The following is a 57,671-nucleotide window of genomic DNA, read 5'->3' on the forward strand; positions in this document are numbered from 1 at the left end:
TCTTTCGTCTTCGATTCAATGCGCCTGTCGAATTTGTCCGCCTGCTTGAATTCGTCGACAGCGGTTTTCATGCGGCGGTCGATGTCGGCTTCGGACTCCGTGGCGCGGCCGACGAGCCGCTTGCGAAGCTCTGCGATGGAGTCGGGCGCGACGAAAACGCTTGTGAGCCTTTCGGCGATTTCGGGGTTTTGCGAGGCGATTTTCCGCCATGTGTCCGCGCCCTGAACGTCGATGATGAGGACAAGGTCGTTGCCCGCCGCAAGGCTGTCGTGAACCGCCTTTTTCGACGTTCCGTAGTAGCGGTCGTGCACTTTTGCGTATTCGTAGAATTCGCCGTTTGCGATTGCCTTTTCGAAGGCTTCGGGCGAAAGAAAGTGGTAGTCTACGCCGTCGATTTCCGCGCCGCGCGGCGGGCGCGAGGTGCTTGTGATTACGCGCTTGACGTTCCCGAACTCGGAAATCAGCCTTTCGGCGACGGTGTTTTTGCCGCTTCCCGCGGGGCCGCTGATGATTAAAATTATGTTTTTGCCGGACATGGAATTAATATGTGGTTGACGCTATTACGAGGGCGGCGGCGCAAAAAAGCGATGCCGCGCCAAACGCGCGGGCGCGTTTGGGCTTTTCGTAGAGGAATGTCAGGAAGTCGCGGAGTCTGTACGGCACCGCGCCGAGGTAGAGGGCGGCGACGACGAGCGCGTATGTTAGGCTTACGAGAACGAGCCTCGACGCCGGCTCCTGCATGAACGCGGAGTCGAGAAATTCGCGCGAGAGCAGCAGCGAGAACACGCACAGCCCGCGCACCGAAAGGAAGTCCGAAAGGTAGAAGAACGCGAGGATTCCCGCGCCGCCGAAGACCGCCATCAGCAGTCCCTTGATGTTGCCGAAGTCGGACTCGCCCAGCTGCGAGAGCGTGTAGAGAAACCAGAGTCCGCTTCCGCCGAATGTGATTACCGCGGCTTTTGTGCTGCGCAGGAACGCGAACGCGCATTTTTCGAAGCGTTGCGGAAACAGCGCGAACGACAGTCCGAGCGCGGCGAGAATCAGCGCGAACAGATATGTGGATTGATACAAAGTCATGGCGCAAATGAATCAAAATTGGGCGCGGAAATCAAGCCATTTGCCAGTCAATCCTCACGCGGGCGTGCTCCCGCCCCGTTTCGGAGCGGATTGACGCGTAGGTTGATTCGCCGCGCACCTCACCGACGACGGACACCGCCGATTTCGGCTGAACCTCCTCCATGAAGCTTGCGAAAATTTTTGCGGGCTTGCGGAGTTCGGCGAAACTGTCGGGCACGGTTTCCGAAGCCCAGACGGCGAACACGGTGTTGTTGACGTGCCCGTTTAGGTCGATGTTGTCGTTGAGCGTTTCGAATTTGCGGACGCTAAGATTCGGGGCGGACTCGTCGGGCTTGCCGAATTTTTCGTCGAAGGAGACCGCGTTTGCGTGGGCGGGGTTGCGCGGCCAGTCGGGCAGTCTGTCGAGCTTTGCGATGCGCCTTGCGAGCACGTCGAAGAGCAGCCACTGCGAACGCGCCGTGAAGAGGGACTTGCCGTCGGCGTCGGTTGCCGCGAACTCGCGGTAGGTCGCGATTCTGTCGCGGTCGGACGCCCACGTTTCGATGCGGACGCGCTCTCCCCAGCGCGGAGTTCTTTCGATTTCAACGGCGATTTTCGAGAGCGCCCAGCCGAGGTTTTTCGGTTTGAGGTCGTTGTAGGCAACTCCGAGAATTTCGGCGTGCTCGGTGGCGATTTCCTGCAACATTTGCAGGAGCGCGGGAGCTTTGAGCCGCCCGAATCTGTCGGCGTCGGCAATTCTCACCTTGTAGCTTGTTTTGTGCGAATTTTCCATTTCCCGCAATTCAACTTCCGCCGCGCCAGATTTTCAACAAAAAACCCCGAACGGCGTTCGGGGCGCTGAATATCATGATTTGTCTGAAAACATCAGGCGGTATTATTCGACGGTCGGCGCAAAGTCGGCCGCCGCCGCCCAGCCGCGCTTGCCGTTTTTCGTTTCGAGGTACAGGTAGCCGCCGCGCGATTTCAGGATTTTCGCGCATTGCCCCGCGTCTACGATGGCGGCGGCGGGCGCGGTTTTCGTCGGAGAGACTGCGAGTTTTGTGTCGGGCTTCAGCGCGACCGCAGTGTCGGCGAAATTCCGCCAGTCGAGAATCGACGGAATCGCCGCCGCGAACGCCGCCGCAAAAACTATCGCGAGAAACAGCGTCGCTGGCGGGCGTTTGCCGTAAAGCGGCGGAACGAACACAAGCAGCACCGCCGCCCAAAACGACACGAAGCACACCGTCGCCCACTCCGATTCGGAAAGCTCGGCAATCAGCGGCGTTTTGAAGGCTTCCAGCCCCGATTCGAGCGAGTTGTCCTTTGCGTACATGGCAAGGTTTGCCGTTGCCTCGCGCATGCGCGGGGCGTTGTAGACCGCGCGTTTGTAGTTCAGGAGCGCGTCGCCCCTGCGGTCGAGCTTGGCAAAGGCGTTCGCCTTGTTGAAGTACAGCTCCGCGGAGTCGAAGCCGTTTTTTTCGGCAAGCGAGTAGTTTTCGAGAGCGCGGGCGTAGTCGCCTGCCTTGTATGCGTTGTTGCCGAGCGCGAAATATTCCCGCGCGGTCTGCGCCCCCGCCGTCGCCGCCGCAAACACTGCGGCGGCAATCATGATGATTGTCCGTAAAATTTTCACAGTTTTCATTTGGAGAGTTTTCCGACGAGCGTTCCGAGTTGCGCGTCGAGCTTTTTGATGTCGAGCTTCGAAGTGTCTGTTCCGCCGAATGCCAGCGCGTCCGCGCCGTCGAAGAACAGCCGCAGTCCGCCGACATCGGCGTCGGGCTTGGTTTCGGCGAGAATTTCGGCGGCGTCGCGGGCGGTTAGCGATTCCGCCGAGCGTTCGCTGTCGGCCGCCACCGCGAATTGCAGGGCGCGGCGCGCCTCCTCGAAGAACGCGTTGAAGTCTCCGCGCTTTGCCGCCGCCGCCGCAAGAGAGCGGTGCTTTGCCGCCGATTTTCTGTCGGCGATTTTCTTTGCGTAGCGGACGTCGTTGATTTTGCGCAGCGACTCCCTCCGCAACATTACGAACGCCGCCACCGCGCAGAGGAACACGATTTGCGCCCCCCAGAAATAGGGCGATTCGAGCAGCCGCGCGTCGGAGGAGTGCGCGGCGGTTTCGGCTATTTTGTCGAACGCGGGCGCGGGGCTTGACTGCTCCGTTTCCGCGGCGCGTTTCGAGCGTCCCGTAGGCGCGACGCTTATCGGAAGCGGCGCGGAGTTCAGCTCGACGTACTTTTCGCCCACGGGGTCGAAGTAGTTGAACCTGACCGTCGGGGCGGTCGGAATGTCCGCCTTTTTGGGAACAGCCGTGTATTCGAAAGTCTTGATTCCGATGTTGGAAAGCCCGTTGCTTTCGTCGGTGAACGACGACTTCGCCTTGTAGGTTTTCCAGTCCGCGCCCGCGTCGAGCTTCGGCTCTCGGATTCGCGGAAAGTTGCCCACGCCCACGACTTTCGCGGTAATCGTACAGGGTTCGCCGACCGTCAGCGCGTCCGGCTCTACCGCCGCGTTTTCGAGCGAGAACGTTCCGATTGCGCCTGTGAAGTCGGCGGGCTTGCCGTTTTCGGGCAGTTCGAGCACGTCGATTTTTTTCGGCGGCATGTCGATTTTGAAGTCTACGGGAGTGCCGCCGCCGAACGACATCATGCGGTCGAAAATCGACATTCCCGCGAGGTCGTCGGCGCGAAGCTCGCGCTGGAACACGCCGCGCGCGGAGATGTCGAGGTCGTAGCTTCCCGCTTTGAGCGGCGTGATTGCCGTGGTGTATTTCACGAGAACGCGGTTGCCGTCGGAGGAAATTGTGGGTTTTTCGGAGAACGCGGGGCAGTCGAACGCGTCCGCCTTCTGTATTTCGGGCAGGAGTTGCGCTAGCGTGAATCCGCGTTCCGACAGGCTTTTGTCGAACGAAAACACAAGCTCGCACGGCACGGATTCGCCGACGTAAATCTTTTCGCGCGGAAGTTTTATTTCGAGTTTCGCGTTGTTTTTGAGGTTCGCCTCGAAGCTTTGAATCTGGCTTCTCGCCTGCTGTCTGCGCTGTATTTGGCGTTGCGCGCTCTGCCGCGAAAAGAACGGGTCGCTTCCGAAAATCGAGCCGCCGAAGGGGTCTGCAAACGGGTCGTCGCCGCCGCTTTCGGCGGGCGCGGACTTGTCTACCGTGAGCGTCGCCGCCGCGATTTTATATTTCTTTCCGCCGATTTCCGCCTCCCATTCGGGGATTGTAAGCTCTCCCTCGCGGTCGGCGCGCATTGTGAGCACAACCGACGTCTCGCGCGAGACCGAGCCGTTTATAATCGACATGTTCCGCGACGAGCTTTGCCCCACGATTTGCAGGCCGTCGGGCAGCGGAATTTTCGAGATGTCCGCGCTTCCCTTGACGTCTTTGAAACTCAGCGTGTAGCGGGCGGTGCCGTTCGGTGGAATCGCCTTTGGGGAGAACCCCGACGTTTCAACCGACTGCGCAAACGCCGCCGCGTATGATAGAATGGAATATAAAATGATTGCCGATATTTTTTTCATTACCAATCCTTGTAGGACTTTTCAAATCTGTTCCGTTGTTCGCCGTAGCCGCGCAGGGGCAGGACTTTGTCGGAATCTTTCATCGATTCCAGCAGTTGCCGCGCCTCGCCTTTTGTCATTGCGCCGACCGCCGACCTGTAATTTTCGGAGTCTTTTCCGGCGTCTTTTTCGGCGGCTTGCGCGGCTGCCGCCTGCTTCTTTTCCGCCTGTTTTTGCTCGGCGGGAAGCTCGCGCTCCTCGTTGCCCGCGTTCTGCTCCCGCTTGTCTTGCCCCCGATTTTCTTTGCTTTCGGACTGCTCTGGCTTGCCGTTTTGCTCCTGCGGTTTTTTGTTGTCTACGGCCTGTTCGTCCCGATTTTGTTCGTCGCCGTTTTGCGGCTTGTCTTGGCGTCCGCCGTTTTGGGAGGCGTCGTTTTTGTCGGGGGAATTTTGCCTGTCGTTGTTCTTGTCGGAATTTTGCTCTTTGTTGTCCTTGCTATTATTTTGCTGTTTGTCCTGTTTGTCGTTTTGCTTGTTTTGCTGATTCTGTTGGCTGTTTTGCTGTTGGTTCTTGTCCTGATTTTTGTTTTGGTTCTGTTGCTGATTTTGCTGTTGGTTCTGCTGGTTTTGATTCTGCTGTTGGTTCTGATTTTGTTGCTGGTTCTGCTGTTGGTTCTGGTTTTTGTCTTGGTTTTGATTGTTGTCGTCGCGGACAAGTTTTTTCAGCTCTTCTTTGAGTTTTGCGAGCCGCGCGAGCCGCTGTTTTGCGGCGTCGGAGGAGATGGCGTCGGAAAGTTTTTTTATTTTCGACGTTTCGTTGTCGAGATTTTTTTCGGCAACAAGCGCGGATTGCAGGTTGTTTTGCGCGGCGTTAAAAGCGGGGTCGAGTTCCGCCGCGCTTTTGTATCCGCCGATTGCGCCGTCGAGAATTTTTTTCGCGTTATTCCATTTTTCGAGGTTTTGCGAGGCGTTCCCAGCAAGCTCCGCCGACTGCTTTTCGACGGCTTCGCACTGCGCGATTCCCTGTTTCAGGCTTTGCTGGAATTGCTTGTCTTTGAGCGGCGACGACTCCAACGCCTTCTTTTTTTCCTCGTCGGTCTTTGCCGCCTTTACCGTTTCAAGCTCCTTTTGCAGAAGCGGCGCGCCCTGTTGCAGCAGAACCGTTCCGCCCGACACCGCCGCGGCTTCGGCTTGGTCGAGCTGCGCGGCTTTTGCGCCGAGTTCGTTGGCGGATTCCGCCGAGGCGAGCGAATGCTTTGCGTCGGCGTAGTCGGCGTTTGCGATGTTGTAGAAAGCCTTTGCGTGCAGGGCGAAGCCGTAGGGTTCTGCCTTTATTGCGTCGAGGAATTTTTCCCGCGCGGCGGCGGTGTCGCCCTTTGCAAGCAGGTCTATACCGCTGTTGAAGATTTCGCGCGGGCTTGGGTTCTCAGGTTCTGCGGGGGCGGATTTCGGCTTTTTCTCCGCGCCGTCCGTCTGCGCTTCCGCCGATTTTTCGGAAGCTTCGGTTTGCGCGGTTTGGGCATCGGGCGCGTCCTCATCCGCGCGGGCGTTTTGGGGCGAGACGAGCGCCGCCGCCGAAACCGCCGCGAACGCCAACGCCGCGAGCCTGCCCGATTTTCCGCCCGCGAAGAATCTGCGCGTGCCCACGAGCGATTCGAGCGCAAGCAGGATTATCGCCGCCGCCAGCGGTATTTGGAATCTTTCTATTGCAAGCTGTTTCATGCGGGCGGAGAGTTCGCGTTGCGGAATTTTTTTCAGCCCGTTTTCGTAGATTGCGTCCATGCCGTTTGCCGACAGCGGCTCGTAGAAGCCGCCGGTGGATTTTGCAATTTCGGAAAGCACCGCCTCGTTGAGTTTGCTTGCGACGATTTTCCCGTTTTCGTCGCGCAGCTGAACGAGTCTGCCGCCGGCGTCGCGAACGGGAATTGGTTCGCCTTTCGCCCCGCCGACTCCGAGCGTGTAGATTACCACGCCGTCTTTCGCCGCCTGTTTCGCGCGTTCCACCGCCGAAGATTCAAGCTCTTCGCCGTCGCTTATGAGAACGACGATTTTGTGGTTTGCGGTTTTTTCGAATGCGGCATCGGCTTCGGAAATCGCCGCGGCGATGTTCGTTCCGCCGCGCTGGATTACGTTTGTGTCGAGGGCTTCGAGGGAGAGCCTGAACGCGTCGTAGTCGAGCGTGAGCGGGCATTGCAGGAACGCCTGTCCGCTGAACGCGACTATTCCGATTCTGTCGCCGTCGAGCGCGTCGAGGAGGTCGAGCACCGAGAGTTTTGCGCGTTCGAGGCGGCTCGGTTTTACGTCTTCTGCGAGCATGCTTTTGGACGTGTCTATTGCGAAAATTATGTCGATTCCGCGCGTTTTGCTTTCCGCCCAATGGTATCCCCACTGCGGGCGGGCGAGGGCGACGAAGACCGCGAAAATTCCCAGCGCAAGGAGCGTCTTTTTGACGAATTTTTTTGCGGGGCTTACCGTGCGCGAAAGTTCGGGCAGAAGTTTTGCCGACGCGAATTCCGCGAGCAGGCGTTTGCGGCGGCGTTCGCCCCACGCGAATAGCGCGACAACCGCAAGGGTTGCGGCGATTCCAGCGTAAAGCCAGTTTATTGAATGGAAGCTCATGGAAGTGTTTCGAATTTTGTGTTTACGAGTGCCAGTTTGAGCGCAAGCAGCGCAAGCCCCGCGCCCGCAAACCACTGGAACAGCTCGCGGTACGACGTGAAGTTGCGGAGCTTGACCGCCGTCTTTTCGAGCCTGTCGATGTCGGAATAAATGTTTTCAAGCTCGCGCAGGTTTGTTGCGCGGTAGAATTTGCCGCCCGTGATTTCGGCGATTTTTTTGAGGGTTTCCTCGTCCACGTCGCTGCGCATGTCGCCGCCGTAGACGGGGTTGCCCGCGCGGTCGCGGACCACGCGCGAGTCGGCGTCGAGCGCGGCGGCGGGCACTATTCCGCTTCTGCCGGCGGCGATTGCGTAGATTTTTGCGCCGTAGGTTGCGGCGGCTTCGGCGGCGGCAATGGGCGATATTTTGCCCGCGTTGTTTTCGCCGTCGGTCAGCAGAATCACCACGCGCGACTTCGCGTTTTTGAGGTCGCGCAGTCTGTTTACGCTCATGCCGATTGCCGAGCCTATCGCGGTTCTGTTGGCGTCTATTACGCCGATTTCGATTCGTTCGAGGTTCTGTTTCAGCCAGTCGTGGTTGAGCGTCATGGGCGAGACCAAAAACGAGTTCGCCGCGAACGCCACCATGCCGATTCTGTCGTTCGGGCGTTTTTCGACGAACGCGTCTACGACTTCCTTGACGGCGTCGAGGCGTGTCATCGGTCGTTTGCGCGATGCGGAGAAATCGAGACCCGCCATTGAGCCTGAAACGTCGATTGTGAGCACGATGTCGATTCCGCTTTCCTCGCGCACGCTGTATCCCGTGCCGATTTGCGGGCGGGCGAGGGCGACGATAAGCAGGGCGAGCGCAAGCAGCGTCAGCGGGAATTTCCAAAGTCCGACCGCCGCGCGGTTGCGCTTTGCTGCGTCCTTTGCTACCGCCACGCTCGAAAAAATCAGCGAGCCGCTTTTGCCGCCCGCGCCGCGAAGCAGCGCGAGCACGGGGAGGACGAGCAGCGCCCACAAAAATTCGGGGTTTGCAAAAGTCATTGCGCGTCTCCTTTCGCTTCGTGTGAGTCGGGAGTTTCGGGCGCGGATTTTTTCGAATCGGCGTCTTTTTGTTTGCGGCGTTCGGCGGTTTTCGCGTCGTCGCTATCGACGAACGCGAGCGCAGTTTCGGCGAGTTCGGGCGCGTTTGCGAAAACGTGTTGGGCGAATTTCGCCATGTCGGCAAGCGTGAGTATTTTTTTGAGCGACTCCCTGCCTCCGTCGTCGAATTCGTCGGACTCCGAGACGATTTTCAGAAATTCCTCCGTCGTGCGTTCGGGGGCGGGAATGTCGTGCGCCTCTTCTATATAGTCGCGCACAGCCTGGCTTACCTCCGAGGCGTACGCCTTTGCGCCGAGCTTTTGCGAGATGTCGCGGGCAAGCTCTATGCGGGCTGTCGCGCGTTCGGCGGGCGGGACTGCGGGCGTCTTTTTGCGCCTTAGCGCGAACGCCGCAAGTATCGCGGCAAGCGCGGCGGCGGCGGCAATCCACGCGCCGTATTTTTCGGCGAAGCCGCGCCCGATTTTATCGGTCGCGCCCTCGATTTCTGGGAAGAGGGCGGCGAATTTTTCGGGGTCGGGTTTGGGCTGTTCAGCCTGCGCGTTCGGCGTTCCGAGCGGGTTTGCAAAGCTTTGCGGTTGCGCGAAATTCGGCGCGGACTGCGCGGGCGTTCCGAACATCTGCGCGGCGGGCGCGGGAATTTGCAAAGGCGCGGAAGCCCCGTTTTGCGGGGCTTGCGCGTACGCCGCCGTTGCCGCTAGCGCGGCGCAAGTTATGTGCAAAATTTTTTTCATTGGCGTTTTGCGCGTCTTTCGAAAAACTTTCTCAAAGGCGTTATGAAAGGCTTGTCTGTTCTGATTTCAAGCAGGTCGATTTTCGACCGCGCGAGTGCCCGCTTGAAGTCGGCGAGCCGCCGCGCGTTGATTTCGGCGTAGGTTTTGCGAACCGCGGTGCTCGACGTGTCGAGCGAGACTATTTCGCCCGTTTCGGAGTCTTCGAGAGTGAGCACTCCGAGCGCGGGGAGAACGGTTTCGCGCGGGTCTACGATTTCGAAGCAGACGAGGTCGTGCCTGCGGTTCGTGATGTCGAGGGCTTTGAAGACCTCAGATTTTCCCTCCGGGTCGGGAATCTTTCCGTCTGGCCCTTGCAGAAAGTCCGAGACGAGCACGACTATCGCCCTGCGTTTTAGTATGCGGTTTACCTCTTCGAGTGCGCGGGCGATGTTCGTGCCCCTGTGTTGCGGCTCGAACGCGAGAATGTCGCGGATAAGCCGCAAAATGTGGCGTCTGCCCTTGCGCGGCGGAATGATGTGTTCGGCGTCTTCGGTGAAGAGCACAAGTCCGACTTTGTCGTTGTTCCGCGCCGCCGAAAACGCCAGCGTGCTCGCGATTTCCGCCGCGATTTCGCGCTTCGACGAGTCGCCGCTACCGAACTGTCCGCTTGCCGAGAGGTCTACTGCCAGCATCATGGTAAGCTCGCGCTCTTCGCGGTATTTCTTGACGTGCGCCTTGCCCGTGCGGGCGGTTACGTTCCAGTCGATAGACCTGATTTCGTCGCCGGGCTGGTATTCGCGAGCCTCCTCGAAGTCCATGCCGCGCCCCTTGAAGACGCTGCGGTACGCGCCCGCGAGGTTCTCGCTGACCTGCCTGTTGGTGCGGATTTCTATCTGCCGCACCTTTTTGAGCATTTCTGTGATTTTGTCGCCCATAACAGCGCGCGCGGTTTAGGGAACTGCGACTTTGTCGAGGGTTTTCGAAACCACGTCTTCGCTCGAAATTCCCTCGGCTTCGGCTTCGTAGCTTACGATGATTCTGTGTCTGAGAACGTCGGGGGCGATGTCCTTTACGTCCTGCGGCACGACGTACCCGCGCCCCTGAATGAACGCGTGCGCTTTCGCCGCGAGTGTGAGGGCGATTGTCGCGCGGGGGCTTGCGCCGAACTGCACCATGTCGCGCAGGTCGGCGAGTCCGTATTTTTCAGGTTCGCGGGTCGCAAAGACGATGTCTACGATGTAGTCCTTGATTTTGTCGTCGATGTAGATTTCGTCCACGACTTCGCGCGACTTCATGATTCTTTCGGGCGAGACCACCGTGTTTATCGCCTCTACCACGCGCGTTTTCGCCATCAGGTCGAGGATTATGCGCTCCTCTTTTTTGTCGGGATAGCCGATTTTAAGCTTGAACATGAATCTGTCGACCTGCGCTTCGGGGAGCTGGTATGTTCCCTCCTGGTCGATCGGGTTTTGCGTTGCGAGCACGAGGAACGGCTCGGGAAGCGCGTATGTCTCGCCGCCGATTGTTATCTGGCGTTCCTGCATGGCTTCGAGCAGCGCGCTCTGGACTTTTGCGGGGGCGCGGTTGATTTCGTCGGCAAGCACGATGTTTGCGAAAATCGGGCCTTTCTGCGTGATAAATTCGCCCTTTTGCTGGTTGTAGATTAGAGTGCCCACGATGTCGGAGGGCAGGAGGTCGGGCGTGAACTGAATGCGGCTGAATTTGGCGTCCATTGCCGCCGCCATCGTCTTCACCGCGAGCGTTTTCGCAAGCCCCGGCACGCCTTCAAGCAGAACGTGCCCGTTTGCGAGAATGCCCGTCAGAAGCCTGTCCACAAGGTATTTTTGCCCGACGACGGATTTTGCGATTTCGTTTCTTAACAGCAATGTCCAGTCGGACGCCGCCTTGACTTTGTCGTTTATTTCGCTGAGGTTTGTACTCATATTTTTCGTGTTTTAATTAAATTTAACTTGGAAGTAAATCGGAAGTAAAGCGGCCGCCATTAGCCGCATTTTTTCGATGCGCTAATCGACAAATATATTTAGCGCGTTGTTCCGAATTTTTCGGCGCGGCTACGCAACTCTAACGGTTTTCCGAAGATTCCGCGTTCTCGACGCTCTCGGCGGCGTCGGAGCGGAATTCGAAATTTATGCGCGGGCGGAAGTCGCGGTTTTCCTCTTTGGGCTTTTTTTCGCCCTGTTCGGGTTGTCCTTCCGCTTGTTCGGGGTCGAGCTTCGACTTTTCTTTTGCCTTCAACAAAACGCTCTCCTGCGCGAACGCCTCCAACGCGGGCGTCTTGCGCGCGCTTCCCGCCGCGCTCGGTATTGTGTGCGGCGCGGATTCCGCCTTTCCCGCCGATTTCGCCAAGCCCGCGGGGCTTGCTGTGTTGGGAACGGCGTTTGCGGCGGCTTTCAATTCCTCCGACTCGTTTGCGGCTTCCGCCACGGTTTTTGCCGCCTGAGAGTCCTGCGGATTCTCCGCGGTCTCGGCGACGGCGTCGGCTTCGTCCGCTTGCTCTGCGTCTTTTTTTGATTTGCCCTCGGCTTCGTCGCCGCTTTCCGCGCTCTTTTTGCCGAAGGAGTCGGCGGCGTAGAAAAACACCCCCGACGGCCCAGCGTCCTGCTTCAACACGATTGACGCGTATCTGATTTTGTCGAGCGGCGTTCGGAAGAGGGGAGTCTTTCCGTGCGCCGTCGTCGAGCCGTAGCAGAACGAGATGAAATCGACAAGTTCGTCGCTCGTGAATTCGATTCTGTCGCCGTCGTCGAAATTCTCCTTTTCGAGGTCGATTTCTATCTCGCCGAGCTTCGCAAGCCCCGACGTGTCGAGCCTGTCGTCGACAGTGTTGTGCTTGGGCGCGGGGGCATCGGTCTTTCCGTCCCAGGAGACCCTGTAATTTTTCGAGTTCGGCTCGAAAGTTTCCTCGTCTACGATTCCGAACACCTCTATTCGCAGCTTGTTTTCGGCGGAGCTTTCAGCCTTTTCCGCCGCGCGCTCCGCCGAGATTCCCGCGGGCGGCGGCGGCAGAGATTCCGCGCTTTGCGCGTTCGATGCGGGCACGAGCGGAAGCTTCTTTGCGAAAATCGAAAGCGTCGCGGTTATCACGACGTCGCGCGACGGCGCAAGCCCGACAGCGGGCGCGTCGAATTCGAACGGAATGTACGCTATTGCGCGTTCGCCCTTTGCGTTGTTTACGGCGATGAAGTCCGACTTCGAAAAGTCCCTGTTCGGGTCGGCCTCGAAAATGAATGTGTCGCCGCGGGCGGCGGTTATTTCCTCCGCGCATGCGACGCGCGCCGCCAGCGCAATAAGAATCGGCAAAGCCGCAAGCCGCGCGCATTCCGAAGCTGTCTTAAAAAAACGGTTTCCGCCCCTGCTTTTCATGGAAGTAGAATGTCGGTTTGCGAAAACTTTGTCGAGCGCATTTTGCGGGCGTCCCCAAAAAACAACCCCGACCGAATGGTCGAGGCTGCGCTGTTGCCCGCTTTCGCGGGGTAAATCAGATTTTCGGAAGCGCGGCGGGAATGTCCACCTTGTGGAGCGTGCCGCGCTTGATTCTTTCGAGCCTGTGGCGGCGGCGGATTTTCCTCGTCAGCTTTACGATAAGTTCGTCGATTGATTTGTACATGTCGTCGCTCTCGACGCTTACGACCATATCCGACCCCTGAATTTCTATGTGCCCTTTCGCGGAAAATTCGTTGTGCTTGCTCTTGTTCGGCTTGTACGCGAGTTCTATGCGGAGCCTAATGATTCTGTCATCGTGGGTGAACAGCTTGGACATTTTGTTTACCACGCTCTGTTTGAGGGCGTCGGTAAGTTCCAAGTTTTGTCCGGATATGATGATGTCGTTTTCGTTCATTTCTTCCTTTCGGGTTTGGTGGCGGCGTGTTGCCGGCGTTTGTCGGGCGCGCGAGCCTGTTAAAGTTGTTCCGCAGGGCGGAGTTTTGTGAAAGAGCGTTCGATGTCCGTCTCGCGATTTTTTAACATTTTAGTGTTGAAAAAGAACCGCGTTTTGTCTGATTTTACCGCCTAAGGGTAATATCCCGACGGCAGTGGACAAGGTAGTGTAAAGAACCGAAAATTTCAAGAAAAAAATGGAGAAGAATCACAGAAAACCGAATCGAAAAAAACTCGAATTAATCAAGCGCGAACTGGCGGAATACGACGCCGTTGTAATCACGGGCGCGTCCTCCGGAATCGGGCGCGGGATTGTCGAGCTAATCGACGAAGTTTCGCATGTGAGGCTTTGCAACATTTCCCGAAGTTTTCCTTCTTTTCTTTCCGACCGCAAAGACTTCCTCCATGTTCCGTGCGACCTGAAAAATTCCGCGGAAATTTCAGCCGCTATTCCCGGAATTTTCGGGTTCATCGGCGCGGGACGGAACGGGAATCCGCCGAAGATTCTGCTTGTCAATAATTCGGGATTCGGCGCGTACGGCGAATTTCCCGAACCGTCGGTTTCGAGAAATTGCGAAATGGTAGATGTGAACGTCCGCGCCGTCGCCATGCTTTGCGGCGAATTTGCCGACGCGATACGCGCGGGGCGCGGCTCTATAATAAATATCGCAAGCACTGCGGCGTTTCAGGCGTGCCCGCAGCTTGCGGTTTACGCGGCGACAAAGTCTTTCGTCAAAAGCTTCACGCTCGGAATCTCCCACGAACTGCGCAAACACGGATGCAAATGCCTTTGCGTCTGCCCGGGGCCTACAAGTAGCAACTTTTTCCGCGCGGCGGGCTTCGACACTCCGCCGCTACCGTCGGGCTTCGGGCACGAACCGCGCGACGTCGCCGAGGCGGCGTTGGAGGCTTTGGCGCGGGGAAAGATTTTGAAAATCGTGGGGCGGACAAATTTTCTGCAATGCGCGGCGACGCGCTTTGTTCCGACGGCATTGCTTGTGAAAATATCGGGCTTTGTCTTGGAGCGGATACGCTCACTGAAATAGGCGGGCGGTTTTTGCGGAGGGCGGAACGTTTCGGCGGCGCGGGTGTAAGTGGCGCATATAAAGTCAATTCCGCCGCGCGGCGGATTCGGCGCGGAGATCGGCTTCAAAAAAAATGAAAATTTTAAAAAAAATGTCTTGCCAAGCCGCCGAAAATTCCTACATATATGGGGCTTTAAAAATCAAGTCGCTCAGGTGGTGGAATTGGTAGACACGTACGTTTGAGGGGCGTATGGCGAAAGCCGTGTGGGTTCGAGTCCCGTTCTGAGCATTTGATTTTTTTACGAGGAGCAAAGGGCGAATGCCCCGCGCAAAAATCGGGGCCGTAGCTCAGTTGGAAGAGCGCTAGAATCGCACTCTAGAGGTCGTGAGTTCGAACCTCATCGGCTCCACCATTTAAAAAACGCAATCCGCTAGGGTTGCGTTTTTTGTTTCCTCGTGTCGTGCGGCAAGGCGCGGGGTAAGTTCGACGTCTTTTTGGTATGAAAACGCGATGTTTGTTTGAAAGTGTTTTTTGTGTGTCGTTGGCACGTTTATAGTTTGAAGAATTCGCATTCAGTGTTAAAACGATTGCATTTAATGAAGAAAAATTCGGACAAATCGGGAGCGGGCGACGGCGGCAAATACGCTTGGAGCATTTACGGCAACGAGGAACTGAAACTCATGCCGTCGGGCAACCGCATTGTCTACTTCATGCACAGGCGGCGCGGCGAGGTTCGCCCGATTTCCGCGCTCGACCGCGACGAGCGTCTGCTTCTGATGCCGCCGTCGTCCGTCGGCGACGTCTGGAAAAAATTTGCAATTTCGCTGCTCGGCTATGCCGACCACACAAAGGGCTACTACCATTCGCGCGTGAACGAGTCTTTCCACGACATGCTGATTGTTGAAAAGGGCGTGCTGGGCGCAAAATTCGGCGGCGGAAAATTCTCGCTCGCCCGCGGCGACGCGCTCGTCATTCCGCGCGGAAATCTGTGCGACAACTTTGTCAGCAACACAAACACCTCCGTCTGGTGGATTCATTTTGCCGACATTCCGTATTGGTCGGACAGGCTCGGCGCGGAGGTTTCGGTGAGGCAGCTGGGGAGCTTCGGCGCGTTGTCGGCTCTCATGCGGGCTTTCATGGAGGAGGTCTTTTCGCCCGACGCAAGCAGGGCGGTTCTCGCAAACATTGCGTCTTCCATCGTAGAGATTTTCGGGCGCGAGTTTTGCGCGAGGAAGTCTGGCGACTCCGCGGGCGACGCCGTCGCGCGGCTTCTGGCGGAAATCGCCGCAAATCCTTGTGCCGACTGGGACAGGGAGGCTCAGGCGCGGAGGCTTTCCGTTTCGCCGCGCACGCTCGACAACCACTGCATGGCGCGCTTCGCCCGCACTTACTCGAAATTTCTGCGCGACTGCCGCATGGATTACGCCCTGCGGCTTGTCCGCCAAGGCGCGAAAAACGCCGAAATTGCGCGGCTCGTAGGCTATGCCGACGCATATTCGTTTTCGAAGGCGATGCGCGCGCATTTCGGCAAATCTCCGCGCGAGCTTAAAGGCGGCTTCCCCGCCGCGTAAAAAACAAAAGGCGTTCCGGATTTCTCCGAAACGCCCTGCGTCTGTTCTGCCGCCCTCGGCTATTCGAGCGATTTGAGCATTGCCGCCGCCCAGAGGGTGTCGGGCTTGAGCTTCAAGGATTGGCGGAACGACTCTTTTGCGCGGGCGTCAAGCCCCACTCCAAGTTCGCCGAATCCCTTTGTCAGGAACATGCGCGAGTTGATGTTTTCGACGCTGTCGCCCGTAGTGCCCTCCGCGCCGTAGAAGTTTGTGTGCGTTTTCACCATGCCCTTCGCGCCGTCGTCGATAAGCGACTTGAAGATTGCGTCGGCTTCGGCGGTTTTGCCGAGCTTTTTGAGCGCGCGCGCCTTGTAGAAACGCCAGTTTGTCTTCTTTGTGTTGACAGCCGCCGCCTTTTGCCAGTTCGTTTTTGCGTTCGCGAAGTCGCCGAGTTTTTCGTAGGCGTCGCCGATGAGGCAGTAGGTTTGGGCGTCGCGGGGAATGCGGGTGTCGTAGAGGAAGACCTGATGGTTTTCGGGGAACTTGAAGCCCTCGTTGAAGAGCGCGATTGCGCCCTTTGCGTCGCCTTTGCCGAGCTTGTCAAGCCCCGCGAGAATTACGGCGTCGAGGTATGTTTCGTGGAAGTCGGCAACGCCCTCGCGAGTCGGGAAGTAGCATTCTTTGAGGAGCTTCAAAACCCTGTCGTAGTCGCCGACAAACGTGCCCGTGGATACTTCCGCCGCAAGCGGATAGTAGCGTTTGACGCACGTCGAATGGTTGTTTTTCAGCAGTTCGTAGCGTTCGGCGACGGGCGCGTTTGCGCCTTCGAGCACTTGGTCGATTTCCTCGAAGAACATCGCCTGCGAGTTGTCGAGCGCGATTGCCCTGCGGTAGTAGTCCGCCGCCTTCGGGCAGTTTTTGAAGTACTTCCAGTAGCCGTAGCCGATGTTGCGAAGCGCCATTGCGTTTTTCGGGTCGAGTGAGAGCGACTTTTCCCATTCAGCCATGCCGCGCTCCGCCTGCTTGTCGTAGTAGGCGCAGCCGAGCCAGTAGCGGAGCCTTGCGCTTTGCGGGAAGTCGGCGGTTGCGTTTTCCATCAGAGCGATTGTTTCGAGCCTGAACGGATTGCACGATTCCTGCGGCATTGCGAGTGCGTCGCCGAAGAGCTTTTTGTATGCCTGCATGTCGCCGCGTTTTTTTGCGAACGCCGCGAGCCACATTTTGACCGTGGGGTAGGGGGCTTTTGCGTCGGCGCGTTCGAGCAGCTCGACGGCGTCGGCGTCGAAGCCGTTGTGCATGTAGGCGAGGGCGAGTTCGAGGTACGATTCCGCGTCGCCGCGCATGAGCTTTTCGAAGTCCGAATTTTCGCCGAGCAGCATTTTTTCACGCGCCGAATAGACGTCTACGGGGTCGATTGCCGAAACGCGGTCGAGGCACGCAAGCGCGGCCTTTTTATCGCCGAGTTTGCGCAGAATAGTCGCTTTCAGGTTGAGCGCGGGCAGGTTTGCGCCGTTGTAGAGTACGGCTTCGTCGAGGCGTTCGAGGGCGTTTTCATAGTCGCCCGCCTGCGAGTAAATCTGCGCAAGCTGGAAGTTTGCGGCCGAGTTGTACTGGTAGTTCCAGACCGCGCGGTAGAGCGTTTCGACGGCCTCGGCGGTCTTGCCTTCGGCTTTGAGGATAAGTCCGAGGTTGTAGGTTGCCTCGCAGTCGCGGGGGCGCGTGTAGTCTTTCGTCTGGCGGGCGATTGCGGTTGTGAGGTATTTCTTCGCCTTTGCGAAGTCGCCGCGCAGCCGCCAGTAGACGCCCATTTGCGTGTTGGCGCGGGTGTCGCCGGGGTCGCGCCGGAGCACTTCAAGGAAGTAGTCGTTGGGGTTTACGAAGGGGTTGTGGAATTGCAGGTTGCGCATGCCCACAAGGAGGCATTCCTCGGTGTTCTCGATGTCGCGCGGCGCTTTGGGGGGCTTGACGATTTCGGGAAGCGGCTTGTTCGGGTCTTTGACCACGGGCGTGTACGAAAGCAGTGTTTTGCCGTCGGACGATTTCAGCGCGAGCGTGAACTCCGATTCCTTTGCGCCGGCGGGAACTTCGATTGTTTTGACGAAGGGCTTGTCGGGCGCGATGTCGATTTTCTGCGCGAAGATTTTTTTGCCTTTGAGAGAAAGCACAAGCTCCGCGCCGTCGGTTTTTTCGGTCGCGAGCGCGCCGAGCAGCATTTTTCCGCCGCCGAGCAAATCCATGTTGATTGCCGCGCGCTTCGAGCCTTTCTTGACGCCGCCGATGTCGCGCAGTCCGTACCAGTACTGCGAGAAATTTTTGATTTCGTAGGGGGTAATCCAAGTGTAGTCGGGCTGGTTGTCGGAGTACGCGCCCTGCATAAGCTCGATGTAGTGCCCCGCAGTGTCGGTGAGGATTTTCGTGGGCCAGCCAGAGTTTGCTCCCCACAGCCAGAACTTTCCGCCCTTTACGATGTTGTGGTTGCCGACGAGCATTGTACCCGCCTTGCGCCCGTGGTCGTAGCCTGCGATGAAGTCGTCTTTGAGGTCGTGGACGAAAACCGAGTTGTTCGACGGGTGGTTTTTCCACCACGAGATGTCGAGGTTGTTTTCGTACTCCTCCTTGCCCGTGTAGGCTTCGCGCGTAATCGGCCAGTGGCAGAAGCTTTCCTTGCAGTGGAACGTGCCGAATTCCGTGTTTTGCGGAAATATAATCTGGTAGTTTTTATCTACGTATGTGGAGACGTTCGACCAGTAGAGAATGGAGTTGTCGTTCATCGTTGTGTTGGCGAGGCGTCCGCTGATTTCGATGTAAGACTTGTCCGGGTGCAGCGTAACCCCGATTGCCCACGACATTCTGTGGCGCAGTTCGGTTTCGCCAAGCCACACGGTTTTGCTGCCGTCGGGGTTCGAGGTTATGGCGTAGCTTACGGGCATGTGCGACGTCGCGCGGTGGTGGTGGAACACGTTCCATTCAACGCCGCCCGAAATCCACGCGCCCGTCATTCCGACGTTCGCGGGCTTGATTACGTCCTGATGGTAGAAGATGTCGTAGCCGTTTGTTTTGTCTACGGCGTAGAAAAGCCTGCCGCCGATTTCGGGCAGTATGCAGAGCTTGACGTACTTGTTTTCGAGGTACACCGCGTTGTACGACACGTCCTTTCTGACGCGCGTCATGTTGTCGTTGAGGCGGTACGGGTAGACGCTGCGGCGGGCGCGTTGGTACGACCAGTCGCAGTCGAATATCGGCGACTTCTCCGCGGGGTCGAGCGGATATGTCGGGATTGTCGTTGTCTCCTCCCACGCCTTCACCGGGTCGGCGAAAAGCGGGATTGCCGCCTGCGCCGCGAGGACGGCGCAGAGTATTGCTGTTGTCTTTTTCATATGATGCTTTTGCGTGTTAAAGTTTTCGCATTCCGCAAACGGAATACGCAATTCTACCATCGCGGAGGACTTAGGTCAAATTCGCAAAAACAACATCTTTTCTTAAAATAACATCTTGCGCCGGAAATGCCTGCGCGCAAAAAACGCGCCGCGAAGGGTGTTCGACTGGCGCGCGGAAATTCCGTTTTCCGGTTCGGCTACTCCGATTTTTCGCGGATTATGTAATGCGGGCGTCTCTTTGTTTCGAGGTAGATTTTCGACATGTACTGCCCGAGTATTCCGAGGCAGAACAGCTGCATTCCGCTCAGGAAAAATATCACGCAAATCATGGAGGTCCAGCCGAACGCCGAGTTGTGGAACATCAGCTGGCGTATCGAAAGCACGACGATTGCGACCGCCGAGCACGCGCAGAACGCAAACCCGATTACCGCCGCCACCGCAAGCGGTATCGTCGAAAACGACGTGAGCGCGTCGAGCGAGTAGAGCAGCAGCCCCCAGAACGACCACTTCGATTTCCCCGCGGGGCGTTCGGCGTTGTCGTATTCAATCCACTTCGTCTTGAAGCCGACCCACTCGTATATTCCCTTCACGAACCTGTTGTATTCGGGGAGTTCGAGGACGGCGTCGAGCACCCTGCGCGTCATCAGGCGGTAGTCGCGCGCGCCTTCGGTGAATTTGAGCGGCGAGAGGGTGTTGAGTATTTTGTAGAAGATTTTTGCGCAGTACGAGCGCACGGGCGGCTCGCCGTCCCGCGTGCGTCGGCGGGCGGCGACGGAGTCGAAACCGCCGTTGAGCACGGCGTCGAACATTTGCGGCAGCAGCGACGGCGGGTCTTGGAGGTCGGCGTCCATAATCGTGATGAAGTCGCCCTTTGCGGCTTTCAGCCCTGCGAACATCGCCGCCTCCTTGCCGAAATTCCGGCTGAACGAAATGAAGCGTATCCGCGCGTCGGCGCGCGACATCTCGCGCAGAATTTCGAGGGTGCGGTCTTTCGAGCCGTCCTCCACGAAAATTATTTCGAAGCGCGGGTTGCCCATTTCCGCCATTGTCCTGAAAAATTCGTTGCGGAAAATAGGCAGCATTTCCTCTTCGTCGCGGCAGGGCACGACCACGCTCAGGAGTCCGTCGAATGCGGGTTTTGTTTCGTTTGCGCTATCCATCTGAAAAACACAATGGCGCGGCGGGCGTTTTTTGCAACAAATAAAAAATCGTCAAAAGCGGCGGCGTCTTTCGAGAATTTTTGCGTCGTCGACGAAAACCGTTCCGCGCGTGTTTCCGACGAAAACGGAGAAGCTTGCCGACGCCGCGTTTTCGGGGGCTTTGGCGATTATCCTAAGCTTCGCGAAGTCGAAAAATCCCGACGGCGCCTGAATGCGCTTTGCCGAAATCTGCCTTCCGTTTTTGTCGGAGAACGACAGCCGCGCGTAGCAGACTTCGCCGATTCCCACGTTGCCGTGAATCCGCGCCTCCGCCGCGTAGACCTTTCCGCCCGACGCCCGAACGGAGTTCGTGATTCCGACGAAATTTTGCGACGACATCGCGACGGATTTCCGTCCCGAATACGCGCGTTTGTCCGACACCGCGAGCGTTTCGGGGCTTGCCGAAAGCTTGAATGTCCGCCAGCCCGCCAGCCCGTTTTCAAAGTCGGGGTTTTCCGAAATTCGGACGGCGTCGGCGGCGAGTTCGGTGAGTCTTGCGAAATCGTCGCCGAGTAGTTTTTTTGCGCGTTCGGCGGTTTGCGGATTTTTTAAAAGTCGCTCGCCGACAAGTTCTCGGGCGTCTATAAAACTAATTTTTTTCCACACGGAGAAATCGAACTTCGGATATTTTGTATTTTCCGCGTAGCGTTCCATTGCGAGCCTTTTGCGGGTTTCGGCAATTTGCAGGGCTTCGAGGGTTTCGATTGCGTCGGCGTCGGACTCCGCGCCCTCGAAGAGTTTTTTTTGCAGCTTGTACGCGTCTACAAACGCCTTTGTGATGTCGAAAACGAGCCTGATTTCGCGCACTCTGTCGCGTTCGGTTTGCGTTGCGCCCTTCGCCGTTTCGGCGGCGGAGAGGGCCGATTCCATCTTGCCGATTGTGTCGGCGTCGAGCAGTTCCGCCTGCGATTCGCGCTTGTAGAGTTTGAGCCATGCGGGCTTGTCGCGCCTCGAAAGCCACGCGTTTTCGGCGGTCTCGAAAAACTCGTCCACGCTCCCCGCGGCGTTTCCGAAATACGACCTGAAAAATTCGCCGCGCAGTTTGTCGGCGTCGGCGTTTGCGTCTTTGAGCAGCTTCGAGAGAATGTACATTTTGTGCGCGTCGTACGCCCACAGCGGGCGGCTTTCGCAGACGTAGAGCGTCGCGCCGAGCCTCCGCGCGTATTTGAGCGAATCGGCAAGCAGTTTCGGCGAGCCGCGCGGCACAAAGTAGGGCGCGCCGTAGTTGTAGTCGTATATGCCGAGCCTGCCGATCCCCGACTTCGCCCATTTTTCGAGCAGCTTCAAGTCCTTTTTTCTCTCGGTTTCGTCGAAGTTGTTCTGCCTGTCGGCGCAGAGGAAAACTGCGGCGTTCGGCGACATTTTGAAGTCGGGCGGGTTCTCAGTGTAGAGGTAGGCGATTTCCGCGACGAGCCTGTCGGGATACCGCGCCGACACAGCGTTCGCGACGGCGTTTGTGAACGCGAACACCGCGTTTCCGTAGTCGGCGTATCCGTGCGGAGTGGTAGGGCGGCGCAGAAGCGCAGTCGGGGGCGTGTCGTCGAAGTTCGGCGCGTCGGCGTAGGAGACGCTGAACATTTTGCGGTCGGGGTGTTTTTCGAAAAATTCGCGGGTTTTGTCGGCGGCGAACTTTCTGACATCGACGTTTAGAAAGTCTATTTGCGGCTGTTTCGTTTCCGCGAACGATATTCTTTTGCCGCGCCGCATTGCGAGCCAGTCGGGGTGTTCCGCCGCGACGGTAGCGTTTACAATGCGCGTAAGCGAGTGCGCCGAAAGCGCGTAGGTGTCGTTCTTGCCGTTTGCCGCCGCAAAGAATTTCGACGCGTCGTCGTACTGAGGAAAAAACCTGCCCGAATACGAAAATTTTTTCGACGCCTTTCCCGCGGCAAACTTTGCCGAGCCGTCGCGGACAATTCCGAGCGGCGGCGGCGCGAGGATTCGGACTCCCAAAAACTTTTCCGCAAATTCGCCGACGGCGGATTCTGCGTCGTCGGGGTTTGCGTAGTTTATTTCGGCGGAGCGTCCGCCCGCGCGGAGTTCGACGGAATCATCGGCAATGTCCGCATGCGAGATCGTTATTTTGTAGTTCGGCGGAAATTCGACCGCGCTTTCGGCAAGCAGGGTTTCGAGCATTTCGGCGGCGCGTTTTTCCGCGACAGTCGCCGCGCCCGCCGCGCAGGCGAGCGAAAGTGCGGAAGCCAGAACTGTCGGAAAAATGCGCATGTCGGGGGATAATGGTGGAGGTCGGGCGCGGATTTGTCAAACACAAGCCGCCGTTTTTCCAAAAGTATCCAAAGTATTTTTGACTAAAATTCGGGAGCGGATAAAATCGCGCACATGAATGCAACAACGCAGATTAAAAATACCGTAAAGATATGCGCCGACTCAAAGCGTTTCGACTCCCCGACGGATTCCGAAACGGGGTCGGCTGTAAAATTCAGACAGTTCGACGCCGTCCAGTTTTGCGTAGTTTTCAGGACGAACGGCGCGCTTGCCGACCTCTCGAACGCCGCGTATGCCGAGCTTGAAATCTCCGACATCGGCGCGTTGAACCGCCCCGAACCGCGCACCGCAAGCGTCCTTGTCCGCAAGCGCGTATCCGCGCTGGAAACGTCGCTCGACGAATCCGCCGTCGCGTCGGGAAGCTGCCACGCGACTTTCGAATTGGACAAGTCCGACACGAAAATCGACGCGGGCGAAAAGTGGCTGCGCATCTACGCGGTCGATTCAGACGGCTCGCGCACGTCGTTTGCAAACGGCTGGATTTTCGTAGAACCGACATACGGTGAGGATTCAAATTTGGCGACGCCCGACGACCTGAAATACTTGGTGTCGGCGCGCGACTACGCCGAAGTTTCGGAGGGCTACGCAAACGGCGGCGGCGCGGGGCTTTCCGAAACATCGCCCTATTATAAAAACAACTCGAAGTATTTTTCCGAACAGGCGAAAGCGCATACGGAGTCTTCTTCCGCGTACGCCGCGCAGGCGGAAAGCTCCGCGCAGTCCGCAGAGGCGTCGGCGGGAATTGCGGGCGGCTACGCTTCGAACGCGGCGGATTCCGCGGCGTTTGCTTCCGTTCAGGCGGAAAGCGCGTCGGCTTCGGCAAGTTCGGCGCAGTCTGCAAAGGCGGAGGCGGAATCGGCAAAGACAGCCGCCCAGCTTGCCGCGGCAAGCGCATCTTCTTCGGACGCGGGGCGTCTTGCGCTCACAAAGTCCGACAGCGGCACATTGTACTTTTCGGGCGGCTCGGCTTCGGCGACTCCCAACCTTGCGTTCGATACGATTTCCGTGCTCTTCAAAACCGACTTCGACTTCTCCGTCCCGCAGCTCGACCCCGTTTTCTTCCCGTTCTATGTAGGCAAGACAACGCTCGGCAAATTTATTAACGTCCAGTACGGCAACAACAACTCCCTTCGCGCAATGATTAACGGCGTAAACGCGGGGATTTTCAACCGCTCGGATATCGCCGCTCTCGTCGGCGACGGACTCAATGCGTTCGCGTTCGTCTTCAAAAAACTCGCAGACGGCAACATTCAGGTGTCGCTTTTTGTCAATGGTGTCGCAGTGCAAAACCGGGCGACCGCAACGGCGGAGTATCCGACCCTTGAAAGCTTCATCTCGATAAACAAATGGGGCTCGTCGCTCGTCTACGCGGGAACGGTTCGCTATTCCGACTTCTGCATTTTAAACTTCGATGTTTCTGCCGCCGACGCCCCGTACTCACTCGCAGAGTACCAAAAAGGCAAGCGTCTTCCGCCGTTTTTGAGCGGCGGTGTCTACATCAAAAGCAATCCCGACGTGGTGGCGCAAGCGACGCCCTCGGCAGGCAACCTCGGGCAGACAACGCAGGGCACGCTTGCAAAGTCCGACGACGGCTACACGCTCACGCTCACGTCCGCCTCAACCCGTCGCTTTTGGTTTAAGTTCGACAAAAAGTATCCGGCAGGCACTTGGTTTAGAGTGCGCAGAGGTGCGCTCACATGGGACGACATGGAGACCACAGGCAGCCGCATTTCGCAGACGTCGCTCAACGTTGGCACATCGACAACATCGCCGTACACGACGCCCGTTAACGACCTGCCGACAAGCGAAGCGGTGGACGTAGTTTTTCAAACGCCCGTCGATGCCGACATGGTGGGCTTCCCGACTTGGAACGGCGCGGACGTGCCGACTGCCACGATTTCGATTCCGTATTTCGAATTCGAAGTACTCGGCTCAACAACCGCCCTTGAAAACTACACGTTCGACGGGAAAATCCGCGACGCTTCGGGCAACGAAAGCCACGCGACAATAAGCGGCTCTGTTGCGGGAGACATAGACAATTCGGTAAATCAAATATATTCGGCATTCTCCGCAAAATACACTCAGGAGAACGCGTAAATCAAAAATTCACCTATGAAAATAAACCTACAAACAAACATCAACGGGGCTTCGCAGACGGTCGAAGCCGAAATCAGGGGCGTGAACGTGTACATCGAAACCGCGTTCGGGCGCAGTGTAATTCAGCTGAGGGAGAAGTCGGAGCTTGCGGCGATAGAGCCGTACGCCGAGACGATTCAGGCGATGGCGGACGCGTATGCCGCGCTTAAAAATCCGCAGGCAACGGAAGAAGCGGGCGGAGAAAGTTCGGGCGAATCGGAAAGCGGCGCTTCAACCGCAGACGGCGAAGCTTCGGGCAATGCCACCGCAAACGGCAGTATGGAAACGCGCGGCGCGGAGTCGTCCGAAACATCTTCCAATGCGTGTTCGAAAGGCGAATAAATGGACGGGCTTGAAATACTCGGCGCAACGGGCGCGGGCGCGGTTGTCGGCGGCGTTCTCACATGGATTACCGCCCTCCGCAAGGAATCGCACGAGCGGCAGCTTGCCGTAATCGACAAGTTGCGCGACGCCGCCCGCGACGCCGACGACAGCGCGGACAAGGCGGCGGCCCGCGACTGCTCCTGTGTGGGGCAGCGGGTTCGGCAGTTCATCATAGCGGCGTTGATTTTCAGCTTCGTTGTCGCGCCGTTCATTTTTGCGTGGACAAACATTCCCATCGCCGTCGAGCGCACGGAGGAGTGGGGCGGCTACCTTTGGGGAATTGTCCCCGAATACACGCGGCAGGTGATAGACTACGCCGCGGGCTTCTACATTCCCGCCGAATTCAAAGTGGCGTTTATGGCGATTGTCGGCTTCTACTTCGGCAGGAGTGCGGCGCGTTGAATATCCGCGCGGTCGAATCTCCGACCGTTTCCCGCCGCCGCGCCGCAACGGATTTTGCGGGCGCGGCGGAGGACGCCGACATTTCGAGACGCTCGGATTTTTGCGCGCGTTTACAAAAATGCGCTTGACTTGCCCACACAATTTTAGATGATTCAATACGATTTTACCGACGAAAAGTCGGCGGACAATATGCCTAGATGGCGGAATCGGCAGACGCAGCGGACTCAAAATCCGCCGGTAGCAATACCGTGAGGGTTCGACCCCCTCTCTAGGTACTTTTCCACAACCCGCGAAACACTGTTTCGCGGGTTTTTTTGTGCCAATCGTTATTTGGAAATATTTGGGCTTGCAAGATGGCGTTTAAGAAACAGGTCGCCGCGTGGGTTGCGCTTGTGCGCAATGGGCTAATTGGTGGGTGGGCGCATTCGGCGGCACTTGTGTGATAAAACGCAAAACGCGCGGAGGGGGTCAACAGAAAAGACCGCAAGTTGTTTAACTTGCGGTCCTTAAAGTGGTGGCCAGACCAGGAATCGAACCAGGGACACAAGGATTTTCAGTCCTCCGCTCTACCATCTGAGCTATCTGGCCTTCGAAAATTTTGAAGTTCTCATAAGACCCGATTTTCTCTGTTTCGTCAAGCTCTTTTTCAAACTTTTTTGCTTTTTTTATTTGTTGATTGTTGCCGCCTTTTCCTTTTTAATTCCCCGCAATCCTCAATAAACTTGTTATATGAAATACTTATTTGCATTACTGATGTCAGTTTCGTTCGCGCTTCACGCCGCAAATTTGAAAACGGTTGAACTCTTTAACGGCAAAAATCTCGACGGCTGGACTCCGTTTGTCGCCGACGGCTCGAATCCCGCCGCCGTCTTCTCCGCGGACAACGGCATCATTTGCGTCAAGGGCAAGCCTTTCGGCTATCTCCGCACCGACAAAAAATATTCCGATTTCAGGTTGCACGTCGAATGGAAGTATCCGACCGAAACCGTCAACAGCGGAATTTTCCTTTTCGTTCAGTCGCCCGACAAAATTTGGCCGAACGCCGTCGAATGCCAGCTCATGAAGGGGCGCGTGGGCGATTTTGTTTTGCTCGGAGGTTCCGACGTCGCCGAGTTCGAAATTCCCGCGGGCAAGCAGCGTCCGCAATTCCCCGTCGTCAAACGCTACGGCGAGTCTAACGAGAACCCTGCGGGCGAATGGAACAATGCCGATATCATTTGCATTGACGGCACGATTACGGTTTTCATAAACGGCACGCTCCAAAACAGGGCGACGAAAGCGGCGAACAAATCGGGCTACATTGCCTTGCAGTCGGAGGGCGGGGAAATCCATTTCCGCAACGTAAGGCTGACGCCGCTTCAAAACTAAGCTGGGTTTTTCCGAACGCCGCGTATTTTGCGCGGCGTTTTTTTGTGTCCGCGTTCTGGCTTTTTTGTTGCGGCGCAGGCGGGACGCGCTAAGATGCGGATTTTATTTATGAGTTTGATTTCGCTAAGCAACGTCTCACTGAAATTCGGCGTCAAGGTGCTCCTCGACGGCGCGGATTTAAACATTCTCGAAGGCGATTCCGTCGCGCTTGTCGGCCGCAACGGCACGGGGAAAACGTCGCTGTTGAAGCTTGTGGCGGGGCTGAACGTTCCAGATTCGGGGCGGGTTGAGCGGCTGAAAACCGTCAAGACCGCGTACCTGCCGCAGGACGTTCCCGTGGATTTGCGCGGCTCGGCGTACGACGTTGCGGCGGAGGGTTTGGGGGAGGTCGGCTTGAAGCTTTCGCGCTACCGCAGGCTGCTTGCGGAGATCGAGGCGGGGGCGGCGCACACCGACGAATTCGACGCGCTTTCCCTTGAACTAGACGCTCTCGACGCGTGGAGTGTAGACTCCAAAATACGCGCGGTTCTCGAACGGCTCGAAATCTCCCCCGAACTCGACGTAGCGTCGGCTTCGGCGGGATTGAAACGCCGCGCCCTGCTCGGACGCGGACTTGTGTCCGACCCAGACATTCTGCTTCTCGACGAGCCGACAAACCACCTCGACATCGACTCGGTTTTGTGGCTCGAAAAATTCCTGAAATCGTGCGGAAAGACGCTTGTGTTCGTGTCGCACGACAGGGCGTTTTTGCGGAATCTTGCAAACCGCGTTGTGGAGGTCGACCGCGGCAAACTCATCGCCTTCGACTGCGGCTTCGACGAATTTGTGCGCCGTCGCGACGAGCTTCTTGCCGCCCGCGAGCGCAACGAGGCGGTCTTCGACAAAAAGCTCGCGCAGGAGGAGGCGTGGCTTCGCAGGGGCGTCAAGGCGCGGCGCACGCGCAACGAGGGCAGGGTGCGCGAGCTTATGCGCCTGCGCGAAATCCGCCGCGCCCGCCGCGAGAAAATCGGCGACGTAAACCTGCGCGTGCAGGAGGCAGCCGCGGGCGGTCAGAAGGTGCTGGACGTAAAGAACGTTTCGTTTTCGTACGGCGGCTCTCCGATTGTGAATAACTTTTCGACGACCGTTTTTCGCGGCGACAAAATCGGGATAATCGGGCGCAACGGCATAGGCAAAACGACGCTGCTTAATATTCTGCTCGGCACGCTCAAACCCGATTCGGGCGAAGTCGTCAACGGCACGTCTTTGCAGGTGGCGTACTTCGACCAGCTCCGCAACGGGCTTGACGACGGCATGCGGTTGTGCGATTTCGTCGGCGGCGGTTCGGACTTCGTAACGGTCAACGGCGCGAAGCAGAACGTCATGGGCTACCTGCAAAATTTTCTCTTCGAGCCGTCGCAGATTTTGAGCGACATCGGCACGCTTTCGGGCGGCGAAAAAAACAGGCTCATGCTCGCAAAGATGTTCGCGACCCCCGCCAACGTGCTCGTTCTCGACGAGCCTACGAACGACCTCGACATGCAGACAATCGAGATTCTCGAAAGCGCGCTCGTGAACTTCGACGGCACGATTCTGCTTGTCTCCCACGACCGCGAATTTTTGAACGACATCGTAAGCGGCGTTTTCTGCTTCGGCGAGGACGGCTCGGTTTCGGAGCTTGTCGGCGGCTACGACGAGTGGGAAAAATTCAGGGCGTCGCAGGCGGCGTCGAAACGCGCGGCGAAGACCGAAAAGCCCGCGCTTTCCGAAAAATCCGCCGCTCCCGCTCCGAAACGCCGCGACAAATTCACGAACAGGGAGCGCGAGGAGCTGGAGACAATCCCCGCGAAAATAGAGGCGTTGGAGGCGGAACGCGCCGAGCTTGCCGCAAAGCTCGAAGACCAGAATTTTGTGGTGTCGAATTTCGACAAGCTCGAAGCAATCAACGCCCGCATGCAGGAAATCGACGCCGAAGACGAACGCCTGATGACCCGCTGGGCTGAGCTTGAAGAGCGGCGCAGCGAAATGAAAAGCGGCAAATGAAGATTCCTATTCCGAAATTTTTTGTCGCGCGCGCCGCGCAGGCTTGCGGCTTCGGGCGTGCGAGGCTATTCGGCGGACGAATTCGTGAGGGCGTCGGAGCTTCCCGAACCCTGCGTTTTCGAAACGGAGCTGTTCTACATAGCCGAATATTTTACGAATGTGGAATCCTACAAAATAATAAGCGATACTTTGAATAGGGGCGAATACGAAAGCTTTTCGTCCGAAGCATCGTGGAAAAGATTTTTCGAAATGTACAACTCTGCCGCCTCCGAAAACCGAAACGCTGCGGTCGAAATAGGCACACAAAAAAGAGCCTCCAAGCGGAGGCTCTTTTTTGTCGCGCGGGCGGTTTACAGGTCGGAGTTGCCTCTGCCCAGCCGCAGGAATCGGCAGTCGCCCTTTTTCATTTTGAGCGTGAGCGTCCGCGAGTTTCCGAGTTTGTTTCCGCTAAGGGCGTTGTAGACCGCGCCGTCGCGCCCGAGGTCGATTTCGTATTCGCCGTCCTCTACCGCCACGACCGAGATGTACGCGCCGTTTGCGTAGACCACCGCTCCCTGCTTGTTGTAGACGTGCGCCCCCGCAAGCTCCGCCATGTGGCGGTAAAGCTCCGTGGGGATTTCGGGCACGCCGCAGAAAAGCTGCGGGTGCTTGCCGCTTTTGCGCAGGACTATTGCGGGCGAGCCGTTTTCGAATTTCGCAAGCACAAGGTCGCCGCTTTCGGGAATCGGCGAGAGCAGCGGCATTGCGTATTCCGTGCCCGTTATCGGTTTCAGCCCGATTTTTGCGCCGTCTTCGGTCGGTGTTGCCGCAGCTTTCGCGGTGATGAGCTTGACTTTGAAGCCCGTTGCCTCCTCTGTTGCGGAGGTCGAAAATTCGCGCCTGTCGGTGTCGATGTAGGCGGGAAGCCACGCCCAGATGTTCGCCGATTTCTCGCGCAGGGCGGCGCACGCGGCGCGTTGGTCGGCGTTCAGCGCGTAGACCGAAAGCATTGCGTTGAGCTTTGCGGCTTCGGGCTTGGCGAGAACGTCGGGAAGCAGGTACTGCCCGAACGGCACGCCGGAGCGGTTTGCCGCAACCCTTCCCAACGACATCAGCCTGTTTGTTGTGATTCCCGCCGCGCCTTTTGCCGCCACCATGCACATGGAGGTTTCGTCCATGACGAGGCGCATTTGCGGGAGGTAGGGGAGGGGGCGGGCGATGATGTCGCGTTCGGGCTTTGCAAAGCTTTTCATTTCGCGCCAGAGATTTTTGTCGTCGAACCAGCCCTGACCGAAGAGATCCATCCACCAGACGCCGTTGTTGCGGACGGTCTCCTGCGCGAGGTTGCGGCGCAGAACTTCGCGCGAGTCTTTGCGCGTGTAAAGCCCCGAATATTTGCCGGGGTAGTCGCGTCCGTCGCGCGGGGCGAGGTATGTTGAGGTGTCGTCTTCGTCAATCCAGAGCTTGCCCGAATCCGTGATTGATTCCGTCGCGCCCATTGTCGTTTTGCCGTCGCCGAAATTTCTGTCGGCGTACGAAATCGGACCGGACACCGCGTCGATGTCGGACGACTTCAAGATTTTCGAAAGCGCGTAGTGCCCCGAAAACGCCGGACCGTTGCGCACGCCCGAAAATTCGAACCCGTAGCCGAAGAAGAAAATCGAGAGCCTGTTCGGCGCGGATTTGCGGATTACTTTTGCGAGCCCGAGGACGGTGTCCGCCATCTCGTCTTGCAGGAAGAGATTGAGGTCGGCGAGCTTCCACTGGGTCTTTGGGTCGATGATGTAGGCGGGGGCTTCGCGCTCAGCCTGCGTTGGGAGGGGGATTTTTTCGAAGGAGTCGGGCGCGGCGCAGTTCCACGCCTTTGCGAGGTTTTCGGGCGTGCCGTACTTTTTTTTCAGCCAGACGCGCCACGCCGCGAGCGTGTTTTTGTCGTAGCCGCTGAACGAGCTGTGCCACGTTCCGCCGTAGAACCATTCACGCGAGTTTCCGCCCGCGGGGTGGTAGCCCGCCATGTTGTCGGGGTAGTGCTCCTCGCAGTATTCGATGAACTGCCGCAGCGATTCAGCCGCCTCCCTGCGGTAGGCGGGCGACGACACGGAAACGTAGGTTTCGTTGAGAGTGCCGTCGGAATTTTTCATGATGTCGTCGGGGTGCGAGTCGCGCCACCACTTGTTGATTTGGGGGTCGAGGCGCACGCGGGGAATGAGTTTCGCCTTCGGGTTTGCTTCCAGAAACACGCCGAAGGCGCTGTCGATGTATTTGAAGTCGGGCTTTTCGTTCGGCTTCGTCCAGACGCCGTTTATTTCGAACGAAACGAAATTAACGCCCGCTTTCGCCGCGTGTCTGATTGTGGAAGCGGCAATCGACGTGTCGGACTTTACGAACATGAATTTGTTGTCGTAGTAGTAGACGGAGGTCGAGAACGGGCGCGGGGCGTCGCTTTTTGCGCGGAGCTTGACCTTGTATTTTTTGCCCTTTTCGACGGGAATCGAGTTTACATACAGGTGGAAGCCTTCGAGCTTTTTGCCGCCGCCGAGCGTAAGTTTAAGGGCGCGTTCGCCGTCGTCGGCCGTCGTGTTTTCGAGCTTTACGGGCGGGTTTTCGCGGAAGCCCACGCACCAGTGCTCAATGCTTTTGTCGGTCTTGTCGGACGCCGTGTCGAGCGAGAACACGACTTTCCCGCTTTCCGACTCCGAGACCTCCCACTTCGAAAAGTAGATTTCGCCCGCGCTCTTTCCCATGCGCAGTTGGACGATTGCCGGCAGGTCGTTCGGGGCTTCGAACTCCAATTCGGTTTCCTTCCAGACGTTCGCCTTTTTCAAAAGCGGGTGGTTGAGGGTTGCTCCGCAGCCTCCCGCAACCCAGACAATGCGGTTGCGCAGCGGCTTGCCGTTTTCCGTTATGAAGGGCGCGCCGTTGAAGCTTTCGACCTTGTATTGCGTCTGCGCGGCGCAGGCGGGTAGCGCAATTCCCGCCGCCGCAAACAAAATGTGGTAGATTTTTTTCATATGCGTTTGTTCGATATGGTTATTTTTTGATGTCCGAGTTTCCGTTTCCCAAGCGTAGTAGCTTAGAGCCTCCGCGTTTCATTTCGATTGTCGCCTTTCCGTGTTCGCCGAGCTTTTTGCCCGTGAGAGCGTCGAAAACTTCGGCGTCGGAGCGCGCGTCGATTTTCACCGTTCGGGTTTCTCCGTCCGCCATTTCGGTCGGCGTAATCGAGATGTACGCGCCGTTCGCGTAGACCGCCGCGGGGGAATCGGTGTAGATTTTCGCGCCCGAAAGTTTCGCCATGTAGGCGTACATTTGAAAGGGTATTCCCGCCGTTCCGCAGAAGAGCGTTTTGCCGCGGAGCACGAGCGCGGGCTTGCCGTTTTGGTAGTTGCCGAGCACAATGTCTCCCTTTTCGACTTTCGGCGAGAGCAGGGGATTGGGAAAGCGTTTGTTTTCGGGTATGCCGAACGACTCTCCAAGCCCGATTTTTCTGCCGGCGGCCGTTGTGATGATTTTTCCCAAGATTTGTCCGTTTTGGATATTTTCAACTTCGAACCCCGTGGTTTCCCTCACGGCGTCGGGCGAAAAATCGCCCTTGTCGAGGTCGATGTACGCGGGCGCCCAGACGAAAACGGAGGCGTTTTTCTTGGCGCGTTCCCTGATTGCCGCGCGTTTTTTTGCGTCGAGCGCGTAGGCTACGGCGTAGATGTCGAGCTTCGCGTTTGTGGGCTTTCCGAAGAGGAGGTCGTCGAGCAGGTAGTGCCCGAACGGCGCGCCGATTCTGTTGAGAGTTGCGCGCGCCCTGCCGAACTCGCGCGTCATCGTGCGCGACGTTGCGCGGGCGGCGCAGTAGAGCGCGGAGGTTTCGTCGAAAACAAGCGCGATTTCGGGGTCGTATGGCGACGGGTTTTTTATCATATCGGTCTCCGCCTCGGCGAACGCGGTTTTGAGTTTCCAGAGCTTTGCGTCGTTGAAGAAGCCGCTGCCGCTCAAATCCATCCACCACGAGCCGATGTTTCTGACCGCCTCGTGCGCCATGTTCCGCGTGAGGACGTTGAGCGTCATTTCGCGCGTTTTTTGTTCGGGGTCGATTCCGGGGTAGCTGCCGACTTTCGGGGCGAGGTATGTGGAGGTGTCGTCCTCGTCAATCCAGAGCTTGCCCGCGCGGGTGATTGATTCCGTCGCGCCCATTGTGGATTTCCCGTCGCCGTAGTAGCGGTCGGCGTATGAAATCGGGCCGCAGAGGGCGTCGATTTTTTCGTTTTTGAGCAGTTTGCCCAGCCCGACGTGTCCCGAATACGCCGCGCCGTTGTGCAAGCCCGAAAATTCGCCCGCGTAGCCGTAGAAGAACACGCAGAGTTTGTCGGGCACTTTCTCGCGGATTACTGTTGCGAGGCAGTCAATCATGTCGAGCATTTCGTCCTGCCAAAATTCGTTGAAGTCGGCGATTCGCCTGTCGGTTTTCGGGTTTACGAGGTAGTCGGGTTTTTCGCGCTCCGCCTTTGTGGGCACTTTTTCGGCGGCGATTTTCGCGTTCGGGTTGTTCCACGCCTTTTGGAGCGCGTCGTCGTTTGCGTATTTTCTGCCGAGCCAGCGCACCCATGCGTCCGCCGTAGATTTGTCGTAGCCCTGCCAGCGGGGGCTATGCGAGTCTCCGTAGAACCATTCGCACGAGTTCCCTCCTCCGGGGTGGTAGCCGATTACGTTTTTGCCGTAGTTTTTTTCGGCGAAGTCGATGATTCTGCGCAGCGCGCGCTGCGAGTCCGCCCTGAATTTCGGCGACGAAATCGACGCGTGCAGGTTGCTTTTTGCGCCGTCGAAGTATGTGAGGGTAGAGTCGGGGTTGGCTTTCAGCCATTTCAGCGGCGGATAGAATCTGATGCGGATTAATATTTTTGCGTTCTCGTTGTTTTTTACAATCGACTTCAACGCGCCGTCGAGGTTCTCGTAGTTCGAGCCGTCGTCGTCGAAAAAGTCCGCCGCCTGAACGGGGAAAGTTACAATGTCGACTCCCGCGTTCCGCGCCAGTCTTACCTGCGGCTCGACGCGCGAGAGCGGCTTGGGCGCGATTGCCTTGTATTGTCCGTCCGCCCTGTCCATAAGCGTGTACGCATACCTAAGCGGCGCAAATTCTTTGCTTGTTTTGATTCTGAATTTTACGGTATACGCCTTGTCCGCTTCGAGTTTGATGTCTTTTACGTAGACGTGGATTTGGTTGAGCAGAGGCGTTTCTTTTGTGATTGCGACGCGCAACGCGCCGTTTTTCGCGCCGTCAGCCTGCGTGTTTTCCATTATAAACGGCAGCTGTTTCACCCTGCCTTTGCCCGAGCACCAGTAGTTTATGCGGGGGTCGGGCTTTTCGCCGTCGAATTTCAGTTCGAAGATTTTTTTGCCGCTTTCCTTTTCTGTTATTTCGAATTTCGAGAGGAAATATTCGCAAACTTGGTTTTCGGTTCTGATGTGGAAGCGGGCGTCGTCTATTGCCGTTTTTTGCGGCTCGACGTCGAACGACACGCTCCGCCACTTCGTTTCGAGCGGCTTGATTTCCGGCGGGGCGGGCGTGAAGTATGTGGGCGACACATAGAGCATTCGCGCCCTTTGCGGCTTGCCGTCGAACGTTATGCGCGGCACGCCGCCGACGTCCTCCACTTTGTACGTTTCCACGTCTTTGCCGCATGCGGCTAGTAAAAAGGCGAGAGCCGGTATCACACACAGATATTTTTTTATAAGCATAGCAGTTTACAAATATCGGACGCGCGTTTTTAGGTCAATCCTTTTGTATGTCTTGGAATGCGCAGGATTTCTGCTGCGCCGCCTGTGCGCGAAAAAACCGCCGAATCGGCGGTTTTTTTTGCGGAGCTTTTCGCGCCCGAAATTCGCAAACTATTTTCTAAAATTTGCGAAAACTTCGGCGGATTAAAAAACGGGCACAATGCTTATCGAAAGTTTCGCAAAGCGGGCTTCCAAAATAGCGCGGGGTTTCCCGAAAACGCGCGTCGGTGTTTTGCTATTTCTTCTGCTCTTTCGGTTCGGCTCTGCCCGTCCGTTTTGTGAATTCGAACGAGATGCTTCCGCGGGCGTCGAGCACGAGCGACGCCGAAAACTTCTTTTTCGTGCGCTTCGAAACGAAGTCCTCGATAACTGGGGTTTTGCCCGTGTTTGTGAGGCTTTCGATTTCCGCCCGCGTGATTGTGTGCGAAAGCATTGTCTTGCCGAGCCTGAACGAGCACTTGCGTTCCTCGCCTTTCGGGCAGCGGCAGACGTATGCGGTTTCCGTTTCCACAAGCTCTCCCGTTTTGCATTTGCAAAGCCCCATTGCCGACTTCGGGCATTTGCCGACAACGGGCGCGTCTTCGAGGTTTTCGGGTCTGCGTTCCGTGCCGTCGGGGTTGTCGCCGAACTGGAATTTTACGGCGAAGTTTTCGTCGAGTTTAAGCGTCGCCGTGTAGGGGCGTCCCATTTTGCTCTTGAAGCCTTCGAGCGGCCCGACTTTCCCCTTTGTGACAAGCTCTCGAACTTCCTCCTCCGAAATTTTCCTGTTGCCTATCGTCTTGTAAATTATGAACTTGCCGTCTTTTGATTTGTACGCGCGGAAAGTCTCTATAAGCTTCGAGCCGTCAATCGGGTTCGGAATATCGACTTCGTGCGATTCCACTTCCTCCTCCACGAAGTTGCGGGCTTTGTCCACAATTTGCGTCGTCATTGCGCAGATGCCGTCCATGAACGTTTTGCGCGAGAGCTGTTTGCGCTCGATAAGGCGGAGTTTTTGCTCCCACTCGCCCGTCATCGAGGGACTTGTGAGCGCGTCGATTGCGAGCGCGTCGAGGAAGCGGATAAGGCTTTCGGCGCGGGCCGTCGGGATTAGGTCGCGGCGTTCGCGTTCGACCAGTTTGTGGGCGATGAGGTTTTCTATGATTTGCGCGCGCGTTGCGGGCGTGCCCAGCCCCTTGTCTTTCATTGCGTCGGCGAGTTCCTCGTCGTCGAGGAGCTTGCCCGCACCCTCCATTGCCGAGAGGAGCGTGGCTTCCGTGTACCGCGCCGGCGGCTTTGTGGATTCCTCTTTGAGATGCGCTTCGAGCATTTTTGCGCGTTCCTTTTCGTCGGCGAGCGGCGGCAGGATTTCCTTGTCGGACGTCTCCTTGTTGTAGACGTCGAGCCAGCCCGCCGAGCGGAGCACCTTGCCCTCGGTTTTGAAGATGTTTGAGCCTACCGCCGAAATGCGCGTCGTGACGTCGAACACGGCTTCGGGGTAGAACGCGGCGACGAACCTGCGGGCAATCATATCGTAGATTTTAGCTTCGTCGTCGGTGAGCTTTTTGCCCGAAACGTCCGTGGGCATGAGCGCGAAGTGGTCGCTGACCTGCTTGCTGTCGAAAATTCTTTTGCCCGCCTTTTTGACGTAGCCCTCGTCGACCGCCTTTTGCGCGAATCTGCGGTAGGGTTCCGCCATCGACTCCATCGTGCGGACGACAACCCCGCGGTAGTCGTCGGGGAGGGCGCGGGAGTCCGTGCGCGGGTATGTAATCATTTTGTGCTTTTCGTAGAGCGACTGCGCAATGCTGAGCGTTTTGTTTGCGGGGAATGAGTATTTGTTGTTCGCCTCGCGTTGTAGGGTTGTGAGGTCGTAGAGGCGCGGGGCGATTTGCTTTGACTGCGTTTTTTTGTCGCTCACTTTCGCCCCGCCCCCGGCGCGGACTTCGTTGAGGACTCTTTCGGCGTCGGCGTGCGACCAGATTCTGTCCGCCTTGTCGTTGGCGTCCTTGTCTTTCTGCTTGAAGTCGGGACGCTGGTAGACGCCCTCGTATTTGCCGTTTTCGATTTCGAATTCGGCGGTGATTTTCCAGTAGCGTGTGGGTTTGAAATTCTGGATTTCGTGCTCGCGCTCCACAATCATCGCGAGCGTCGGGGTCTGCACGCGCCCGACCGACGCAAGGCTCTTCCCTCGCGAGCCGTACATTCTGCTTGTGATTGCCCGCGTTCCGTTGATGCCCACAAGCCAGTCGGACTCGCTGCGGCAGCGGGCGGCGTCCTGCAAAGACTCCATTTCCTCCTGCGATTTCAGGTTCGAGAACGCCTCCAAGATGGAGGAGGGCGTCATCGACGAAACCCACAGCCTTTGGCGCGGCAGTTTGCACTTGGTGATTTCGTAGATGTACGTGAAAATGAGTTCGCCCTCGCGCCCCGCGTCGCACGCGTTGATTACACCGTCGATGTCCTTGCGGGAGAGCAGCTTTTTGAGCGCGGCGAGCTTCGCCTTCGTCTTTTCGATGGGCTTGAGCTTGAATTTTTCGGGGATAATCGGGAGGTTCGAGAGCGACCAGCGGGCGTATTTTTTGTCGATGTCCGCGGGCATGTTGAGTTCCACCAAGTGTCCGAGCGCGGAGGCGATTACGTATTCGTCGTTTTCGTAATAATCGTCGCATTTTTTCGCCCTGCCGAGCACTCTTGCGATGTCCGCCGCAACCGACGGTTTTTCCGAAATAACAAGCTTTTTCATTCTAAAAAAACGGAAGTATTCTAATACGGTATTTGTTTCTTCTCAAAAAAAATCGGCGTGCGCGCCGAAGCGCGCACACCGCGGAAACCGAAACTACTTTTTGATGTAGTTCGGAAGAATCGTGTCGATGTTGTCGAGCAGTTCCTTCATCGTCGCGGGCGTTTCGTCGCCCATGTTCGAGATGCGGAACGTCGTGCCCTTGATTTTTCCGTAGCCGCCGTTGAACACCATCTTGAAGCGTTTTTTCAGCTCGTCGAGCAGCGCGGGGAGGTCTACGTTGAGGTTGTTCTTGAAGCAGTTGAGCGTTACCGAGCCGAACTTTTCTTCGGGGAAAAGTTCGAAGCCGTGCGCGTAGCCCCAGTCGCGGACGAGCTTGTTGTTTTCGGCGTGGCGCGCGTAGCGGTTTTCGACGCCCTCTTCGAAGATGTCGTCGAGCTTGCTGTCAAGCGCGTAGAGCATCGAGATAATCGGGGTGGAGGGGGTCTGCGACTTGTCGAAGAATTTCTTGAATTCGAGGAAGTCGAAATAGTAGCCTCTGCCTTCGACCGTTTCGGCGCGTTTCATCGCCTTTTCGGAAACCGAGCAGAACGAGAGTCCCGGAGGAATTGCGAGAGCCTTCTGGCAGCCCGTTACCATTACGTCGATTCCGAGTTCGTCCTTCTTGATGGGCATTGCCGAGAACGAGCTTACGGTGTCTACAATCGAAACGACGTCGGGGAATTTTTTAAGCACTTCCGAGAGCGCCTTGATGTCGCTCATAGTGCCCGTGGACGTTTCGTTGTGGATAATCGTTACGGCGTCGTACTTGTTTGTGGAAAGCTCCTTTTCGAGGGCTTCGGGGCATACGGGTTTGCCCCAGTCGAACTTCAATTCGCCGGCTTCCTTGCCGCAGCGTTTCGATACGTCGTACCACTTGTCCGAGAACGCGCCGTTGCAGCAGTTGAGCACGCCCTTCTTTACTACGTTGCGGATTGCGCCTTCCATTACGCCCCACGACGAGCTTGTACTGAGGAAAACGGGGTCGTTCGTATAGAACAACTGTTTGAGACGCGGCATGATGTTGTCCACGAGTTTCACGAAGTCTTTGCTTCTGTGTCCCACGATGGGTGTCGTCATTGCCTTGTATGTTTTTTCGGAGACCTCTACGGGTCCGGGTATGAACAGTTTGTATGACATATCTTTTAGTGTTTGATGTTTGGAAATTCTTTTACGAAACAAGCCCGACGCCTGCGCGTTCGAGCTATGCAATCATGTTTTGCGACTTTATGATTTTCGTGTTTTTCTCCGCCAGCGTAATCGTGCGCGGCAGGTGTTTTGCGATTTCGCGCTCGTCCACCTGCGCGAACGACATGATTACGAGAAGGTCTCCGACGTTTCCGAGGTGCGCCGCCGCCCCCCGCACCGAGAACGTGCCGCTTCCGCGCGGGGCGGGTATTGCGTATGTCTCGAAACGTTTGCCGTTCGAGATGTTGCCCACAAGGATTTTTTCGTAGGGCAGCATGCCGACCTTGTCCATGAGGTCCAAGTCTATCGCAAGCGAGCCTTCGTAGTCTATGCGGGCGTCGGTCGTTTCGGCTCGCAGTATCTTGGACTTTAACATTTCAACTAACATCGGGATTGTCTCCTCTAAATTTTTTAGTAAAAGTCGGCAGAAATATAAAAAAAGCGCGATTAGTCAACCATTTTTTATATTTGAAGTTAGTTAGTCGCTTATATCCAAATTGTTAAATTATAGAAATATGTCGCGCTGCCCCTGCCCCTTGTCGGGCCCGATAAGTCCTCGCTGCTCCAATTCCTCGACGATGTTTGCGGCGCGGTTGTAGCCCACGCCGAGCTTGCGTTGCAGGAACGAAATGCTCGTCTTCTTCGTCTCGCGGATTATGCCGACCGCCTTTGCTATCATGGGGTCGCCGAATTCGCCGCCGTCGCCCGCGTCGTCTTCTTCGTCGGTCGCGCTGTCGATTTCCGACTGCACGTCTTCGGCGTACTGCGGCTCTCCGTTCACCTTCAACGCCTCCACTATCGCCTCTATTTCGCCGTCGGAAAGGTACGCTCCCTGCGCGCGGACGGGGTCGGACGTGCCGTTGTTGAGGAAGAGCATGTCGCCCCAGCCGATGAGCGATTCCGCGCCCTTGCGGTCGAGAATCGTGCGGCTGTCTATCTGCGATGTAACTTTAAAGGCGATTCGCGTGGGGAGGTTGTTTTTTATCAGCCCCGTGATGACCTTTACGTCGGGGCGTTGCGTTGCGATAATCATGTGTATGCCCGCCGCCCGCGCCAACTGCGTGATTCGGGCGATGTACGATTCCACCTCTTTGCCGACTACGCTCATAAGGTCGGCAAGCTCGTCTATAATGCAGACGATGTACGGCAGTTTTTCTTTCGGGATTTCGACGTTTTCGTCCAAGCCCTCCTCTTTGGCGGCGATTGCCGCCTGACGCTCTTCGGGGGAGAGCGCGGCGAACTCTCGTTCGGATTCGCGCATTTGCTCCTTGTCTTTGAGGATTTTCGCGTTGAAGCCGTCGATGTTGCGCACTCCCGTTTTATTGAAAATCTGGTATCGGCGCATCATTTCGGCGGTTAGCCATTTTAGCGCGGCCGCCGCCTTTTTGACGTCGCTAACTACGGGAATGAGCATGTGGGGCACGGAGTTGTAGCCCTGCAACTCGACCATTTTTGGGTCAATCATAATCAGGCGCAGGTCTTCGGGCGTCATTTTGTAGAGCATTGATACTATGATTGTGTTGATACAGACGCTTTTGCCCGAATTTGTAGAGCCCGCGATGAGCGCGTGCGTCATTTTTTTGAGGTTTGCGACAATCGGCTCGCCCACGGCGTCCTTGCCGAGCGCGAGCGGAATTTCGAACTTGTTGTCGCGCCACTGCTTCGATTGCAGAACCTCGCGCAGTGAAACGTTTTGCCTGTGAATGTTCGGAACTTCTATGCCGACCGTGCCGCGACCGGGAACGGGGGCGATGATTCTTACTTTCTGCGCCTTGATTCCCGCGGTGATGTCGTCTTCGAGGTTCGCGATTCTGCTAATTTTGACCCCCGCGGCGGGCTTTACTTCGTAGCGCGTGATGACGGGGCCGGGGTAGGCGTGGTCGGGCAGGACTTTCACGCCGAACGAGCCGATTACGTTGACGATTTCGGCAATGCGCGAGTCGTAGTCTTCTTCGGGTAGGTCGTCCTTGTCCTGCGGCTCGGCGAGGAGGTCAATCGACGGGAAGACGTAGCCGTTTTTAGTGGTTTCCTCTTTTGCAAATTCCACTTTTTCCTCCTTGAAGCGCACGACGTCTATTGTCGGCGCGGATTCCTCCGCAGCTGGCTCGGGGCGGCTTTGCTGCTCGGCGCGGACGTGCGTTAAATCTATTGCGCCGCCCGATTTTTGCGCTTCGGCGGCGGGCTGTGTTTCGGAATTTTGCGCCGCCGCTTCAACGGCGGGCTGTTCGGACGCGTCGTCCGACTGCCGTTCGGCGGACGCGGGTTCGGCGGAAGTCTGCTCGAATTCCCTTTCAAAGTCGTCGAAGAATTTTCCGTCGGTTTCGTCGTCGTCAAAGCGGGAGGAGAAGTCGCTAATAGGCGCGTCTATTTCTACGCCCGCGTTGGGGACGGGCTTTTCTTCGGGCTGTGCGGGTTCGGCGGGTTTTTTCTCTTCGGGCGCGGCGAGAGTGTCGGCTTCCGCCCGCTCTTCGGGTTGTCCGTCGGCGGGTTGTTCGGCTTGCGCGGCGCGGATTTCGTCCGCCTTTTGCGCCGACTGCGCCTCGGCTTCTGCGGCGCGTTTTGCCTTTGCCGCCATTTTTTTGCGGCGGGGCAGGGGGGCTTCGTCCTCGTCGTCGGTCTGTCTGCGCGAGAGCAGTTTTTTCGGCAGCCACGCGGCCGCCGCCAACGCGAATTTTGCGAGCTTCCAGAGGTGCGACGGCGCAGCCTTTGCCGCTCCGACAAGCTCTTTCGCCGCCTCCGCGGGACTTTCCACAAACACGAATACGACGCACGCCATATAGAGCGTGCCCACAAGTATTCCGCTTCCCGTTATGTTGAGAAATTGCCTGAGCAGGTTGTCGAACACGAGCGCGCCGAATTTGCCGCCCAAGCCCGACGGAAACGACGCCGACTGTGCTCCGTCAACCGCCGCCTGAATTACCGACCACAGCACCGAAAACAGCAGCAGCCCCGCAAGCGACGCCGCAAGCACGCCTTTCGAGACCGCCGCCGCGCTGCGCTTGAAACACATTGCGCCGAGCCAAATCAGGTAGACGGGAATCATGTACGCCGCGCCTCCGAGAAGCAGGAATGTCGCCGTGCAGAATGTCGCGCCGAATTTGCCGCAGATGTTTGCGCCCGCGCTTTGTGTGGAGGCGATGAACGGCTCGAAATAGGGTTTGAAAAAAATCTCCTGCCCCGACGCGAAGTCGAGCATTGAAAGCCCGATTAACGCGCCGAGGATAATCATCGCCGCCGCCGCGACGGGGTGTCTGCGCCCGACGATGTCGCCGAGTTTTGCGCCTCTTTTGATTTTCGCCATTGTTTATCGAAAAGTGTTTTTTGTTAAATGTTTAAAAGTTTCCTCGCGTGCGCCAACGCCGATTCCGAGTTTCTGTCGCCGAGCATTCTCGCAAGCTCCGAAACCCTGAGCGTTTCGTCGCCGCCGATGGGTGTTATCGAAACGCTTGTGGAGTCAGCCGTCTGCGTTTTTTGCACAAGCAGGTGGTTGTGCGCCCGCGCCGCAACCTGCGGCAGGTGTGTAATGCAGAAAACCTGCCTGTTTTCGGAGAGCTTTTCAAGCTCCTTCCCGACTTCCGCGCCGATTTCCCCGCCGACGTTCGCGTCTACTTCGTCGAACACGAGCACAGGCGTTCCGTCCGCCTGCGCGAGCACGGTTTTGAGCGCGAGCATTACGCGGGCGATTTCGCCGCTCGAGGCGATTTTCGCGAGCGTATATTTGGGCTGTCCCGCGTTCGCCGCGAATTCGAATTCGCAAGAGCTTCCGCAGTTCGGCGACGGTTCGGGGTCGGGCGATACCGCGATTCCGAATTCCGCCTTTTTGAAGCCGAGCCTTCCGAGGACTTTTGCCGCCTCTTTCGAAAGTTTTTCCGCGCCCTTTTTGCGCGTCTCCATTACGGATTTTGCAAGCGGCGCAAGCTTTGCGAGAATTTCGGCTTCGCGCGATTCGAGCCTTTTTATCGAAGCCCCCACGTCGGACTGCATTTCGATTTTCCGCGCCATTTCAGCCCGCGCTTCGCGCACGGCTTCGGGCGTCGCGCCGTATTTGCGCGAGAGCGTAAGCCAGTCGGACATTTTTTCGCGCACTGCGGCGATTTCCTCCTCCGACATGTCGCACGAACGCGCAAGCCGCGCGTATTCCTCCGCGATGTCCGAAAGCTCCACCGCCGCGTTTGCGAGCCTCTGAGAGAGGGCGGCGGCATCGTCGCCCGCGCCGTCGAGGTCTGACGCAAGCCTGTTCGCCTGCGCGAGCTGCTCGGACGCGCCGTTTTCGCCCTCCAAAAGCCCGTAGACGGCGTTCGATTTCTCGACGATTTCGCTCGCCATTTCCGCGACTTTCGACGCCCGTTCAAGCTCCGCCACCGCTTCGTCGGTGGGGTTCACGGCGTCAATCGCCTCTATTTGGCTTTTGAGGTATTCGATTTCGTCGGGCGAAAGCTTTTTCGAATTTTTGAGCGCGTCTATTTCGCCGAGAATTTTCGCGCGCTCTCTATATAATAAAAGGTATTCGTCGCGGTCGGCTTTGTCGCCGGCGTAGTTGTCGAGCATTTCGAGCTGGTTTTTTGCCGAGAAAAGCTTTTGCGGCTCGCGCGGCCCGTGGAAGTCTATCCACATGCGACCTAGCTCCGCCAGCGCCGACAGCGGCGCGAGTGTCCCGTTGACGCCCGCCCGCCCCGCCTTTTCGCGGCTGATTACGCGGGCTAGGACAAGCGAGTTGTCGTCGCATTTCTGTATTCCGTTGCTTTCGAGGAACGCGTCGATTTCTGATGTGTCGGGGAATGTTAGCAGGGCTTCCACGCGGCAGGCGTCCGCGCCGTTCCTTACGATTTCGCGCCCGCACCTGTTGCCCGCAAGCAGCGACAACGCGCCGAGCATGACGCTTTTGCCCGCGCCCGTTTCGCCCGTAATCGCGGTGAATCCGCCCGCAAATTCGATTCGCGCCTCTTCTAGTAGCGCGAGGTTTGAAATCTTCAAATACTCTATCATCTGCCCTAAAATGAAAGCCCGATAATTGCACTTTTTCCCCGTTTTTCCAAGCACGATTTTTCCGTCTTTTCAACCTTTTTGCGCCGCCGCCCGCGCCGTCCGCCGCGGCGGAAAGTTCAAATTGCCTTGACATTTCGGGGCAAATTGGGACTATAAACCGCTTTATTTATATCTCCGAGTATTAATTTATGAAACAACGGACCATTCTTAGAGAAGCTTCAATCAGCGGCACGGGGTTGCACAGCGCCGCCGAAGTGACATTGACTCTCAAACCAGCTCCCGAAAATACGGGGATAGTTTTCAGACGCAAAGACATCTATTCGAAACCGGAGCTGCGTCCGCACATTTCGCACATCTCGCAGGACTTGGTCAGAAACACGGGCGTTTCGGAGGGGCACGTAAAACTGCATACAATCGAGCACGTCGTGAGCGCGCTCAACGGCATGAACGTTGACAACTGCTATGTTGAAATGAACGCCGACGAACCCCCGATTCTCGACGGCTCGGCAAAGCTTTTCGTAAACCTTATCCAGCAGGCGGAACCCGTGGAGCAGGACGCCGAGCGCGAGGAGTTCGCGCTTGTCGAGCCGGTTTCCGTTTCCGACGGCAACCGTTCGATTATCGCGCTTCCCTACGACGGCCTCAAAATCACCTGCACCTCAGCCGACGACAGGGGTATTCACACCCAGCACCTTTCAATCGACATAGACCCCGAAACATATCAGGCGGCAATCGCGCCCGCACGCACGTTCACGATTTACGAGGACATCGAACCCCTCCTGAAAATGGGGAAAATTCAGGGCGGAAGTCTCGATTCGGCAATCGTCATCAAGGGCAACAAAATTCTCTCGAAAGAGCCGCTCCGCTATCAGGACGAGTTCGTGCGCCACAAGATTTTGGACATCATAGGCGACATCGCGCTTCTCGGCGTGAAGTTGAAGGCTCACATCGTGGCGGTCCGCCCGGGGCACGCGCTCAACGCAAAGCTCACGGAGAAAATCTACAAGCAGATGGAGTCTCTCAAAAACGCCCCGAAAAAGCCCGCAAAGCAGGTTTCGGCGGCGGATTCGGAGCACCACAAAATCTTTACCGAGGCTACTCTCGACGCCCGCAGAATCCTCGAACTTCTGCCGCACAGGTATCCGTTCGTTCTCATCGACCGCATTACCGAAACGCGCGGAAATACGGAGCTTACGGCAATCAAAAACGTAACGCTCAACGAGCAGTTCTTTCAGGGGCACTTCCCGGGGAATCCCGTAATGCCGGGGGTCTTGCAGCTTGAAGCAATGGCGCAGGCTGCGGGCATTCTAATGCTCAGGCAAATCGACGGGGAGGACAAACTTGCGTTCTTCATGAGCGCGGACAAAGTCAAGTTCCGCAGGGCGGTAAAACCGGGCGACCAGCTCCAAATAGACGTGAAAATTACGAAAAACCGCGACGGGAAAATCGCATGCGCCGAGGGCACTTGCAAAGTCGCGGGGAAGGTGGTTTCGTCGGCGGATTTGATGTTCGCAATCATGGACGCCGCGGACGCGCCGTAATCGGAGGCTTTTGAAAATGACCAACATTCACCCGACTGCAATTATCGAAAAAGGCGCGGAGCTTGACGACGGCGCCGAAGTGGGCGCGTATGCGTACATCGGCTCTCAGGCGAGAATCGGCGGCGGAACGGTCGTCGCGCACCACGCGACGGTTGACGGCAACACGGTTCTCGGGCGCGACAACCAGATTTTTCCGTACGCGTACATCGGCGGAAAAACGCACGACCTCAAATTCAAAGGCGGCAACCCTGGGCTTGTCATCGGCGACAGAAACGTTTTCCGCGAATATACAACCGCGCATCTGGCGACCGCCGACGGCAACAATACGATAGTCGGCAACGACAACAACATTCTTGCGTACAGCCACATCGCGCACGACTGCGTTGTGGGCAACAAAATTGTCATGAGCTCGCACGCCGCGCTCGGCGGACATGTCGTTTTGGAGGACAACGTCGTGATAGGCTGGGGAAGCGGCGCGCACCAGTTCTGCCGAATCGGCGCGTATGCAATGCTCAGCGCAAGCTCGAAACTGGTGAAAGACCTGCCGCCGTTTTTCATGGCTGACGGCTCTCCCGCGGAAGTATGCGCAATCAACAAAATCAACATGCAGCGCAACGGGTTTTCGGTTGAGGAAATCGACGTGGCGTACAGCGCGTTCAAGCTGATTTACAAACACAGACTTTCGAGAACCCACGCGGTGGAGGCGTTGGCGCAGCGCGAAAACGCGGCGACATCGCGCGTAATCAGGGCGATTCTCGACTTCGCGCACGGCGCGAGCGAACGCGGTCTGGCATGAGTTCCCTCTAAGGATTTTAAAATGCCATCGCCGCGCGGTTTTCCCGACGGCGATTTTTATTTTATGAAGACAAACCTCGTAAGACTTTCGCACGACACCGCCCGCCAGTTTTTGGCGGGAGTCCCGCGCGTCTGCGCAATAGACGCGACGGTCGGCAACGGCGGCGACACCCTGTTTCTCGCCGAACTCGCGTCGGCGTCGGGCGGGCGCGTCTTCGGCTTCGACGTGCAGGCGGCGGCATTGGAACGCGCGCGGGCGAGGCTTGCGGAGCGTTCGCTTTCGGCGGAGCTGTTCCTTGCGGGGCACGAAAAAATGGAGGAGCTTCTGCCGCCGGAGCTTGCGGGAAAATTCGCGTGCGCGTTCTTCAATCTGGGCTGGCTTCCGCGCTCCGACAAATCCACGATTACGCGCCCCGAAACAACGCTCGCGGCGATGGACTCGGCGGTCGGGCTTCTCGACAAGTCGCGCGGGCTTCTGTCGGCATTGTGCTACCGCGGGCACGAGGGCGGGGCGGAGGAGTTCGCGGCGGTTCGCGGATTTTTCGACGCTAACTTCGGGGACGGCTACGAAAGCTTTTCGGACGCCGAAAACGCGGTGTCGCCCGTGCTGCTCGTCAAAAAATTTTGCGGAGAAAAATAAATCGCAAAAAAGTGTTTAAAAAAAAAACAAACCGATTCATATTGAGACAATGGAAAAACTGTTGAAATTAATGCTCGACGGCGAGGCTCTCTCAACCGAACAAATGGGCGAGATTCTCGGACTCACAAAAGACCAGTTGGACGCCGAATTTAAAAAGCTGTCCGACGCGGGCATATTGCTGGGCTGGCGTCCGGTGATAAACCCCGACGTTGAGGAATCCATGGTGCACGCGGCAATCGAACTGCGCATAAACCCCGAACGCGACGGCGGTTTCGACAGGCTCGCGCAGAGAATCAGCAGGTTCGACCAAGTCGATTCCTGCTACCTCATGAGCGGCGCGTACGACCTCCTTCTGTTCGTCCGCGCAAAATCGCTGCGCGGGGTTGCGAGCTTCGTCTACGAAAAACTGGCGACAATCGGCGGGGTGACCTCTACCGCAACGCACTTCTTTCTCAAAACCTATAAACAGCAGGGATTCCTCATTCAAAAGGACGTCAACGGCGGCGAACGCCTTTTCTACTCGCCGTAGTTTCGTCGCGTTTCCCCGATTCCGCCGCCGTCAACGCGGCGGTTTGTTTTACCTACAAGCACATTTTACGGATTTTATACAGATGAAAGAACCAAAAGATTTTGTGGCAGACCACGTGCGCGGCATTCCGCGCTCCGGAATACGCGAGTTTTTCGCAATAGCAGCCACCATGGAAGACGCCATTTCGCTGGGTATCGGCGAGCCGGACTTCGTGACGCCGTGGCATATCCGCGAGGCGGCGATTTTCGCGCTCGAAAAGGGCAAGACCTCGTATACCGACAACTTGGGCCTGCGCCGCCTGCGCAACGAAATTTCCAAATACGTGGCAAAAAACTACGGAGTCTCCTACGACCCGTCGTGCGAAATCATGGTGGGCGTCGGCGTGTCGGAAGTGATGGACTGCGTCCTTAGGGCGATTATCAACCCCGGCGACAAAGTGATGTACCACGAACCCTGCTTTGTGTCGTACTCGCCGAGCGTGCGCCTCTGCCACGGCATTCCCGTCGCGGCGAAAATGCGCGCCGAAGACAACTTTTCGTTCAATATCGAGGAAGTTCGCAAAGCATGGGAACCCGGCTGCAAGGCGATTATCATCAACTTCCCGACAAACCCCACGGGCGGAGTCGCGAGCGCGGAACAGCTCAAAGAGCTTGCCGACTTCGTCAAGGAAAAGGACATGCTCGTCATCACCGACGAAATCTACTCCGAGCTTACCTACGATGGCAAACACGTTTCGATAGCGTCGTTCGACGGCATGAAAGACCGCTGCGTTTTCCTGCACGGATTCTCGAAGGCGTTTGCGATGACGGGTTTCAGAATCGGCTACGCGTGCGCCCCCAAGGGAATAATCGACGGCATGATGAAAGCCCACCAGTACGCGCTCATGTGCGCCCCGATTGTCTCGCAGGAGGCGGCGGTTGAAGCTCTGGTGAATGGGCGCGAATCCATGGAGCGCATGCGCGAGCAGTACTGCCGCCGCCGCGACTTCATCGTGGGTCGTTTCAACGAAATCGGCATGGACTGCCACAGCCCCGAGGGCACGTTCTACGCGTTCCCGTGCGTCAAACGCTTCGGCATGTCGTCGATGGAGTTTGCGAAAAAGGTTTTGGCTGAGGCGAAAGTCGCCGTCGTCCCCGGGGCGGCGTTCGGTGAGTCGGGCGAGGGCTTCGTCCGCGCAAGCTTCTCGACGAGCTACGAAAACCTCGTCGAAGCCGCCGACAGAATAGAAGCGGCAATTTCAAAGTGGTAGTTTTTTATGGAGCGTGAAGTTAAAAGCGTGGCATTGGTCGGCAGACCCAACGTAGGCAAAAGCAGGCTGTTCAACAGGCTTCTGGGGCGGCGCGTGTCAATCGTGCACGACCAGCCGGGGGTAACCCGAGACATCGTGGTTGAACCGCTCTCCGACCGCGCCGTCCTCATGGATACGGGCGGCATGTTCGCCACTTCCGACGTAACCGAAAAAGTTATTGCCGACGCCACAAACCAGCAGGCGAATTTTGCGATAGTCGCCGCCGACATCATCGTGTTCGTAGTGGATTCGCAGACGGGGCTTACGCCGCTCGACGAGGAAATCGCGCGGCTTCTGCGCTCGTCGGGCAAGCATGTGGTGCTTGCGGTAAACAAGGTCGATTTGCCCGTGCACGAAGACCGCGCCGCGGAATTTCACAGGCTCGGATTCAGGGATACCGTCGAAGTCTCCGCCGAGCACGGCTACGGCACCGACGCGCTCGCGCAAATCTTGGAGCGCGAATGCGGCGACATCTCCACACCCCCGCAGGACGACTCCGCCGACCGCGTCAAAATCTGCGTCGCGGGCAGGCCGAACGTCGGCAAAAGCTCCATTTTGAACAGGCTGCTGGGCGAGGACAGGCTGATTGTAAGCGACGTCGCGGGCACCACGCGCGACAGCGTAAAATGCGACATCGACGCGCCGCTGAAAAACGGCGAAGTCATGAAATTCCGCCTCTTCGACACCGCCGGGCTTCGCGTAAAACGCAAGACGAATACGTCGCTCGACTACCTTTCGTCTCTCCGCACGCGCAAGGCGATAGAGGCGTCCGACGTCGTGCTTCTCGTGCTCGACGCAATGGAGGGCGTTTCCGAGCTTGACAAGCGTCTTGCGGGCGAAATCCTCGAATGCGGGGCGTCGCTGATAGTGGTCGTCAACAAGTGGGACTACGCAACCGAGACTTTCGCAAAAGCCCCGCTGCGCGGCTACTCCGATATCCGCGAATTCGGCAAAAAATTCGACGAAGCCGTCCGCAAAAAACTCTACGCCATCGGCGACTCCCCCATGTTCTTCGTTTCCGCAAAAGACAACAAAGGCGTCGATAAACTGCTCGAAGCCGCGTGGCACATGTATAAAAAAATGAACCTTTCCGTGCCGACCTCCAAACTCAACTCGTGCATAAAGTCGATTTTGGAGGAGAACCCGCCGAAATACATCGAGGGCAAACGCTTCAAGGTTTATTACAGCGTCAAAATTTCGTCGCGCCCCTATACCGTCAGAATGTACTGCAACCGCGCCGACGTCCTGACCGAAACGTACCGCCGCTATATCGTTAACGGTCTGCGCGAAAAGCTCAACCTCGGCGGCGTCGCAATCAAGCTCGAAACTGTCGGCAAAACGCCGCAGACCTTGCAGGAACGCATGGAGGGCAAAAAACGCAAATGACAAAAACCGCCTTCTTCGCCTCCGACCCCATCGCGCTCGACGCAATCGAATTTCTGCGCAACTCGCGCGAATTTCCCCTCGCGTGCGTCGTCAGCAACCCCGACAGACCGCAGGGCAGGGGGAGGAAAATCGCCCCCAACGAAGTCTCGAAATGGGCAATCGAAAACGGAGTCGAACTCCTGCGCCCCGAAGGCGGAGTCGGCGACGACACCGTGGCGCGGCTGCGCGAACTCGGCGTCGAAATGATAATCGTCATGGCGTACGGCTGCATGCTCCGCGACAACGTTCTAAACTACGGTCAATACCCCTGCCTGAACCTCCACGGTTCCGTTCTTCCCAAATACCGCGGGGCGTCGCCAATCGAAACGGCTATCGCAATGGGCGATTCCGAAACGGGCGTGAGCCTCATGCGCATAGTGAAAAAAATGGACGCGGGCGCAGTCTGCGACATCGAGAAAATCGCAATAGCCGAAACCGACACCGCCGAATCTCTGCGGCTTAAATTCCGCAGGGCGTGCCCCGCAATCCTCGCAAGAAACCTCGAATCCGTAAAAAACAAAACCGCAAAATTCGCCGAACAGGACGAATCGGCGGCAAGCTATACGCGCAAATTCGACAAGTCGGATATGTACATAGATTTTTCGGGCTCGGCGGAATCTGTCCGCGACAGAGTCCGCGCACTCGGCTTCGGCGTGCTCCAATACGGCGAGGACGCAATCAAAGTGCGGGACGCGTCGTGCGAAAACTGCGGCGGCGGACACCCCGCAGGCGCGATACTTTCGGCGTCGGCGGACGGGCTTGCCGTCGCGTGCGGCAACGGGGCGGTCGTCTTCAAAAGCCTCCAAAAGCCCTGCGCCAAAATGATGCCCGCAAGGGAATTTTTTGCGGGATACAAGATGGGAATCGGGGAAGTTTTGAAGTCCTTTCCGTATAAGAGTCTTCTGAAATGATTTTTTACGCAACCGTAAAAAAATTTGTTGCCAAAGCTTCAAAAAAAGTGCAAAAGTAAGATAACAAAACGATAGGTGGCGAATCGAAAATTTTATAAAGCCGCAGTCGGTTTTGCATATTTTGATAGCCAACGGGAAAAATGATGTCTGAAATGACAATTTCAACGCACCGAGTGTCCAAAACGGATACTTTGGGTCGCTGTCTCCCATTCGGCAATACTTCCTCTCGCGGAATGTCGGAAAATATCGAGAGCCATTTCAATAGTCCCGCCGGAAACGGCGGCTTACCAACAATAACAAAACAAGAGAAGATATGGCAAAAACAGTAGCAAAAAAACCGGCGGCAAAAAAAGCTCCCGCCAAGAAAGTGTCAACTAAGGCGGTAGCCAAAAAAGCTCCGGCGAAAAAGGCGGCAGTCAAGAAGGTCGCGGTAAAGAAAGCCGTAAAAGCTCCTGCGAAAAAGGTAGCCGTAAAAAAGGCGGTCGCAAAAAAGCCCGCCGCAAAGAAACCGGCGGCAAAAAAGGCAGCTCCGAAAGCCGTGGCAAAACCCGCCAAGAAAGCTCCGGCGAAAAAGGCAGCCGTAAAAGCTCCCGCAAAAAAGGCATGCGCAAAGAAAGCTTGCGCGGCAAAGCCCTGCGCTAAGAAAGCCGCTCCCGCAAAGAAAGCTTGCTGCGGCAAAAAATGCGCGGCTAAGAAATAGCTTCCGCACAAACTTCCCGAATTGAAAGGGAATCCGACTGTCGGCGCACATTTGTGCGCCGATTTTTTGCGCCCAAACGGATACACCACGCATAATCAAAATAGCCCTACAACGCGAAATACGCCAATTCGCAATGCAAGTATAAAACACAAAAGCGGCGTTGCGCGAAAAAAGTAAAAAAAATCATTGACGCGGGGAAAAATTGCGACAGTGTTGTTTGAATACTTTTTTGGGGATGTAGCTCAGTTGGAAGAGCACCACAATGGCATTGTGGGGGTCGTCGGTTCGAACCCGATCATCTCCACCAAAAAGGCGCGACAGAATAAATTTCTCCCTGGTGGTGTAATGGTAGCACAGGTGATTTTGGTTCATCTAGTCGGAGTTCGAATCTCTGCCGGGGAACGTCGGCGGAAAAGGGAATACAGGCCGATTGAAATTTAAGATGTCCAAATAAAAACCCTTTCGCTCGAGTGGTGAAATTGGTAGACACGCATGATTCAGGTTCATGTGACTTCACTGTCATGGGGGTTCGAGTCCCCCCTCGAGCATTACTTTAAAGCCTGCAATCCACCAAGCCTTGCGGGCTTTTTTGTCGGCATTTTAGAAGTTGGGTCAACACCAAAGAGAGTGGATTTCAATGAAAGACGCCGCATAGAACCAAGACCCTCAATCTGTAATTTTGGAAGTTTCGATAACCGTAAGCCATTCGTTGTATTAGTTTCATTTTCCTGTGGAAGCCCTCGGTTATTCCGTTGTTTTTTGTAAATCTCCACATTCGGATTATCGGCGCAAACCAGTCGCTTATGGTTTCTGCTATCCTCTCAAACTCTTGTGTCGCTTCGTATTTCATCTGTTTCATCATTGTTTTCAGTTCTCTTATATTTCTCTTACATTCCTTTGCCGTTTGATGTTTCCTGTTCAGCAGCTCGCACAATCTTTCCTTAAACTCGTAAGCCAGCTTTATCGCGGGATTGTCCTCAAAAAACTTTTCCAACCGCTCAAGCTCTTCGGAGTTCAACCTATCTCCTCGTTTTCGCAATGGGTATGTCAACTTTCTATTCCATTTTACTTCCTCCTGTGCAGCTTTGCAATTCAAGCGAAGCGCGAATGAGATTTTGCCGCAGGCCAGAGACCCGAAGGGCGAGACGGTTTGCGCATGCAAACGCGAGTCAAAACTCCATAAAGTGATACAGCACCAATCTTATAACGTGGAACCTGTCCGCCACTATTTTTGCTTTCGGAAAACACCGCCTTACTATGCTTCGGTAGCTGCTGCTTAAATCCATGCACACTACTTTTACTTTATCCCGACCTTTGTAGCTCATTAACTTACTTTCCACCAAGTTGCGAGATTTCCCCTCTATCACATCGTATACCCTATGATGCGTTAAATCCGCTATCGTTGTCGCAAACTTGTAGCCTTTATGTATCGTATGTTGCACTCGCTCGCTTGGTTTTGCTTCGCAAAATCCGCGCTGTTCTCGCCCTTCGGGTAAAACACTTCGTGTTTTATGCTTCCCAAAAGCTTGCTTCGCAACTTTTGTGTTCATCAATGCCGATGATTGACGGGCATTCGTAGCTTAGTTGCTCCTTGACCTTTAGTTCAAAGCGTTCGTGGATTACCCGCTCCACTGTGCTTTGCGATATCCCCAACCTTTTCGATATCTTCTTGTTTGTCGCCCCATCGAGGTATTTACTGATGATTTCGTCTTTGGCACTCTCCGATATTCGCTTATTGCTCTTCAACCCACGTATCGGCTCTCGATAAATTCTTCCGCATTTCGGACACCGGTATCGACGCGCCTTTATGACTGCATCGTATATCCGCCCGTCTATCGACGCTACTTTCGCCTTCCTGTAATAATGGTCGTAAAATACAACCTTCTTATGCCCGCAACCGCGACAAGACGGTATGCCGTCTTGTTTGTATTCCAACCTCGCAAAAAAGTCTCGACCTTTCCGCCAACTTCGTATTACTCTATAAAAACTAAACAACATCAGAGGCATTGTAGGACTTCCGTCCTCTTTGCCTCCCTTTTTTTCTTCTTCTACCCTCATCCCACTATCTTTGACGATGAGCGGAAAAGCCTGTTCTGACTCCCACAAAAAAACTTCCAAGCCAAAGACTTGGAAGTTGTTCTAAATGGTGGGAGTAGCAGAACTCGAATCTGCGACCCCTTGCGTGTCATGCAAGTGCTCTAACCAACTGAGCTATACCCCCGTTAATTAATAAGGTTTGCATTGAACCCGCTTTTTTATGTTTTGCAAGCTTTTTTTTCGTTTTTTTATTGTCGCCTCATGTCGTTCGCGCGGCTTGACAAATTTTCCGCCTTTCGCCAAAATCTTCGGCGATTCTTCTTACGATGAGTGTTGACAAATTAAATTCGCAACTGAAAAAGTCTGTCCTCAAATATCTGTCCTCCGAGAGGTTTTTTGAGACTGACATCAAAGGCTTTTATTTACACAGAATCGACCGCTGCAACAGGTTCGAAAAGTGTTTCTACACCCCGAAAATCATTCTCATAATTCAGGGCAGCAAGCGCGCTATCACAACTTCCGGCGAAATCGCCTACCGCCAAAATCAATGTCTCATCACGGGCATTGACATTCCCGCCACGAGTTGCGTCGCCGAGGCGTCCCCGCAAAAACCCCTCATAACGGTTTCGCTCGATTTGGACTTTAAACTGATTGCTCAGATGCTTTCCGAGATGCCTCTCGAAAAAATCAAAGGCGACACGCTTTTCGGCGGCTTTGCCGTAGCCGACGCCGACGACGGTTTGATGGAGGCGTTTCTAAGGCTCGTGAAGATGCTTGGACGTCCCGACGAAATTCCGATTCTTGCGCCGATTATCGTTCGCGAGATATATTCGCGCATTTTGATGAGTCCGATGGGGCGGCATGTGCGCCAGTTTTGCACGCTCGGCACTCAGAACAACCAGATTACGCGCGCGGTTGACTGGCTGAAAAGCAACTACCAGAAGCCTTTTAAAATAGAGGAGCTTGCGAAGTATGTGAACATGGCGCCGACGACTTTCCACAGGCATTTCCGAAAGGTGACGTCGGTTAGTCCGATTCAATACCAGAAGAATCTGCGTTTGCACGAGGCGCGAAGGCTGATGATTTCGTCGAACGAGACTGTCGCGAACGCCGCGTATGCCGTAGGCTACGAGAGTCCGACGCAGTTTAGCCGCGAGTACAAGCGGCATTTCGGCGTTTCCCCCAAGCGCGACGTCGCGGTTTGATTAGTCGTGTTTAGCGCGTCGGTTCGTCGGGTTTTGTAGGCGTCGGTTCGGAGGATTTTCCGTCGCGGGCGCGTATTGATAGAATGTGGCGCGGTGCGGGTTTACCGTCAGAAATTTCCGCATCGGTATTTGCGCGTTCCGCCGCGCGCCCTGCGGTTAGGGGCGGCGCGGCGGAGTTTTGAATGCGCGCGTTATTTGAGGTTTTGGCGGAAGAATTTCTCGATTTCGTCGAATGGGATTTTCCCCGATTTGTTGTCGTAGAGGTCGGTGTGGCTTGCGCCATTTACGATGAGAAGTTTTTTGTTTTCGCCTTTCAGCTTTTTGAACGCGTCTTCGCCCATGTAGCGCGAGTGCGCGTTTTCGCCGTGGACTACCATGACTGCATTTTCGATTTCTCCCGCGAACGAAAGCAGCGGCATATTCATGAACGAAAGCACGGAGGTTTTATTCCAGCCGTCGTTTGAATTTAGCGAGCGCGGGTGGTATCCGCGCGGTGTTTTGTAGTAGTCGTAGTAGTCTTTGACAAACTGCGGCGCGTCGGGCGGAAGCGGGTCTACGACGCCGCCAGCGCGGGCGTAGAAACCGTTTTTGTAGTCGGCGGTGCGTTGGGCGGCGAGCTGTTTTCGGAGCTCGGCGCGGGCTTCTGGGCTTGTTTTGTCGAAGTATCCGAAGGTGCTAACGCGGCTCATGTCGTACATAGTTGAGGCGACAGTCGCTTTTATTCGCGGGTCGATTGCGGCGGCGTTGATTGCCATTCCTCCCCAGCCGCATATTCCGAGAATCCCGATTTTATCGGCGTCGGCTTTGCCGCAGGTCGAGAGGAAATCGACTGCGGCGCAGAAGTCTTCGGTATTGATGTCGGGCGATGCCACGTTGCGCGGCGAGCCGCCGCTTTCGCCAGTGTAAGACGGGTCGAATGCGATTGCGAGGAATCCGCGTTCGGCAAGCGTTTGCGCGTAAAGCCCGGACGACTGTTCCTTGACCGCGCCGAACGGACCGGACACCGCGATTGCTGGCAGTTTCCCCGAGGCGTTTGCGGGCTCGTACATGTCGGCTGCGAGCGTGATTCCGTAGCGGTTTACGAAGGTAATTTTAGAGTGTTTTACTTTGTCGCTTTGGGGGAAGACTTTGTCCCAACGCTGGGTGAGTGATAATTTTTCCATTTCGAAATTTTTTGGGTTGACGTTTGCGCAGTCCGCGCCCGCCGCCGACACGGAAAGCGCGACGGCGGAGAGTAGGGCGGCGGTTTTCGAAAATGCCGAATTTTTCATGCGGCTATTTTGCGAGTTTCATGGAGTCGAGCCATTTTGCGACGGTCTTTTCTGCGCCTCTCACCGAGCCGCCGCGAACGGGCAGGGCTTCGAGGATTTTCGAATTCGGGCAGAGCGTTTTGATGTCGGAGACTGCGCGTCCCATGCGGCTTCCCTCGTGCGTCATAAACGACACGACGTTCTTGCCCGCGAGCTTCGCCTGCGTAAGGAATGTGCGGATTGGCGACGACACTGTTCCCCACCAGTTCGGCGAGCCTACGAAAACCGTCTCGTATCCGGAGAGGTCGGGGATTTTCGTTTTTACGGGGCGGCAGTATTTTGCGCCGGTCTCCTTTTTTGCGATGTCTACGGTTTGACCGTAAACTGCGGGGTAGGGCGTTTCGGGCAGGATTTCGAGCATGTCCGCGCCCGTCAGCTTTTTGATTGTTTCGGCGATTACGCGCGTGTTGCCGCTCCAGGAATAATATACTACGAGCATTTTGTTTCCTTTTGTTTCGGGTTTTGCCGCAAACGCGCTTGCGCCTAAAAATGCGGCGGGAAGTATTTTCAAGAATGTTTTTCTTTTCATGGTTTTGTCCTGATTGTCCGCCGATAATACCAGATTTTGCGCTCCTCGTAAATACACACTACGACCTAAAATCTGCCCGATTCTGCCGATTGCCGCGTTTTTGCAAAAGGTCGGATTGGGCAGAAATTCGGCGGGAACGCATATTTACAATTCCGCGTTTTTACGATAATATGTTCGCCAAAAAGAAAGGACTCTCAATGGGAAAAATATTATCGGCGGCATTGGCGCTTTATGCGCTTTTCATTTCAAATTCAACAACGGCAAAAAATATGGACAGTCTTACTGCAAACGAAAAGAACATTGTCCGCGCGGCGGCGTTTGCCGCCAAGGGCGACCAGACGGGCTTGAAATCCGCGCTCTCGGCGGGGCTTGATTCGGGCGTGTCGGCGGGCGAATACAAAGAGGTGCTCGTGCAGCTCTACGCGTACTGCGGATTTCCGCGCAGTCTGAACGCGCTCGGAACGCTCATGGGGCTTCTCGAAGAGCGCGGCGGAAAGGACGCCGAGGGAAAGCGTCCGTCGCCGCCGCCCGCGGGCAAAAGCGTAGAGTTCGGCGCGGCGAACCAGACGAAGCTCGTCGGGCGCGAGGTCAAGGGAAAGCTTTTCGACTTCGCTCCCGCAATCGACGAATATCTAAAAGCCCATCTTTTTGGCGATATTTTTTCGCGCGACAACCTCGACTGGCGCACGCGTGAAATCGCGACTGTCTCCATGCTTGCGGCAATGGACGGCGTAGAACCGCAGCTTAACGCGCACATCGGCATAGCAAAAAACAACGGCGTTTCCGACGCGCAGGCGGCGGAGATTCTTTCGATAGTTTCGGACGAAGTGCGCGGCGGCGCGGCGACAAGCCCGTTCCCGTTCGGCGCGGAGAACACGGCGTACGCCAAATATTTCAGCGGGAAGTCGTACCTTGCGCGGCTTTCGAAAAATCCCGACTTGGGCGTTCCGCTCGCCAACGTGAGCTTTGCCCCGAAGTGCCGCAACAACTGGCACAGCCACACGGGCGGGCAGATTTTGATAGCCGTCGGCGGCAGGGGCTTCTATCAGGAAAAGGGAAAGCCCGCGCGCGAACTGAAAGCAGGCGACATCGTGGAAATCGCCCCGAATGTCGTGCACTGGCACGGGGCGGCTCCCGACAGCTGGTTCTCGCATTTGGCCATTGAATGCAAGCCCGACACAAACAAAAACACTTGGCTCGAAGCCGTCTCGGACGAAGAGTACGAACGCGCGACATCGGGCAAATAGGAGATTATGCCATGGAATTTGTAAAGCTTGACAACGGTGTAGAAATTCCCGCCGAGGGCTTCGGAGTCTTCCAAGTAGACGACGCGAAGGTTTGCGAAAGGGCGGTGCTCGACGCAATTTCCGTCGGTTACCGCTCGATAGATACGGCGGCGGCGTATTTCAACGAGGAGGCGGTGGGGGCGGCTCTTAAAAAATGCGGCGTCCCGCGCGGCGAGCTTTTCAT

Annotated in this window: 44 protein-coding genes and 8 tRNA genes (2 of these 52 running past the window's edge); 24 read left to right on the top strand and 28 right to left on the bottom strand. The window is 56.5% G+C overall.

From position 1 onward, the window contains the following. From gmk to raiA, 12 genes are all read right to left on the bottom strand, one after another. Positions 1-536 carry the 5' portion of a guanylate kinase gene (gmk, locus tag P3B99_009300; protein WYJ07392.1) on the bottom strand. 52 nt of this gene lie to the left of the window's left edge, so the window shows 536 of its 588 coding nt (coding positions 1-536); its start codon is at positions 534-536; its stop codon lies beyond the left edge, outside the window. Between the two features lie 4 nt (positions 537-540). Beyond that, the gene (locus P3B99_009305; protein ID WYJ07393.1) at positions 541-1,077 is read right to left on the bottom strand and encodes a hypothetical protein; all 537 of its coding nucleotides are present in this window, start codon (positions 1,075-1,077) and stop codon (positions 541-543) included. Between the two features lie 31 nt (positions 1,078-1,108). Further along, positions 1,109-1,849: an acyl-ACP thioesterase domain-containing protein gene (locus P3B99_009310; protein ID WYJ07394.1), complete on the bottom strand. Its 741-nt coding sequence runs from the start codon at positions 1,847-1,849 to the stop codon at positions 1,109-1,111. A gap of 102 nt (positions 1,850-1,951) precedes the next feature. Then, entirely contained in the window at positions 1,952-2,698 is a 747-nt protein-coding gene (locus P3B99_009315) for a hypothetical protein (protein ID WYJ07395.1), read from the bottom strand. Further along, entirely contained in the window at positions 2,695-4,572 is a 1,878-nt protein-coding gene (locus P3B99_009320; GenBank protein WYJ07396.1) for a BatD family protein, read from the bottom strand. The genes P3B99_009315 and P3B99_009320 overlap by 4 nt, the downstream gene beginning before the upstream one ends. Then, positions 4,572-7,169: a VWA domain-containing protein gene (locus tag P3B99_009325; protein ID WYJ07397.1), complete on the bottom strand. Its 2,598-nt coding sequence runs from the start codon at positions 7,167-7,169 to the stop codon at positions 4,572-4,574. The genes P3B99_009320 and P3B99_009325 overlap by 1 nt, the downstream gene beginning before the upstream one ends. Continuing rightward, positions 7,166-8,197 (bottom strand): VWA domain-containing protein, encoded by a 1,032-nt coding sequence (locus P3B99_009330; GenBank protein WYJ07398.1) that lies wholly within the window; start codon positions 8,195-8,197, stop codon positions 7,166-7,168. Before P3B99_009330 ends, P3B99_009325 begins: the two co-directional genes overlap by 4 nt. Then, positions 8,194-8,988: a hypothetical protein gene (locus P3B99_009335; GenBank protein ID WYJ07399.1), complete on the bottom strand. Its 795-nt coding sequence runs from the start codon at positions 8,986-8,988 to the stop codon at positions 8,194-8,196. Before P3B99_009335 ends, P3B99_009330 begins: the two co-directional genes overlap by 4 nt. After that, on the bottom strand, positions 8,985-9,902 hold the full coding sequence (locus P3B99_009340; protein WYJ07400.1) for a DUF58 domain-containing protein: 918 nt from the start codon (positions 9,900-9,902) through the stop codon (positions 8,985-8,987). Before P3B99_009340 ends, P3B99_009335 begins: the two co-directional genes overlap by 4 nt. A gap of 15 nt (positions 9,903-9,917) precedes the next feature. Next, positions 9,918-10,910 carry a MoxR family ATPase gene (locus P3B99_009345; protein WYJ07401.1) on the bottom strand — a complete coding sequence of 331 codons (993 nt, stop codon included), beginning with the start codon at positions 10,908-10,910 and terminating at the stop codon, positions 9,918-9,920. Positions 10,911-11,049: 139 nt separating this feature from the next. Next, positions 11,050-12,288, bottom strand: coding sequence for a hypothetical protein (locus P3B99_009350; GenBank protein WYJ07402.1), 1,239 nt, complete (start codon positions 12,286-12,288; stop codon positions 11,050-11,052). A gap of 178 nt (positions 12,289-12,466) precedes the next feature. Then, the gene (gene raiA / locus P3B99_009355; GenBank protein WYJ07403.1) at positions 12,467-12,826 is read right to left on the bottom strand and encodes a ribosome-associated translation inhibitor RaiA; all 360 of its coding nucleotides are present in this window, start codon (positions 12,824-12,826) and stop codon (positions 12,467-12,469) included. 235 nt (positions 12,827-13,061) lie between these two features. Here raiA and P3B99_009360 point away from each other — a divergent pair, with 235 nt between their 5' ends. The 4 genes from P3B99_009360 to P3B99_009375 all read left to right on the top strand — a co-directional run bounded on the left by P3B99_009360 (position 13,062) and on the right by P3B99_009375 (position 15,461). Then, positions 13,062-13,910, top strand: a complete 849-nt coding sequence (locus P3B99_009360; GenBank protein WYJ07404.1) for an SDR family NAD(P)-dependent oxidoreductase — start codon at positions 13,062-13,064, stop codon at positions 13,908-13,910. Between the two features lie 186 nt (positions 13,911-14,096). Continuing rightward, positions 14,097-14,178 (top strand) — tRNA-Leu (locus P3B99_009365). 48 nt (positions 14,179-14,226) lie between these two features. Then, positions 14,227-14,302: transfer RNA gene (locus P3B99_009370), tRNA-Ala, on the top strand. A gap of 184 nt (positions 14,303-14,486) precedes the next feature. Beyond that, positions 14,487-15,461 (top strand): AraC family transcriptional regulator, encoded by a 975-nt coding sequence (locus P3B99_009375; GenBank protein WYJ07405.1) that lies wholly within the window; start codon positions 14,487-14,489, stop codon positions 15,459-15,461. 59 nt (positions 15,462-15,520) lie between these two features. On the opposite strand, the gene P3B99_009380 is transcribed toward P3B99_009375, so the two are convergent. The 3 genes from P3B99_009380 to P3B99_009390 all read right to left on the bottom strand — a co-directional run bounded on the left by P3B99_009380 (position 15,521) and on the right by P3B99_009390 (position 22,239). Then, entirely contained in the window at positions 15,521-18,817 is a 3,297-nt protein-coding gene (locus P3B99_009380) for a DUF5107 domain-containing protein (GenBank protein ID WYJ07406.1), read from the bottom strand. Positions 18,818-19,014: 197 nt separating this feature from the next. After that, positions 19,015-19,977 (bottom strand): glycosyltransferase family 2 protein, encoded by a 963-nt coding sequence (locus tag P3B99_009385; GenBank protein ID WYJ07407.1) that lies wholly within the window; start codon positions 19,975-19,977, stop codon positions 19,015-19,017. 51 nt (positions 19,978-20,028) lie between these two features. Further along, positions 20,029-22,239, bottom strand: a complete 2,211-nt coding sequence (locus P3B99_009390) for a DUF4838 domain-containing protein (GenBank protein WYJ07408.1) — start codon at positions 22,237-22,239, stop codon at positions 20,029-20,031. A gap of 114 nt (positions 22,240-22,353) precedes the next feature. On the opposite strand from P3B99_009390, the gene P3B99_009395 reads away from it, so the two are divergent. The 4 genes from P3B99_009395 to P3B99_009410 all read left to right on the top strand — a co-directional run bounded on the left by P3B99_009395 (position 22,354) and on the right by P3B99_009410 (position 25,496). After that, the gene (locus tag P3B99_009395) at positions 22,354-24,396 is read left to right on the top strand and encodes a hypothetical protein (protein WYJ07409.1); all 2,043 of its coding nucleotides are present in this window, start codon (positions 22,354-22,356) and stop codon (positions 24,394-24,396) included. Between the two features lie 15 nt (positions 24,397-24,411). After that, positions 24,412-24,777 carry a hypothetical protein gene (locus tag P3B99_009400; GenBank protein WYJ07410.1) on the top strand — a complete coding sequence of 122 codons (366 nt, stop codon included), beginning with the start codon at positions 24,412-24,414 and terminating at the stop codon, positions 24,775-24,777. Next, on the top strand, positions 24,778-25,221 hold the full coding sequence (locus P3B99_009405) for a hypothetical protein (GenBank protein ID WYJ07411.1): 444 nt from the start codon (positions 24,778-24,780) through the stop codon (positions 25,219-25,221). A gap of 191 nt (positions 25,222-25,412) precedes the next feature. Continuing rightward, positions 25,413-25,496 (top strand) — tRNA-Leu (locus P3B99_009410). 237 nt (positions 25,497-25,733) lie between these two features. Here the strand turns inward: P3B99_009410 and P3B99_009415 are convergent. Next, positions 25,734-25,809: transfer RNA gene (locus tag P3B99_009415), tRNA-Phe, on the bottom strand. A gap of 141 nt (positions 25,810-25,950) precedes the next feature. On the opposite strand from P3B99_009415, the gene P3B99_009420 reads away from it, so the two are divergent. From P3B99_009420 to P3B99_009430, 3 genes are all read left to right on the top strand, one after another. Beyond that, the gene (locus P3B99_009420) at positions 25,951-26,589 is read left to right on the top strand and encodes a DUF1080 domain-containing protein (protein ID WYJ07412.1); all 639 of its coding nucleotides are present in this window, start codon (positions 25,951-25,953) and stop codon (positions 26,587-26,589) included. A 108-nt stretch (positions 26,590-26,697) separates the two neighbouring features. After that, a complete protein-coding gene (locus tag P3B99_009425) occupies positions 26,698-28,611 on the top strand; it encodes an ATP-binding cassette domain-containing protein (protein WYJ07413.1) in 1,914 nt (637 codons plus the stop codon). 21 nt (positions 28,612-28,632) lie between these two features. Beyond that, positions 28,633-29,073, top strand: coding sequence for a hypothetical protein (locus P3B99_009430; GenBank protein ID WYJ07414.1), 441 nt, complete (start codon positions 28,633-28,635; stop codon positions 29,071-29,073). Here the strand turns inward: P3B99_009430 and P3B99_009435 are convergent. From P3B99_009435 to P3B99_009465, 7 genes are all read right to left on the bottom strand, one after another. After that, complete coding sequence (locus P3B99_009435) at positions 28,962-31,601, bottom strand: beta-galactosidase (GenBank protein WYJ07415.1); 2,640 nt, start codon at positions 31,599-31,601, stop codon at positions 28,962-28,964. The two genes, P3B99_009430 and P3B99_009435, sit on opposite strands and share 112 nt — an antisense overlap. 19 nt (positions 31,602-31,620) lie before the next feature. Continuing rightward, positions 31,621-34,248 carry a beta-galactosidase gene (locus tag P3B99_009440; GenBank protein WYJ07416.1) on the bottom strand — a complete coding sequence of 876 codons (2,628 nt, stop codon included), beginning with the start codon at positions 34,246-34,248 and terminating at the stop codon, positions 31,621-31,623. 343 nt (positions 34,249-34,591) lie between these two features. Next, entirely contained in the window at positions 34,592-37,081 is a 2,490-nt protein-coding gene (locus tag P3B99_009445) for a DNA topoisomerase 3 (protein WYJ07417.1), read from the bottom strand. Positions 37,082-37,174: 93 nt separating this feature from the next. Continuing rightward, positions 37,175-38,257 (bottom strand): alanine--glyoxylate aminotransferase family protein, encoded by a 1,083-nt coding sequence (locus tag P3B99_009450; GenBank protein ID WYJ07418.1) that lies wholly within the window; start codon positions 38,255-38,257, stop codon positions 37,175-37,177. A 64-nt stretch (positions 38,258-38,321) separates the two neighbouring features. After that, positions 38,322-38,681, bottom strand: a complete 360-nt coding sequence (gene panD / locus P3B99_009455) for an aspartate 1-decarboxylase (GenBank protein WYJ07419.1) — start codon at positions 38,679-38,681, stop codon at positions 38,322-38,324. A 129-nt stretch (positions 38,682-38,810) separates the two neighbouring features. Further along, positions 38,811-41,606, bottom strand: a complete 2,796-nt coding sequence (locus P3B99_009460; GenBank protein WYJ07420.1) for a DNA translocase FtsK 4TM domain-containing protein — start codon at positions 41,604-41,606, stop codon at positions 38,811-38,813. A 23-nt stretch (positions 41,607-41,629) separates the two neighbouring features. Beyond that, the gene (locus P3B99_009465) at positions 41,630-43,291 is read right to left on the bottom strand and encodes a DNA repair protein RecN (GenBank protein ID WYJ07421.1); all 1,662 of its coding nucleotides are present in this window, start codon (positions 43,289-43,291) and stop codon (positions 41,630-41,632) included. Between the two features lie 188 nt (positions 43,292-43,479). Between P3B99_009465 and P3B99_009470 the strand changes: the two genes are divergently transcribed. From P3B99_009470 to P3B99_009500, 7 genes are all read left to right on the top strand, one after another. Next, on the top strand, positions 43,480-44,832 hold the full coding sequence (locus tag P3B99_009470; GenBank protein WYJ07422.1) for a bifunctional UDP-3-O-[3-hydroxymyristoyl] N-acetylglucosamine deacetylase/3-hydroxyacyl-ACP dehydratase: 1,353 nt from the start codon (positions 43,480-43,482) through the stop codon (positions 44,830-44,832). 16 nt (positions 44,833-44,848) lie between these two features. Continuing rightward, positions 44,849-45,628 carry an acyl-ACP--UDP-N-acetylglucosamine O-acyltransferase gene (gene lpxA / locus P3B99_009475; protein WYJ07423.1) on the top strand — a complete coding sequence of 260 codons (780 nt, stop codon included), beginning with the start codon at positions 44,849-44,851 and terminating at the stop codon, positions 45,626-45,628. A 63-nt stretch (positions 45,629-45,691) separates the two neighbouring features. Further along, positions 45,692-46,267 (top strand): class I SAM-dependent methyltransferase, encoded by a 576-nt coding sequence (locus P3B99_009480; GenBank protein ID WYJ07424.1) that lies wholly within the window; start codon positions 45,692-45,694, stop codon positions 46,265-46,267. A 49-nt stretch (positions 46,268-46,316) separates the two neighbouring features. Then, entirely contained in the window at positions 46,317-46,796 is a 480-nt protein-coding gene (locus P3B99_009485; GenBank protein ID WYJ07425.1) for an Lrp/AsnC family transcriptional regulator, read from the top strand. An 82-nt stretch (positions 46,797-46,878) separates the two neighbouring features. After that, positions 46,879-48,045 (top strand): aminotransferase class I/II-fold pyridoxal phosphate-dependent enzyme, encoded by a 1,167-nt coding sequence (locus tag P3B99_009490; protein ID WYJ07426.1) that lies wholly within the window; start codon positions 46,879-46,881, stop codon positions 48,043-48,045. Positions 48,046-48,051: 6 nt separating this feature from the next. After that, positions 48,052-49,470 carry a ribosome biogenesis GTPase Der gene (gene der, locus P3B99_009495; GenBank protein WYJ07427.1) on the top strand — a complete coding sequence of 473 codons (1,419 nt, stop codon included), beginning with the start codon at positions 48,052-48,054 and terminating at the stop codon, positions 49,468-49,470. After that, on the top strand, positions 49,467-50,420 hold the full coding sequence (locus tag P3B99_009500) for a methionyl-tRNA formyltransferase (GenBank protein WYJ07428.1): 954 nt from the start codon (positions 49,467-49,469) through the stop codon (positions 50,418-50,420). Before der ends, P3B99_009500 begins: the two co-directional genes overlap by 4 nt. A gap of 258 nt (positions 50,421-50,678) precedes the next feature. Here P3B99_009500 and P3B99_009505 read toward each other — a convergent pair whose 3' ends face one another. Next, the gene (locus P3B99_009505; protein ID WYJ07429.1) at positions 50,679-51,131 is read right to left on the bottom strand and encodes a hypothetical protein; all 453 of its coding nucleotides are present in this window, start codon (positions 51,129-51,131) and stop codon (positions 50,679-50,681) included. A 220-nt stretch (positions 51,132-51,351) separates the two neighbouring features. On the opposite strand from P3B99_009505, the gene P3B99_009510 reads away from it, so the two are divergent. The 3 genes from P3B99_009510 to P3B99_009520 all read left to right on the top strand — a co-directional run bounded on the left by P3B99_009510 (position 51,352) and on the right by P3B99_009520 (position 51,668). After that, positions 51,352-51,427 (top strand) — tRNA-Ala (locus P3B99_009510). 24 nt (positions 51,428-51,451) lie between these two features. Next, a tRNA-Gln gene (locus tag P3B99_009515) sits at positions 51,452-51,522 on the top strand. A gap of 62 nt (positions 51,523-51,584) precedes the next feature. Then, positions 51,585-51,668 (top strand) — tRNA-Leu (locus P3B99_009520). Between the two features lie 86 nt (positions 51,669-51,754). Here the strand turns inward: P3B99_009520 and P3B99_009525 are convergent. Together P3B99_009525 and P3B99_009530 are read right to left on the bottom strand one after the other, a co-directional pair. Beyond that, entirely contained in the window at positions 51,755-52,282 is a 528-nt protein-coding gene (locus tag P3B99_009525; protein ID WYJ07430.1) for a transposase, read from the bottom strand. Between the two features lie 982 nt (positions 52,283-53,264). Continuing rightward, positions 53,265-53,341 (bottom strand) — tRNA-Val (locus P3B99_009530). Positions 53,342-53,483: 142 nt separating this feature from the next. Here P3B99_009530 and P3B99_009535 point away from each other — a divergent pair. After that, positions 53,484-54,362, top strand: a complete 879-nt coding sequence (locus tag P3B99_009535; protein ID WYJ07431.1) for an AraC family transcriptional regulator — start codon at positions 53,484-53,486, stop codon at positions 54,360-54,362. Between the two features lie 191 nt (positions 54,363-54,553). Here P3B99_009535 and P3B99_009540 read toward each other — a convergent pair whose 3' ends face one another. Continuing rightward, complete coding sequence (locus P3B99_009540; protein ID WYJ07432.1) at positions 54,554-55,633, bottom strand: alpha/beta hydrolase; 1,080 nt, start codon at positions 55,631-55,633, stop codon at positions 54,554-54,556. 4 nt (positions 55,634-55,637) lie between these two features. Further along, positions 55,638-56,201: a flavodoxin gene (locus P3B99_009545; GenBank protein ID WYJ07433.1), complete on the bottom strand. Its 564-nt coding sequence runs from the start codon at positions 56,199-56,201 to the stop codon at positions 55,638-55,640. 269 nt (positions 56,202-56,470) lie between these two features. Here P3B99_009545 and P3B99_009550 point away from each other — a divergent pair, with 269 nt between their 5' ends. Further along, positions 56,471-57,448 carry a carboxymuconolactone decarboxylase family protein gene (locus P3B99_009550; protein ID WYJ07434.1) on the top strand — a complete coding sequence of 326 codons (978 nt, stop codon included), beginning with the start codon at positions 56,471-56,473 and terminating at the stop codon, positions 57,446-57,448. An 11-nt stretch (positions 57,449-57,459) separates the two neighbouring features. After that, positions 57,460-57,671, top strand: partial view of an aldo/keto reductase gene (locus P3B99_009555; protein ID WYJ07435.1) — the beginning only. It continues 640 nt past the right edge of the window; the window shows 212 of its 852 coding nt (coding positions 1-212); its start codon is at positions 57,460-57,462; its stop codon lies beyond the right edge, outside the window.

This window comes from Opitutia bacterium KCR 482 (assembly GCA_029269845.2).
Taxonomy (GTDB): domain Bacteria; phylum Verrucomicrobiota; class Verrucomicrobiia; order Opitutales; family Intestinicryptomonadaceae; genus Merdousia.

Bases quoted from the DNA above. Each gene is read 5' to 3' on its own strand.
- P3B99_009480 (WYJ07424.1), top strand. From the start codon at position 45,692: ATGAAGACAAACCTCGTAAGACTTTCGCACGACACCGCCCGCCAGTTT.
- P3B99_009435 (WYJ07415.1), bottom strand. From the start codon at position 31,601: ATGAAAAAAATCTACCACATTTTGTTTGCGGCGGCGGGAATTGCGCTA.
- P3B99_009315 (WYJ07395.1), bottom strand. From the start codon at position 2,698: ATGAAAACTGTGAAAATTTTACGGACAATCATCATGATTGCCGCCGCA.
- P3B99_009390 (WYJ07408.1), bottom strand. From the start codon at position 22,239: ATGCGCATTTTTCCGACAGTTCTGGCTTCCGCACTTTCGCTCGCCTGC.
- P3B99_009450 (WYJ07418.1), bottom strand. From the start codon at position 38,257: ATGTCATACAAACTGTTCATACCCGGACCCGTAGAGGTCTCCGAAAAA.
- P3B99_009310 (WYJ07394.1), bottom strand. From the start codon at position 1,849: ATGGAAAATTCGCACAAAACAAGCTACAAGGTGAGAATTGCCGACGCC.
- P3B99_009320 (WYJ07396.1), bottom strand. From the start codon at position 4,572: ATGAAAAAAATATCGGCAATCATTTTATATTCCATTCTATCATACGCG.
- P3B99_009460 (WYJ07420.1), bottom strand. From the start codon at position 41,606: ATGGCGAAAATCAAAAGAGGCGCAAAACTCGGCGACATCGTCGGGCGC.
- P3B99_009345 (WYJ07401.1), bottom strand. From the start codon at position 10,910: ATGAGTACAAACCTCAGCGAAATAAACGACAAAGTCAAGGCGGCGTCC.
- P3B99_009550 (WYJ07434.1), top strand. From the start codon at position 56,471: ATGGACAGTCTTACTGCAAACGAAAAGAACATTGTCCGCGCGGCGGCG.
- P3B99_009395 (WYJ07409.1), top strand. From the start codon at position 22,354: ATGAATGCAACAACGCAGATTAAAAATACCGTAAAGATATGCGCCGAC.
- P3B99_009335 (WYJ07399.1), bottom strand. From the start codon at position 8,988: ATGAAAAAAATTTTGCACATAACTTGCGCCGCGCTAGCGGCAACGGCG.
- raiA (WYJ07403.1), bottom strand. From the start codon at position 12,826: ATGAACGAAAACGACATCATCATATCCGGACAAAACTTGGAACTTACC.
- P3B99_009400 (WYJ07410.1), top strand. From the start codon at position 24,412: ATGAAAATAAACCTACAAACAAACATCAACGGGGCTTCGCAGACGGTC.
- P3B99_009330 (WYJ07398.1), bottom strand. From the start codon at position 8,197: ATGACTTTTGCAAACCCCGAATTTTTGTGGGCGCTGCTCGTCCTCCCC.
- P3B99_009445 (WYJ07417.1), bottom strand. From the start codon at position 37,081: ATGAAAAAGCTTGTTATTTCGGAAAAACCGTCGGTTGCGGCGGACATC.
- P3B99_009485 (WYJ07425.1), top strand. From the start codon at position 46,317: ATGGAAAAACTGTTGAAATTAATGCTCGACGGCGAGGCTCTCTCAACC.
- P3B99_009360 (WYJ07404.1), top strand. From the start codon at position 13,062: ATGGAGAAGAATCACAGAAAACCGAATCGAAAAAAACTCGAATTAATC.
- der (WYJ07427.1), top strand. From the start codon at position 48,052: ATGGAGCGTGAAGTTAAAAGCGTGGCATTGGTCGGCAGACCCAACGTA.
- P3B99_009490 (WYJ07426.1), top strand. From the start codon at position 46,879: ATGAAAGAACCAAAAGATTTTGTGGCAGACCACGTGCGCGGCATTCCG.
- P3B99_009545 (WYJ07433.1), bottom strand. From the start codon at position 56,201: ATGAAAAGAAAAACATTCTTGAAAATACTTCCCGCCGCATTTTTAGGC.
- P3B99_009325 (WYJ07397.1), bottom strand. From the start codon at position 7,169: ATGAGCTTCCATTCAATAAACTGGCTTTACGCTGGAATCGCCGCAACC.
- P3B99_009535 (WYJ07431.1), top strand. From the start codon at position 53,484: ATGAGTGTTGACAAATTAAATTCGCAACTGAAAAAGTCTGTCCTCAAA.
- P3B99_009305 (WYJ07393.1), bottom strand. From the start codon at position 1,077: ATGACTTTGTATCAATCCACATATCTGTTCGCGCTGATTCTCGCCGCG.
- P3B99_009540 (WYJ07432.1), bottom strand. From the start codon at position 55,633: ATGAAAAATTCGGCATTTTCGAAAACCGCCGCCCTACTCTCCGCCGTC.
- P3B99_009425 (WYJ07413.1), top strand. From the start codon at position 26,698: ATGAGTTTGATTTCGCTAAGCAACGTCTCACTGAAATTCGGCGTCAAG.
- P3B99_009470 (WYJ07422.1), top strand. From the start codon at position 43,480: ATGAAACAACGGACCATTCTTAGAGAAGCTTCAATCAGCGGCACGGGG.
- lpxA (WYJ07423.1), top strand. From the start codon at position 44,849: ATGACCAACATTCACCCGACTGCAATTATCGAAAAAGGCGCGGAGCTT.
- P3B99_009465 (WYJ07421.1), bottom strand. From the start codon at position 43,291: ATGATAGAGTATTTGAAGATTTCAAACCTCGCGCTACTAGAAGAGGCG.
- P3B99_009340 (WYJ07400.1), bottom strand. From the start codon at position 9,902: ATGGGCGACAAAATCACAGAAATGCTCAAAAAGGTGCGGCAGATAGAA.
- P3B99_009380 (WYJ07406.1), bottom strand. From the start codon at position 18,817: ATGAAAAAGACAACAGCAATACTCTGCGCCGTCCTCGCGGCGCAGGCG.
- panD (WYJ07419.1), bottom strand. From the start codon at position 38,681: ATGTTAAAGTCCAAGATACTGCGAGCCGAAACGACCGACGCCCGCATA.
- P3B99_009375 (WYJ07405.1), top strand. From the start codon at position 14,487: ATGAAGAAAAATTCGGACAAATCGGGAGCGGGCGACGGCGGCAAATAC.
- P3B99_009385 (WYJ07407.1), bottom strand. From the start codon at position 19,977: ATGGATAGCGCAAACGAAACAAAACCCGCATTCGACGGACTCCTGAGC.
- P3B99_009500 (WYJ07428.1), top strand. From the start codon at position 49,467: ATGACAAAAACCGCCTTCTTCGCCTCCGACCCCATCGCGCTCGACGCA.
- P3B99_009420 (WYJ07412.1), top strand. From the start codon at position 25,951: ATGAAATACTTATTTGCATTACTGATGTCAGTTTCGTTCGCGCTTCAC.
- P3B99_009405 (WYJ07411.1), top strand. From the start codon at position 24,778: ATGGACGGGCTTGAAATACTCGGCGCAACGGGCGCGGGCGCGGTTGTC.